The sequence below is a fragment of the Thiohalobacter sp. genome (assembly GCF_027000115.1).
GTDB lineage: Bacteria > Pseudomonadota > Gammaproteobacteria > Thiohalobacterales > Thiohalobacteraceae > JALTON01.
The window spans coordinates 54,860-110,296 of record NZ_JALTON010000053.1 but is presented as its reverse complement, the minus strand read 5'-3'; the positions used below and the strand labels follow the sequence as shown (position 1 = coordinate 110,296).

The 55,437-nt window shown below is 68.3% G+C and carries 54 protein-coding genes and 1 pseudogene (2 of these 55 only partly in view); 29 read left to right on the top strand and 26 right to left on the bottom strand.

The genetic code is table 11. The features are described 5' to 3' along the window. The 5 genes from MVF76_RS10485 to def form a co-directional block, all read right to left on the bottom strand. Positions 1-1,762: the 5' portion of a sensor histidine kinase NtrY-like gene (locus MVF76_RS10485; RefSeq protein ID WP_297528863.1), read on the bottom strand. The gene continues 401 nt to the left of window position 1, outside the view; the window shows 1,762 of its 2,163 coding nt (coding positions 1-1,762); the start codon lies at positions 1,760-1,762; its stop codon lies off the left edge, out of view. Next, entirely contained in the window at positions 1,744-2,343 is a 600-nt protein-coding gene (locus tag MVF76_RS10480) for a DUF4390 domain-containing protein (protein WP_297528861.1), read from the bottom strand. The genes MVF76_RS10485 and MVF76_RS10480 overlap by 19 nt, the downstream gene beginning before the upstream one ends. Then, positions 2,340-3,659: a 16S rRNA (cytosine(967)-C(5))-methyltransferase RsmB gene (gene rsmB, locus MVF76_RS10475; RefSeq protein WP_297528886.1), complete on the bottom strand. Its 1,320-nt coding sequence runs from the start codon at positions 3,657-3,659 to the stop codon at positions 2,340-2,342. The genes MVF76_RS10480 and rsmB overlap by 4 nt, the downstream gene beginning before the upstream one ends. Next, positions 3,653-4,597, bottom strand: a complete 945-nt coding sequence (gene fmt, locus MVF76_RS10470) for a methionyl-tRNA formyltransferase (RefSeq protein WP_297528859.1) — start codon at positions 4,595-4,597, stop codon at positions 3,653-3,655. Before fmt ends, rsmB begins: the two co-directional genes overlap by 7 nt. A gap of 72 nt (positions 4,598-4,669) precedes the next feature. Then, a complete protein-coding gene (gene def, locus MVF76_RS10465) occupies positions 4,670-5,200 on the bottom strand; it encodes a peptide deformylase (protein ID WP_297528857.1) in 531 nt (176 codons plus the stop codon). A 174-nt stretch (positions 5,201-5,374) separates the two neighbouring features. Here def and MVF76_RS10460 point away from each other — a divergent pair, with 174 nt between their 5' ends. The 9 genes from MVF76_RS10460 to MVF76_RS10420 all read left to right on the top strand — a co-directional run bounded on the left by MVF76_RS10460 (position 5,375) and on the right by MVF76_RS10420 (position 15,275). After that, positions 5,375-6,397, top strand: coding sequence for a LysM peptidoglycan-binding domain-containing protein (locus tag MVF76_RS10460; protein ID WP_297528855.1), 1,023 nt, complete (start codon positions 5,375-5,377; stop codon positions 6,395-6,397). A gap of 43 nt (positions 6,398-6,440) precedes the next feature. After that, a complete protein-coding gene (dprA, locus tag MVF76_RS10455; protein WP_297528853.1) occupies positions 6,441-7,556 on the top strand; it encodes a DNA-processing protein DprA in 1,116 nt (371 codons plus the stop codon). A 1-nt stretch (position 7,557) separates the two neighbouring features. After that, a complete protein-coding gene (locus MVF76_RS10450; RefSeq protein WP_297528851.1) occupies positions 7,558-8,037 on the top strand; it encodes a DUF494 family protein in 480 nt (159 codons plus the stop codon). Positions 8,038-8,150: 113 nt separating this feature from the next. Beyond that, a complete protein-coding gene (gene topA / locus MVF76_RS10445) occupies positions 8,151-10,454 on the top strand; it encodes a type I DNA topoisomerase (protein ID WP_297528849.1) in 2,304 nt (767 codons plus the stop codon). After that, positions 10,438-11,019, top strand: coding sequence for an L-threonylcarbamoyladenylate synthase (locus tag MVF76_RS10440; protein ID WP_297528846.1), 582 nt, complete (start codon positions 10,438-10,440; stop codon positions 11,017-11,019). The genes topA and MVF76_RS10440 overlap by 17 nt, the downstream gene beginning before the upstream one ends. Positions 11,020-11,249: 230 nt before the next feature. Continuing rightward, positions 11,250-12,287, top strand: a complete 1,038-nt coding sequence (locus tag MVF76_RS10435) for a GGDEF domain-containing protein (RefSeq protein ID WP_297528844.1) — start codon at positions 11,250-11,252, stop codon at positions 12,285-12,287. An 81-nt stretch (positions 12,288-12,368) separates the two neighbouring features. After that, on the top strand, positions 12,369-13,280 hold the full coding sequence (hemF, locus tag MVF76_RS10430) for an oxygen-dependent coproporphyrinogen oxidase (RefSeq protein ID WP_297528842.1): 912 nt from the start codon (positions 12,369-12,371) through the stop codon (positions 13,278-13,280). A gap of 16 nt (positions 13,281-13,296) precedes the next feature. Further along, positions 13,297-14,217: a hydrogen peroxide-inducible genes activator gene (locus MVF76_RS10425; protein WP_297528840.1), complete on the top strand. Its 921-nt coding sequence runs from the start codon at positions 13,297-13,299 to the stop codon at positions 14,215-14,217. Continuing rightward, positions 14,217-15,275 (top strand): NnrS family protein, encoded by a 1,059-nt coding sequence (locus tag MVF76_RS10420; RefSeq protein WP_297528838.1) that lies wholly within the window; start codon positions 14,217-14,219, stop codon positions 15,273-15,275. Before MVF76_RS10425 ends, MVF76_RS10420 begins: the two co-directional genes overlap by 1 nt. A 9-nt stretch (positions 15,276-15,284) precedes the next feature. Here the strand turns inward: MVF76_RS10420 and MVF76_RS10415 are convergent, their stop codons facing one another. Further along, the gene (locus MVF76_RS10415; RefSeq protein WP_297528836.1) at positions 15,285-15,608 is read right to left on the bottom strand and encodes a glycine zipper 2TM domain-containing protein; all 324 of its coding nucleotides are present in this window, start codon (positions 15,606-15,608) and stop codon (positions 15,285-15,287) included. A 212-nt stretch (positions 15,609-15,820) separates the two neighbouring features. Here MVF76_RS10415 and MVF76_RS10410 point away from each other — a divergent pair, with 212 nt between their 5' ends. The 3 genes from MVF76_RS10410 to MVF76_RS10400 are packed head-to-tail and all read left to right on the top strand — an operon-like array spanning position 15,821 to position 17,679. Continuing rightward, positions 15,821-16,303: a rubrerythrin family protein gene (locus MVF76_RS10410; RefSeq protein WP_297528834.1), complete on the top strand. Its 483-nt coding sequence runs from the start codon at positions 15,821-15,823 to the stop codon at positions 16,301-16,303. A 52-nt stretch (positions 16,304-16,355) separates the two neighbouring features. Then, positions 16,356-16,523: a rubredoxin gene (gene rd / locus MVF76_RS10405; protein ID WP_297528832.1), complete on the top strand. Its 168-nt coding sequence runs from the start codon at positions 16,356-16,358 to the stop codon at positions 16,521-16,523. Positions 16,524-16,533: 10 nt separating this feature from the next. Further along, entirely contained in the window at positions 16,534-17,679 is a 1,146-nt protein-coding gene (locus MVF76_RS10400; protein ID WP_297528830.1) for an NAD(P)/FAD-dependent oxidoreductase, read from the top strand. Between the two features lie 463 nt (positions 17,680-18,142). On the opposite strand, the gene MVF76_RS10395 is transcribed toward MVF76_RS10400, so the two are convergent. The 5 genes and pseudogenes from MVF76_RS10395 to MVF76_RS10375 all read right to left on the bottom strand — a co-directional run bounded on the left by MVF76_RS10395 (position 18,143) and on the right by MVF76_RS10375 (position 21,859). Next, positions 18,143-18,439: a HigA family addiction module antitoxin gene (locus MVF76_RS10395; protein WP_297528828.1), complete on the bottom strand. Its 297-nt coding sequence runs from the start codon at positions 18,437-18,439 to the stop codon at positions 18,143-18,145. Positions 18,440-18,452: 13 nt separating this feature from the next. Then, positions 18,453-18,572: pseudogene (locus MVF76_RS10390) on the bottom strand (type II toxin-antitoxin system RelE/ParE family toxin); the annotation flags it as partial. 847 nt (positions 18,573-19,419) lie between these two features. Then, positions 19,420-20,358, bottom strand: a complete 939-nt coding sequence (locus tag MVF76_RS10385; protein ID WP_297528826.1) for a bile acid:sodium symporter family protein — start codon at positions 20,356-20,358, stop codon at positions 19,420-19,422. 49 nt (positions 20,359-20,407) lie between these two features. Then, complete coding sequence (locus MVF76_RS10380) at positions 20,408-21,055, bottom strand: MlaC/ttg2D family ABC transporter substrate-binding protein (RefSeq protein WP_297528824.1); 648 nt, start codon at positions 21,053-21,055, stop codon at positions 20,408-20,410. 249 nt (positions 21,056-21,304) lie between these two features. Next, entirely contained in the window at positions 21,305-21,859 is a 555-nt protein-coding gene (locus tag MVF76_RS10375; protein ID WP_297528822.1) for a hypothetical protein, read from the bottom strand. Between the two features lie 108 nt (positions 21,860-21,967). Here MVF76_RS10375 and hemB point away from each other — a divergent pair, with 108 nt between their 5' ends. Together hemB and aroE are read left to right on the top strand one after the other, a co-directional pair. After that, positions 21,968-22,939, top strand: coding sequence for a porphobilinogen synthase (gene hemB, locus MVF76_RS10370; protein ID WP_297528884.1), 972 nt, complete (start codon positions 21,968-21,970; stop codon positions 22,937-22,939). Positions 22,940-22,949: 10 nt separating this feature from the next. Then, positions 22,950-23,801 (top strand): shikimate dehydrogenase, encoded by an 852-nt coding sequence (aroE, locus tag MVF76_RS10365; RefSeq protein WP_297528820.1) that lies wholly within the window; start codon positions 22,950-22,952, stop codon positions 23,799-23,801. Here the strand turns inward: aroE and MVF76_RS10360 are convergent. From MVF76_RS10360 to gorA, 3 genes are all read right to left on the bottom strand, one after another. Then, a complete protein-coding gene (locus MVF76_RS10360; RefSeq protein WP_297528818.1) occupies positions 23,755-24,117 on the bottom strand; it encodes a hypothetical protein in 363 nt (120 codons plus the stop codon). The genes aroE and MVF76_RS10360 overlap by 47 nt on opposite strands. A 142-nt stretch (positions 24,118-24,259) precedes the next feature. Next, positions 24,260-24,790 (bottom strand): gamma carbonic anhydrase family protein, encoded by a 531-nt coding sequence (locus MVF76_RS10355; RefSeq protein WP_297528816.1) that lies wholly within the window; start codon positions 24,788-24,790, stop codon positions 24,260-24,262. Then, a complete protein-coding gene (gorA, locus tag MVF76_RS10350; protein ID WP_297528814.1) occupies positions 24,787-26,139 on the bottom strand; it encodes a glutathione-disulfide reductase in 1,353 nt (450 codons plus the stop codon). The genes MVF76_RS10355 and gorA overlap by 4 nt, the downstream gene beginning before the upstream one ends. A 156-nt stretch (positions 26,140-26,295) precedes the next feature. On the opposite strand from gorA, the gene prlC reads away from it, so the two are divergent. The 4 genes from prlC to MVF76_RS10330 are packed head-to-tail and all read left to right on the top strand — an operon-like array spanning position 26,296 to position 30,606. Then, positions 26,296-28,335, top strand: coding sequence for an oligopeptidase A (gene prlC / locus MVF76_RS10345; protein WP_297528812.1), 2,040 nt, complete (start codon positions 26,296-26,298; stop codon positions 28,333-28,335). A gap of 5 nt (positions 28,336-28,340) precedes the next feature. Beyond that, positions 28,341-28,742: an antitoxin Xre/MbcA/ParS toxin-binding domain-containing protein gene (locus tag MVF76_RS10340; RefSeq protein WP_297528810.1), complete on the top strand. Its 402-nt coding sequence runs from the start codon at positions 28,341-28,343 to the stop codon at positions 28,740-28,742. A gap of 13 nt (positions 28,743-28,755) precedes the next feature. Beyond that, on the top strand, positions 28,756-30,234 hold the full coding sequence (gene ubiD, locus MVF76_RS10335) for a 4-hydroxy-3-polyprenylbenzoate decarboxylase (protein ID WP_297528809.1): 1,479 nt from the start codon (positions 28,756-28,758) through the stop codon (positions 30,232-30,234). A gap of 27 nt (positions 30,235-30,261) precedes the next feature. After that, positions 30,262-30,606, top strand: coding sequence for a PilZ domain-containing protein (locus MVF76_RS10330; RefSeq protein ID WP_297528808.1), 345 nt, complete (start codon positions 30,262-30,264; stop codon positions 30,604-30,606). On the opposite strand, the gene MVF76_RS10325 is transcribed toward MVF76_RS10330, so the two are convergent. Next, positions 30,584-31,483, bottom strand: coding sequence for an SDR family oxidoreductase (locus tag MVF76_RS10325; RefSeq protein WP_297528806.1), 900 nt, complete (start codon positions 31,481-31,483; stop codon positions 30,584-30,586). The two genes, MVF76_RS10330 and MVF76_RS10325, sit on opposite strands and share 23 nt — an antisense overlap. A gap of 70 nt (positions 31,484-31,553) precedes the next feature. Here MVF76_RS10325 and MVF76_RS10320 point away from each other — a divergent pair, with 70 nt between their 5' ends. After that, the gene (locus MVF76_RS10320) at positions 31,554-32,585 is read left to right on the top strand and encodes a CDP-6-deoxy-delta-3,4-glucoseen reductase (protein WP_297528804.1); all 1,032 of its coding nucleotides are present in this window, start codon (positions 31,554-31,556) and stop codon (positions 32,583-32,585) included. Positions 32,586-32,613: 28 nt separating this feature from the next. Here MVF76_RS10320 and MVF76_RS10315 read toward each other — a convergent pair whose 3' ends face one another. From MVF76_RS10315 to hemC, 4 genes are read right to left on the bottom strand one after another with little or no spacing between them, the layout of a single operon-like run. Then, entirely contained in the window at positions 32,614-33,882 is a 1,269-nt protein-coding gene (locus tag MVF76_RS10315; protein ID WP_297528802.1) for a heme biosynthesis HemY N-terminal domain-containing protein, read from the bottom strand. Beyond that, complete coding sequence (locus MVF76_RS10310) at positions 33,879-35,102, bottom strand: uroporphyrinogen-III C-methyltransferase (protein ID WP_297528800.1); 1,224 nt, start codon at positions 35,100-35,102, stop codon at positions 33,879-33,881. Before MVF76_RS10310 ends, MVF76_RS10315 begins: the two co-directional genes overlap by 4 nt. Beyond that, positions 35,095-35,898 carry a uroporphyrinogen-III synthase gene (locus MVF76_RS10305; protein WP_297528798.1) on the bottom strand — a complete coding sequence of 268 codons (804 nt, stop codon included), beginning with the start codon at positions 35,896-35,898 and terminating at the stop codon, positions 35,095-35,097. The genes MVF76_RS10310 and MVF76_RS10305 overlap by 8 nt, the downstream gene beginning before the upstream one ends. After that, the gene (gene hemC / locus MVF76_RS10300; protein WP_297528796.1) at positions 35,895-36,827 is read right to left on the bottom strand and encodes a hydroxymethylbilane synthase; all 933 of its coding nucleotides are present in this window, start codon (positions 36,825-36,827) and stop codon (positions 35,895-35,897) included. The genes MVF76_RS10305 and hemC overlap by 4 nt, the downstream gene beginning before the upstream one ends. A gap of 65 nt (positions 36,828-36,892) precedes the next feature. On the opposite strand from hemC, the gene MVF76_RS10295 reads away from it, so the two are divergent. Further along, entirely contained in the window at positions 36,893-37,417 is a 525-nt protein-coding gene (locus MVF76_RS10295) for a thioredoxin family protein (RefSeq protein WP_297528795.1), read from the top strand. A gap of 64 nt (positions 37,418-37,481) precedes the next feature. Here MVF76_RS10295 and MVF76_RS10290 read toward each other — a convergent pair whose 3' ends face one another. The 3 genes from MVF76_RS10290 to MVF76_RS10280 form a co-directional block, all read right to left on the bottom strand. Beyond that, entirely contained in the window at positions 37,482-38,729 is a 1,248-nt protein-coding gene (locus MVF76_RS10290) for a multifunctional CCA addition/repair protein (RefSeq protein ID WP_297528793.1), read from the bottom strand. Between the two features lie 9 nt (positions 38,730-38,738). After that, on the bottom strand, positions 38,739-39,740 hold the full coding sequence (locus MVF76_RS10285; RefSeq protein ID WP_297528792.1) for a complex I NDUFA9 subunit family protein: 1,002 nt from the start codon (positions 39,738-39,740) through the stop codon (positions 38,739-38,741). Positions 39,741-39,804: 64 nt separating this feature from the next. Continuing rightward, the gene (locus MVF76_RS10280) at positions 39,805-41,751 is read right to left on the bottom strand and encodes a transglycosylase SLT domain-containing protein (RefSeq protein ID WP_297528791.1); all 1,947 of its coding nucleotides are present in this window, start codon (positions 41,749-41,751) and stop codon (positions 39,805-39,807) included. 163 nt (positions 41,752-41,914) lie between these two features. Between MVF76_RS10280 and MVF76_RS10275 the strand changes: the two genes are divergently transcribed. From MVF76_RS10275 to MVF76_RS10235, 9 genes are all read left to right on the top strand, one after another. Then, positions 41,915-43,279 carry an NAD-dependent succinate-semialdehyde dehydrogenase gene (locus MVF76_RS10275; protein ID WP_297528790.1) on the top strand — a complete coding sequence of 455 codons (1,365 nt, stop codon included), beginning with the start codon at positions 41,915-41,917 and terminating at the stop codon, positions 43,277-43,279. A gap of 12 nt (positions 43,280-43,291) precedes the next feature. After that, on the top strand, positions 43,292-44,092 hold the full coding sequence (locus MVF76_RS10270; protein ID WP_297528788.1) for a sulfite exporter TauE/SafE family protein: 801 nt from the start codon (positions 43,292-43,294) through the stop codon (positions 44,090-44,092). 91 nt (positions 44,093-44,183) lie between these two features. Then, entirely contained in the window at positions 44,184-44,687 is a 504-nt protein-coding gene (napF, locus tag MVF76_RS10265; protein WP_297528785.1) for a ferredoxin-type protein NapF, read from the top strand. Continuing rightward, complete coding sequence (locus MVF76_RS10260) at positions 44,684-44,959, top strand: chaperone NapD (protein WP_297528783.1); 276 nt, start codon at positions 44,684-44,686, stop codon at positions 44,957-44,959. Before napF ends, MVF76_RS10260 begins: the two co-directional genes overlap by 4 nt. Then, positions 44,940-47,486 (top strand): nitrate reductase catalytic subunit NapA, encoded by a 2,547-nt coding sequence (napA, locus tag MVF76_RS10255; protein ID WP_297528781.1) that lies wholly within the window; start codon positions 44,940-44,942, stop codon positions 47,484-47,486. Before MVF76_RS10260 ends, napA begins: the two co-directional genes overlap by 20 nt. 16 nt (positions 47,487-47,502) lie before the next feature. Then, the gene (napG, locus tag MVF76_RS10250) at positions 47,503-48,357 is read left to right on the top strand and encodes a ferredoxin-type protein NapG (protein WP_297528779.1); all 855 of its coding nucleotides are present in this window, start codon (positions 47,503-47,505) and stop codon (positions 48,355-48,357) included. After that, positions 48,354-49,265, top strand: a complete 912-nt coding sequence (gene napH / locus MVF76_RS10245; protein WP_297528777.1) for a quinol dehydrogenase ferredoxin subunit NapH — start codon at positions 48,354-48,356, stop codon at positions 49,263-49,265. Before napG ends, napH begins: the two co-directional genes overlap by 4 nt. Continuing rightward, positions 49,262-49,711 carry a nitrate reductase cytochrome c-type subunit gene (locus tag MVF76_RS10240; protein ID WP_297528775.1) on the top strand — a complete coding sequence of 150 codons (450 nt, stop codon included), beginning with the start codon at positions 49,262-49,264 and terminating at the stop codon, positions 49,709-49,711. Before napH ends, MVF76_RS10240 begins: the two co-directional genes overlap by 4 nt. A 33-nt stretch (positions 49,712-49,744) precedes the next feature. Next, positions 49,745-50,365, top strand: a complete 621-nt coding sequence (locus MVF76_RS10235; RefSeq protein WP_297528773.1) for a NapC/NirT family cytochrome c — start codon at positions 49,745-49,747, stop codon at positions 50,363-50,365. Between the two features lie 66 nt (positions 50,366-50,431). Here MVF76_RS10235 and moaA read toward each other — a convergent pair whose 3' ends face one another. The 4 genes from moaA to MVF76_RS10215 all read right to left on the bottom strand — a co-directional run. Then, a complete protein-coding gene (gene moaA / locus MVF76_RS10230; protein WP_297528771.1) occupies positions 50,432-51,415 on the bottom strand; it encodes a GTP 3',8-cyclase MoaA in 984 nt (327 codons plus the stop codon). Positions 51,416-51,523: 108 nt separating this feature from the next. After that, positions 51,524-52,507: a dimethyl sulfoxide reductase anchor subunit family protein gene (locus MVF76_RS10225; protein WP_297528769.1), complete on the bottom strand. Its 984-nt coding sequence runs from the start codon at positions 52,505-52,507 to the stop codon at positions 51,524-51,526. A gap of 162 nt (positions 52,508-52,669) precedes the next feature. Next, positions 52,670-53,401, bottom strand: coding sequence for a sulfite dehydrogenase subunit SoeB (gene soeB, locus MVF76_RS10220; protein ID WP_297528767.1), 732 nt, complete (start codon positions 53,399-53,401; stop codon positions 52,670-52,672). A 51-nt stretch (positions 53,402-53,452) separates the two neighbouring features. Beyond that, positions 53,453-55,437: the 3' portion of a molybdopterin oxidoreductase family protein gene (locus MVF76_RS10215; protein WP_297528765.1), read on the bottom strand. 934 nt of this gene lie beyond the right edge of the window; the window shows 1,985 of its 2,919 coding nt (coding positions 935-2,919); its start codon lies off the right edge, out of view — the gene reads right to left on this strand; the stop codon is at positions 53,453-53,455.

The following is a 55,437-nucleotide window of genomic DNA, read 5'->3' as shown; positions in this document are numbered from 1 at the left end:
GTTCGACCACCTCCCGTACCAGCGCATTCAGATCCACCTGGCCGCTGACCATCTGCGGCGGCCGGGCGTATTCGGAGAAGGCGTTGACCATCTCCTTCATGGCCTCGACCTGGGCAACGATGGTATGGGTGGCGCGGTCCAGCACCTCGCCCTCGGAGGGTTCCATGCGTGGCAGATACTTGCGACGCAGGCGCTCGGCCGAGAGCTGTATGGGGGTGAGCGGATTCTTGATCTCGTGCGCCAGCCGCCGCGCCACCTCGCCCCAGGCGGCATCGCGCTGCGCCTGCAGCAACGCGGTGATGTCGTCGAACACCATCACCAGCCCGCCAGGCCGGTCGCCACCCCCGGGCAGGCGGGCGCCGCGCGCAATCAGCACCTGGCGACCGCGGGGGCCGAACAGGATGATCTCCTCGTCCCACTGGCCGGACGGCTCGCCCAGATGATCGACCACGGCATCCACCAGCGGGCGCAGGAAGGGATGGCGCGCCAGCACCTGGTTGAGATCCTGGCCCACCGCCTCGCCCAGCGGCACGCCGAGAATGCTGCTGGCCGCGCCGTTGACGGTCCGCAGGTGCAGGTCGGGCGACAGGCTGATGACGCCGGAGGACAACGAACCCAGCAGGGTCTCGAGATAGGCGCGCTGGCCCTCGACCTGGCGCTGGCTGCGCCGCGCCTCGTCCCGCGCCAGGGCCAGGCGCCGGGTCATGACGTTGAAGGACTGCACCAGGAAGCCGAGCTCGTCGTTGCTGGCGGCAGCCAGTTGCTTGCTGTAGTCGCCGTCGGCCACCGCGCGCGTGCCCTCGGCCAGTTCGCGGATCGGCGCCACCAGCTTGCGTGCGGCATGGAAGGCGCCCCAGACCGCGGACAGCAGGCTGAGCGCCAGCACCACGGACAGGGTGAGGGTGTAACTCTGCTTCAGCGGCTTGCGCAGGTAGGCGAGTTCCTTGTAGCGCGCATAGGCCTCCTGCACGCTGTCGGCCTTCTCGCCGAGCCGTTCCGGGATCTCGTACAAGGCCTGCAGGATGCGTGGCTCGTCCGTGGGCCGCCTGGCCGGCACCGGCACCACGGCACGCGCGCGCAGGCCCGCTTCCCCCGCGGGATCGAGGCCCACGTAGGGCTGCCCCTGGCGCAGTTGCAGCAATACCGCCTCACCCGGCCGGTCCGGCACGATGCGGGTGGGATCCACCGAGCTGGAGGCGATGATGCGGCCGTTGGTGCCAATCAGGGTGAGTTCCAGGGCCGCCGAACGTACCCGCAGGTCGTAGAGGCTGAGGGGGGCCAGCGGCGAGGGTACCTCGGTGAGTTCATCGGCAAGCGCCTGAGTCTTGTGCAGCAGGTCGCGCAGCCGCACATCGAAGGCCGCGCGGCTGAGGTCCAGCGCGTCCTCCAGCGATTTCTCGATGCGCACGTCGAACCAGCTGTCGATGCCGCGATGCAGGAACTGCAGCGAGAAGTAGTAGACGACCGACACCGGGAGCACGGCGATGATGACGAACATGGCTACCAGCCGGGCCGTGAGCCGGGCGCCCGGGGCACGGCCGCGGTACTGGCGTACCAGCCAGAACAGGTTGCTGCCGATCAGCACCGTGAGCACGATCAGGCCTGCCGCATTGGTGAGCAGCAGCAGGGCGTACAGCCGCCCGAAACGCTCCGAATTGTGCGTGGCATCGCTCATGAATGTCAGCGACACCAGCAGCAGGGCGAACAGCACCAACATCGGCCACAGGCCGCGGCCGAATCGGGTCAGGGTGCGAGCGGCCATGTGTACCAGTCGCTGTCCAGCCACCAGTTGCGGCTGACATAGGCCACCACCTGCATGGGCGAGGGCAGGGATTCGATGTCCAGCCGGGCGCGGATGCCGGCCTCGTAGGGCACGCCCGGCTCCAGCAGGGCCTGGTCGATCAGCGGCAGGCCGCGCACCGAGCCGATGTGATAGAGGGCATCGCCCGGACTGGCGAAACTGTGCTGGCCGGCGGTGTTGAGATGACGCACGACGTAGCGGTTGCTCAGGGCGTGGTAGCGCAGCTGGTAGCGCTGCACCAGCGTGGCCACCGTTTCGTCCCACAGCCATTCCCGGGGACGCCGAATGCGCAGGTCGATCTCGAATACCAGCGGCACGCCGTTGACCAGCGCCTCGCGCACCGGATCATTGAGTTCGAACGCAATGTTGGCATCCACCCGGTACACGCCCTCGACCAGGTGCGCCTCGGCATTGATGACCCGGAACTCGCCCCCGGACCAGGCGCCGGGGCTGGCGAGCAGGGTCATGGCCATCAGCAGCACAAGCAGCCCGGCCAGGGCAGGGGGCCGTCCGCCGGTCGATGCGCTGATGCTAGCCGTCATGATTCCCTTTCGAGGCGTGCGTAGTAGAAGCCGTCGTGACCCGGCGGCAGGCCCTGCCCCGGCAGCAGCTGCCAGCCCTGCGCCACCTCGACCTCGGCAGCCTGCCCGATCGGCCGGACCCGCGCCCCGGGCGTGCGCTCGAGGAACGCGGTCAGCTGGCAGTCGTTCTCGGCTCGCAGGGTGGAACAGGTTGCGTACAGAAGCATACCGCCTGGTGCCAGCAACGGCCACAGGGCATCGAGCATGGCGGCCTGCGTCGTGGCAAGGGCTTCGATGTCCGAGGCGCGACGCAGCCATTTGATATCCGGGTGGCGCCGAATCACACCGGTGGCGGAGCAGGGCGCATCGAGCAGGATGCGGTCGAAGGGCTGCCCGTCCCACCAGTCGCCGGGCTGCGCCGCATCCCCTTGCATGCAGTCGGCGGCCAGCCCCAGCCGTTGCAGGTTGTCGCGCACACGCCCCAGCCGCCCGGCGTCGACATCCAGCGCCACCAGTGCCGCCAGCCCCGGTTCGCGCTCGGCGATGTGCGCCGTCTTGCCGCCCGGCGCGGCGCAGGCATCGAGCACCCGCTGTCCCGGCCCCGGCTCCAGCAGCTCGGCGGCCCACTGGGCGGCGGCGTCCTGCACCGATACCTCGCCCTCGGCAAAGCCCGGCAGTTCGGCCACCGGCAACGGCCGGGCCAGCTGCACCGCGTCCGGCCCGGGGAGCGCGCGCGCCTCGATGCCGGCCGCGACCAGCCGCGCGAGGTATTCGTCCCGCGCCATGCGCCGGCGGTTGACCCTCAGCACCATGGGCGGACGGGCGTTGTTGGCCGCTGCGATCCCTTCGGCGAGCGCCGCGCCCCAGTCGCGGCGCCAGGCCTCGAGCAGCCAGTCCGGGTGCGACAGGCGCACGCCGGGATCGTCGTCCAGCGTCTCGAGCCGCGTACCCGCCGCGCGCTGGGCGGTGCGCAACACCCCGTTGACCAGGCCGCGGGCCCAGCGCTTTGACGCCGGCACGGCCGCCACCGTCTCGTTGACAGCGGCATGGGCCGGGGTGTCGAGATACAGCAATTGATACAGCCCGACCAGCAGCAGCGCGCGCAGATCGCTGTCCTTGCGCTTGAGCGGCTTGTCCAGAAAGGTGTCGAGCAGGGCGTCGAGACGGCGGTACCAGCGCAGCGTGCCATAGGCGAGTTCCTGCGCCAGGCCGCGATCGCGCACGGGCAGGGCGTCCAGCAGGGGCGGGAGGCAGTCGCTGAGCGAGCGCCCCTGTTCGAACACCGCGCGCACGGCACGGGCGGCCGCGGCACGCGGCTTGCGCGCGGCGGCTACGATGCCGCGCCCTCCACGCCGAGGCGCTCGCCGACGGGCCGCTGGGCATTGGCAAGGTCGCCCCCGCTGATGCGCCGGCCGCCCGGGAGCTGCACCTGGGTCAGCCGCAGCACGCCCTCGCCGGTGGCGACGTCGACGCCCTCGCGGCCGGCGGCGATTACAGTGCCGGGCGCAGCGTCCGCGCGCTCGGCCAGCCGCTGTGCCCGCCACACCCGCAGCGGCTGGCCGCGAAACAGGGTCTGGGCAACCGGCCAGGGATTGAAGGCATTCACCTGGCGCAGCAATGCAGCGGCATCGCGGCGCCAGTCCAGGGGCGCCTCGGACTTGTCGAGCTTCTCGGCGTAGGTGACCCCGTCCTCGGGCTGGGGCACGGGGACCAGCCGGCCGGCCGCGAGGTCATCCAGATGCGATGCCAGCAGCTCCGCGCCCAGCCGTGCCAGCCGGTCGTGCAGCTCGCCGGCGGTGTCCTGCTCGCCGATCGGACAGCGTACGCTGGCCAGCATGGGGCCGGTGTCGAGCCCCGCCTCCATCTGCATCAGGGTGACGCCCGTTTCCGGGTCGCCGGCAAGGATGGCCCGCTGGATGGGCGCGGCACCGCGCCAGCGCGGCAGCAGCGAGGCATGCAGGTTCACGCACCCGCGGGGCGGCAGGTCCAGCACCGCCTGCGGCAGGATCAGCCCGTAGGCCACCACCACCATCAGGTCGGGCCGGTATTCGGCGAGCCTCGCCTGGGCGTCGGGATCGCGCAGGCTTGCCGGCTGTGCCACCGGCAGCCCCAGCTCGGTGGCCAGCGCCTTGACCGGGCTCGGGCGCAACTTGCGGCCCCGGCCGGCGGGGCGGTCCGGCTGGGTATAGACCGCCACCGTTTCGTGGGGGCTGGCGGCGAGGGCGGCCAGGGTGGGCACGGCGAAGTCCGGCGTGCCGGCGAAGACGATGCGCATGGAACCCCTTTCCCGAGTGGCTCTGGATGGGCTGGCAAGGATACCCGGATCGAGGCGCCTGCGGTACGCGGATCAGATGACGGGTTCGGGCTGGCGGGCGGCCGGGGCCAGCCTGCGGCCCTTTTCCAGCTTCTTGCGGATGCGCTGGCGCTTGAGGCTGGAGAGATAGTCGACGAACAGCTTGCCGTCCAGATGGTCGATCTCGTGCTGGATGCAGACCGCCAGCAGGCCGTCGGCCTCCAGCTCGAAAGGCTGCCCGTCGCGGCCCAGTGCCCGCACCCGGATCCACTCGGCGCGCTGCACCCGGTCGTAGATGCCGGGCACCGAGAGACAGCCTTCCTCCATCTCCTCCTCGCCGCGGCGCTCGAGGATCTCGGGGTTGATGAAGACCCGCGGCTCGCTGCGATCCTCGCTGACGTCGCAGACCAGCAGCCGCTTGTGGACATTGACCTGGGTCGCGGCCAGCCCGATGCCGGGGGCCTCGTACATGGTCTCGAACATGTCGTCGATCAGCGCGCGCAGGCTGTCGTCGACCTCGGCCACCGGCTCGGCCACGGTGCGCAGCCGCGGATCGGGGAAATGGAGGATTTCGAGCTTGGCCATGTGCGGTCCGTCACAAACGTCTTTAAAGGGTCTACATATATTGCTAAAGTAACTCGCTAACGTAGCGATAATACGGGAATTGAAGCGCCAATTTCCACTATACGCCGGCTGGGGGAATTGGAGGGCGCCGCACCGGAGGCCCTGATCCGGGGCCGCACGAGAAAAGGGACGACCATGGCCAAGAAACTGCTCGGAATGCTCGCTGCCATCTGCCTGATGGGGATCGCCTGGGCGCAGGACATCGCCCTCAACCCCAAGCACCCGGACCGCTATGTGGTGGTCCCCGGCGACACCCTGTGGGACATCTCGGCGCGCTTCCTGCGCGACCCCTGGCTGTGGCCCGAGGTCTGGTACGTCAACCCGCAGATCGAGAACCCCCACCTCATCTATCCCGGCGATGTCATTACCCTGGTCTATGTCGATGGCAAGCCGCAGCTGCGGTTGCAGCGCGGCGGCATCGTGAAGCTCTCGCCACGGGTGCGCTCGACGCCGCTGGGCGAGGCCATCCCCACCATCCCGGTGGATGCCATCCGCCAGTTCCTCAGCCAGCCGCTGGTGGTCGAGGATGACGAACTGGAGAAGGCGCCCTACGTGCTGCAGAGCGCCGACGAGCACCTGGTCACGGGTGCCGGCGACCGCGTCTACGTGCGCGGCATTGCCGACGACACCTACGCCCGCTATCAGCTGTTCCGGGCCGGCCGCGACTATGTCGACCCCGATACCGGCGAATTCCTCGGCAAGGAAGCGATCTATCTCGGCGACGGCACGGTACAGCGCTACGGGGATCCGGCCACGGTGGCGCTCACCCGCACCACCCGCGAGATCAACAGCGGCGACCGCCTGATGCCGGTGGTCAGTGAGGAGATCCACACCACCTTCATGCCCCATGCGCCGGCCGCCGAGGTCAAGGGCCGCATCATTGCGGTCCACGACGGCGTCACCCAGATCGGCCAGTACCAGGTGGTGGTGATCAACCGCGGCCAGCGAGACGGCATGGAAGTCGGCCACGTGCTGCGTATCTGGCAGACCGGCGAAACCGTCCCCGACCGGATCGGCGGGGGTGGCGAAGAGGTCAAGCTGCCGGACGAGGACGCCGGCCTGCTGATGGTGTTCCGTACCTTCGACAAGGTGAGCTACGCGCTGGTGATGGAAGCCACGCGGCCCATCCACGTGCTGGACACCGTCACCAACCCCTGAACCACGGACCCCCGACGGGCCGCAGGGAGGCGGCCCCGGAGCCATGACTGCCCAGGATCCCCAGGACCCGGATCGACTCCGCCTCTGGCTGAGCCTGCTGCGTGCCCCAGGGCTCGGCCCGGCGCGCATCAACGCCGCGCTGGCCGAGGGCAGGGATCCGGACCGACTGGTCGCCGAACCGCCGTCCGAATGGCCGGACAGCGCCCGCGACTTCCTGCGCCACCCCGACGCCGCCGCCCTGGATGCGGACCTGGAGTGGGCCGCGGGCCCGGACCGCCACATCCTCACCCTCGAGCACCCCGCCTACCCGCGCCTGATGGCGGAGATCCCCGACCCGCCGCCGCTGTTGTTCGTGCAGGGCGATCCGGCCGTGCTCGGCCGGCTGCAGCTGGCCATGGTCGGCAGCCGCAATCCCACCGAGGGCGGGGCGCGCACGGCGCGCGACTTCGCCGCCTTTCTGGCCCGGGCCGGCCTGGTGATCACCAGTGGCCTAGCACTGGGCATCGACGCCGCCGCCCACGAGGGCGCGCTGGCCGCCGGCCGGCCCACGGTGGCGGTCACCGGTACCGGCCTCGACCGTGTCTATCCCGCCCGCCACCACCCGCTGGCCCATGCCATCGCGGCACAGGGCGCACTGGTGTCCGAATTTCCCACCGGAACCCCGCCACGACCGGAGAACTTCCCCCGCCGCAACCGCATCATCAGCGGCCTGTCGCTGGGAGTGCTGGTGGTCGAGGCCGCGGTCCGCTCCGGCTCGCTGATCACCGCCCGGCTGGCCGCCGAGCAGGGCCGCGAGGTATTCGCCATCCCCGGCTCCATCCACAACCCGCTGGCGCGCGGCTGCCATGCCCTGATCCGGCAGGGCGCCAAGCTGGTGGAAACCGCCGCCGACGTGCTCGAGGAACTGGGGCCGCTGGCCGGTGTCGCAGCCGAAACCGGGGCTGCCGAGCCCACCGAGGCCGCGCCGCCGGCGCTCGACGCCGACCACCTGGGGCTGCTGGAAAGCCTTGGCTGGGACGCGGTTTCGGTCGACGAACTGGTCCGGCGCAGCGGATTGACGGCGGAAGCCGTTTCCTCCATGCTCCTGATCCTGGAGCTGGAAGGGTACGTGGTGCCGGCCCCCGGCGGACGCTATGCGCGCACCGACAAGCGAGGTTGAAATGAAGGAAAGCATGCTCGACGTGCTGATGTATCTGTTTGAAAACTATTACATGGATGAAGAGTACGAGCTGAACCCGGACCGCGAATCGCTGCACGTGGAGCTGCTGGAAGCGGGCTTCGCCCCGGCCGAGATCAACAAGGCCTTCGACTGGCTGGAGGGCCTGATCCGGATGCGCGACAGCGGCACGGCCACGGTTCAGACGGCGCACGCCATCCGCCTGTATACCGATCGCGAGGCGGTGCGTCTCGATCTCGAGATGCAGGGTTTCCTCATCTTCCTCGAACAGATGGGCATCCTCACGCCGGCCAGCCGCGAGCTGGTGATCGACCGGGTGATGGCACTGGAGACCGACGACTTCGACATCGAGCAGCTGAAGTGGATCGTGCTCATGGTGCTGTTCAACCAGCCCGGCCAGGAGGCTGCCTATGCCTGGATGGAGGACTACGTCTTCGACGATCTTCCCGGCAGGCTCCACTGAACACACCCGACGGCGGCACACGCCGTCGCATTCCAGATTGAACCGCCCGAGAGGGCCGTGACCGGCCGCCGCGCCGGCATGCCGAACCCGGAAACGCCCCCCGGAACACCCCCATGAGCAAGCACCTGGTCATCGTGGAATCGCCGGCCAAGGCCAAGACCATCAAGAAGTACCTGGGCAAGGACTTCGAGGTCATGGCCTCCTATGGACACGTCCGCGACCTGGTGCCCAAGGGCGGCGCCGTCGATCCCGAGCACGGCTTCGCCATGAAGTACCAGGTGATCGAGAAGAACGCCCGCCATGTGGATGCCATCGCCAAGGCGATGAAGAAGGCCGATGCCCTATATCTGGCCACCGACCCGGACCGCGAGGGCGAGGCCATCTCCTGGCACCTGTACGAGATCCTCAAGGAACGCGGCGTGCTCAAGGACAAGCCCGTGTACCGGGTGGTGTTCCATGAAATCACCAAGCGCGCCATCCAGGAGGCCATCGAACATCCGCGCGAACTGTCCATGGACCTGGTGAACGCGCAGCAGGCGCGGCGCGCGCTGGACTATCTGGTCGGCTTCAACCTGTCACCGCTGCTGTGGAAGAAGATCCGCCGCGGCCTGTCGGCGGGCCGGGTACAGAGCCCGGCGCTGCGCATGATCGTCGAGCGCGAGGAGGAGATCGAACGCTTCAAGCCGCGCGAATACTGGACCATCGATGCCGATGTGGAAAAGGGCGCGCAACCCTTCAGCGCCCGGCTGACGCAGTATGAAGGCAAGAAGATCACCCAGTTCTCGGTCACCAGGGGCGAGCAGGCGCACGAGATCGAAAAGGCCCTGCTGGCCGCAGCCGACGGCGAGCTGGTGGTCGAAAAGGTCGAGAAGAAGAGCCGCAAGCGCAACCCCTCGGCGCCCTTCACCACCTCCACCCTGCAGCAGGAGGCCTCGCGCAAGCTGGGTTTCTCCGCCAGCCGCACCATGCGCGTCGCCCAGCAGCTCTATGAAGGTATCGACATCGGCGAGGGCTCGGTCGGCCTGATCACCTACATGCGTACCGACTCGGTGAATCTCGCCCAGGAGGCGGTGGAGGAGCTGCGCGAACTCATCGTCCGGCGCTTCGGCAAGGAGGATCTGCCGGACAAGCCGCGCCAGTTCAAGACCAAGGCCAAGAACGCCCAGGAGGCACACGAGGCCGTACGCCCCACCTCGGCGCTGCGCGCGCCCGAGGAGATCAGGAGCCACCTCAGCAGCGACCAGTTCAGGCTCTACGACCTGATCTGGAAGCGCACCGTCGCCAGCCAGATGATCCATGCCACCGTTCATACCGTGGGCGTGGACTTCGCCGCCGGCGAGGGCAACCGCTTGCGCGCCACCGGCTCGACCATCGCCAACCCCGGCTTCATGAAGGTCTACCAGGAGAGCGTGGACGACGGCAAGGGCGAGGGCGACGAGCGCCTGCTGCCGCCGATGGCGGCCGGCGACCGGGTGAAACTGCTGGCCATCCGCCCCGAACAGCACTTCACCGAGCCGCCGCCACGCTACACCGAGGCCAGCCTGGTCAAGTCGCTGGAGGAACACGGCATCGGCCGGCCCTCGACCTATGCGACCATCATCTCCACACTGCTGGCGCGCGAATACGTCACCCTGGAGAAGCGGCGCTTCCAGCCGACCGATGTCGGCCGCATCGTCAGCCATTTCCTCACCGACCACTTCACCCGCTACGTCGACTACGACTTCACCGCACGGCTGGAGGACGACCTCGACGAGATCGCCCGCGGCGAGCGCGAGTGGATCCCGCTGCTGGAGTCCTTCTGGAAGCCGTTCAGCAAGCTGGTCAAGGAAAAGGAGGAGAGCGTCTCGCGCCAGGACGTGACCACCGAGGCCATGGACGAGGCCTGCCCCAAGTGCGGCAAGCCGTTGCAGATCAAGCTGGGACGGCGCGGGCGCTTCGTCGGCTGCTCCGGCTATCCCGAGTGCGACTACACTCGCAACCTGGGCGAGACGGCGGAATCCGCGGAACCCGAGGTCGTGGAGGGCCGCAAGTGTCCCGAGTGCGGTTCCGACCTCATCATCCGCAGCGGCCGCTATGGCAAGTTCATCGGCTGCTCCAGCTACCCCGACTGCAAGCACATCGAGCCGCTGGAGAAGCCCGAGGATACCGGGGTCAAGTGCCCCGAGTGCGGCAAGGGCACCATGCTCAAGCGCAAGTCGCGCAACGGCAAGATCTTCTATTCCTGTTCCACCTATCCTGAATGCAAGTACGCGGTCTGGAACCAGCCGCTGGACGAGCCCTGCCCGAGCTGCGGCTGGCCCATGCTGACCCTCAAGACCACCAAGCGTCGCGGCACCGAGAAGGTCTGTCCGCAGAAGGACTGCAAGTTCAGCGAGCCGGTGGAGACCGACGCGGATGCCGATGCCGCCAGCGGCTGAGTCCTCCGCCGTGCGCCCCTGGCCGCTGCGCCAGGCACGGCGCCTGCTGCTCGCGGGCGGCGTGATCGCCTATCCCACCGAGGCCGTCTGGGGCCTGGGCTGCGATCCCTTCGATCCGGTCGCCGTTGCCCGCCTGCTCGCCCTCAAGGGACGTACTGCCGACAAGGGCCTGATCCTGATCAGCGACCGCCTCGAGCGCGTCGAACCTCTGCTCGCACCCTTGCCTGCGGCGCGCCGCAAGGCGGTGCTCGCCACCTGGCCCGGTCCCCACACCTGGCTGTGGCCGGCGCAGGACTGGGTGCCGGACTGGCTCACCGGCGGCCGACCGACGCTGGCCGTGCGGGTCACCGCCCATCCCCTGGCCGCCGCCCTCTGTGCCGTGGCCGGCCGCCCTCTGGTCTCCACCAGCGCCAACCCCTCCGGCCACCGGCCTGCGCGCAGCGCCCTGAAATGCATGAAATATTTTGAGGGGCAACTGGATGGCGTCCTGCACGGCCGGTTGGGCGGACTCGACCGTCCGACAACCATCCGCGACGCCCTCTCCGGTGCCCTGCTGCGCCGCTGACCGCCGCGATGGCGATGGCACGATCCCTGCTTTCCATCCCGGACTGACAAAAAGTGACGGCAAGCCGGCGCGGAGGCATAGACCGGCAGGCCGTTCCGTGCACCCCGCCCCCGCGCGCGGCTTCCGCATGACAGCGGACAGTCCGGCGCCTCGGGCGGCCGCAACCGGGGCCGGCGGTGCCAGCCCGCCTACCGCACCAAGGCGGAAGCGGGCCAAAGGGAGCCATGAGGATGCAATACCACGAGAGCAGCGAGCAGGCGGCGGAGTTCGTGCGCCTGGCCCTGCCGCTGATGTCGCGCAACCGGATTCCGGCCACGCCGCCGCACTTCACGGTCTGGTACGAATACGTCAGCGGCCGCAACGGCGAACTGCGGCAACAGATCGATCACGCGCTGGAAACCCGGCGGCCGCTGGACGCCGAATTTTCCCGGCGCCTGTTCGAGGAATTCATCGAGGGCCCGGAGCGCCGCGCCATCGAGCAGATGCGCATCGAGGTTCGTGATCTGGTCGCCTCGGTGCTCGAGCAACTGAGCAGTTCGGGCGATCAGGCCCACCGCTACGAGAACGTGCTGCGCGACTACACCCGGCGCCTCGCCGAACAGATGGGACCGGAGGAATTCCGTACGCTGGTCGGCGAGTTCCTCAACGAGACCCGCGCCATGCAGGCCGCCAACCGCATGCTGCAGGAACGCCTCGACCAGACCAATGCCGAACTCGCCACCCTGCGCCACGAACTCGAGGCGGCCCGCCACGAGGCAGCGCTGGATGCACTCACCGGCATCGCCAATCGCAAGGCGTTCGATGCCGCCCTGCAACGCGAGATGCAGCGTGCGGGCGAAGACGCGGGCCCCCTGTGCCTGATCATCGCCGACATCGACCATTTCAAACGCGTCAACGACCGCTTCGGCCACCTGACCGGAGACACCATCCTGCGACTGGTCGCCGAGATTCTGCGCGACGGCATCAAGGGCCAGGACCTGGTCGCCCGCTTCGGGGGCGAGGAGTTCGCCCTGCTGCTGCCGCGTACGCCCATCGCCGGTGCGCTGGCCGTGGCCGAGCAGCTTCGTGCCCGGGTGCAGCAGCAGCGGCTGCGCAAGAAGGATTCCGGCGAGCCGCTGGGGCCGGTCACCCTGTCGCTGGGCGTCGCCGAGTGGCGGCCGGAGGACGATGCGGAATCCTTCATCGCCCGCGCCGATGCCGCGCTCTATCACGCCAAGCGCATGGGCCGCAATCGGGTGACCCTGGAACATCAGGTGCCGGCTGCCTAGCCCGGTCGCTCCCGCTCCGGCGTCGGCATGCCGCCGCGCGGCTGGTATAGTGCCAACGGATTCGCCGCCGGACGGAGTGCCATGCCGAACGACATGCTCGAACAGGTACAGACCTATCTGCTGGAGCTGCAGGACCGTATCACCGATGCCCTCGCCGCCGTGGACGGTGGCGAGGGATTCCGCGAGGATCGCTGGACGCGCCCCGAAGGTGGCGGCGGCCGCTCGCGGGTGCTGGAAGAAGGGCCGGTGTTCGAGAAGGCCGGCATCAACTTCTCGCATGTGCATGGCGAGAACTTGCCGCCCTCGGCCACCGCCCACCGCCCGGAACTGGCGGGACGCAGCTTCCACGCCACCGGCGTGTCGCTGGTCATTCATCCGCGCAATCCCTATGTGCCCACCTCGCACGCCAACGTGCGCTTCTTCATCGCCGAAAAGCCGGGCGCGGAACCGGTGTGGTGGTTCGGCGGCGGCTTCGACCTGACGCCTTATTACGGTTTCGAGACCGACGCCGAACACTGGCACCGCATCGCCAGCGAGGCCTGCAAGCCGTTCGGCAACGAGGTCTACCCGCGCTTCAAGCGCTGGTGCGACGAGTATTTCTTCCTGAAGCACCGTAACGAGCCGCGCGGTATCGGCGGCCTGTTCTTCGACGACCTCAACCAGTGGGGCTTCGAGCGCTGCTTCGCCTTCATGAGATCGGTCGGTGACCACTACCTGCCGGCCTACCAGCCCATCGTCGAGCGCCGGCGCGACACCCCTTACGGCGAGCGCGAACGCGAATTCCAGCTCTATCGTCGTGGCCGCTACGTCGAGTTCAACCTGGTCTATGACCGCGGCACCCTGTTCGGCCTGCAGTCCGGCGGCCGCACCGAGTCCATCCTGATGTCGCTCCCGCCGCTGGTGAGCTGGAAGTACGACTGGCATCCGGAACCCGGCAGCGAGGAGGCGCGCCTGTACGAGGTATTCCTCAAGCCGCGCGACTGGCTGGGCTGAACCCTGCGGGGGCGGCATGACCCTCACCGAACTCCGCTATATCGTCGCCCTGGCCCGCACCCGCCATTTCGGGCGCGCGGCGGAGGCCTGCTTCGTCAGCCAGCCGACCCTCTCGGTCGCGGTGCGCAAGCTGGAATCGGAACTGGGCGTGGCACTGTTCGAACGCCGGCGCCAGGAGGCCGTGCCCACCCCGGCCGGGGCGCGCATCGTGGAGCAGGCCCAGCGGGTGCTGGAGGAGGCCGAGCGCATTCGCCTGTTCGCGGATGAAAGCCGCGATCCACTGGTCGGTCCGCTGCGGCTGGGCGCCATCTATACCATCGGCCCCTATGTGCTGCCCCAGCTCATCCCCGCGTTGCACGAACGTGCCCCGCAGATGCCGCTGGTGATCGAGGAAGGCTACACCGCCCAGCTCTCGGAGCGGCTGCGCCTCGGCGAACTGGACGCCATCCTGATCGCGCTGCCATTCGAGGCACCGGGGCTGGTCACGCTGCCGCTCTACCACGAACCCTTCATGGTGGTCGTGCCTGCCGACCACCCCTGGCGGGCGCGCGAGGCCATCGATCCGGCCGAGCTCGCCAGCGAACCCCTGCTGATGCTGGGGCAGGGCCACTGCTTCCGCGATCAGGTGCTGGACGCCTGCCCGGCCTGCGCCGCGCGACTGGAGCAGGGGCCGCTGGGACAGACGGTCGCCGGCACTTCGCTGGAAACGCTGCGCCACATGGTCGCCAGCGGGCTGGGTATCACGGTGCTGCCCTGCAGCGCGGTGGGGGCGGAACGCTACGCCCAGCGCCTGCTGGTCACGCGCCGGTTCCGCGAGCCCGCGCCCGGCCGGCGGGTGGCGCTGGCCTGGCGCAAGTCCTTCCCCCGGCCGGGGGCCATCGACGCCCTGCGCGAGGCACTGATGTCCGGCCTGTCCAGTTGCCTGAAACCGGTCTGATGAGCATGGCACCCTGGCGGCTGCTGTTTCCGCTCGCCGCGCTGGGTGGCGGACTGGCGCCGGTGATCTGGCTGGCGGGTCCGCTTCCCGTCCATCTGGACGCGCGCTGGCACGGACATGAGATGCTGTTCGGCTTCGCCGGCGCCGTGATCGGGGGCTTTCTGGTCAATGGCTGCACGCCCGGGCTCGCGCCCGCGCTGGCCCTGAGCTGGCTGCTGGCGCGCGCGGCCGCCCTGTGTGCCCCGTCCGTGCCCGTGGCACTGGCCGGGCTGGCTTATCCGTTGCTGCTGGCCGGCCTCGCCGGCCTGCCCCTGTGGCGCTCGGCGCGCCGCCTGCGCAACCGGTTTCCGCCGCTGGTACTGGCGGGCCTCGTAGTGCTGGATGCGCTCTGGTGGGAGGGACGCCTGGAAGGCGATGTGGCGATGCAGGACCGCAGCCTGTTCGCAACGCTGTCGGTGCTGGCACTGCTGTTGCTGGTCATGGGCGGACGGGCCCTGCACACGGCTGTTGCCGGGGCGCTGGACCGCGCCGGACTGTCTCGTTCCGGCTTGCGTGCTGCGTCGCTGGAACCGCTGCTGGGACCACTGCTGCTGGCGGCGACGGCATGTCTGGCGGTCGGTCGGTCCGATTGGGCGAGCGGGCCACTGCTGCTCGCCGGGGGACTGGCCCTGTGGCGCCTGCCCTGGGCACACGCACCCCGGCTGGCGGCTGATTCGCGGCTGGCGACGCTGGCGGCGGGCCAGTGCTGGGTCGGCGTCGGACTGCTGCTGGCCGCGGGCAGCGCATGGCTCGAAACCGGGATGGCCATCGCCGCCTGGCACGGACTCGCGCTGGGTGCGCTGGGCACCCTGACGCTGGTGATGATGGCGCGTACTGCGGCGCTGCGGGTGCGGCGTCCGCTGACGCGCTTCACGGACATGGCCCTGGCCACCGCCCTGGTGGCGGTGGCCACCATCGCCCGGCTCGCAGCGCCGGTCGCCGGCGAAGCGGCACCGTGGCTTGCCGCGAGCGGCTGGGCGCTGGCCTGCCTGCTGCTCCTGCGCCGCCTGCTCGGCTGAAGCGGCGGCTCACTTCCACTTGTGCGGCTTGCCGTTCTTCACATGCCCCGGCGGGGTACGCCAGGCATGCGCGGGCGGGCCGCCCTTGCCGCCGACACCGACCTCGACCCGGCTGCCGGCCGAACCCCCGGACGCCTCGTCCGAGGTCGCAACCGCGGTGCCGACCGCCGCGCCCACGGCCGCCCCGGCAATGGCACCGTCGCGCCCGCCCAGCTCCGAGCCCACCACGGCACCGCCCACCGCGCCACCGATGGCGGCATCGGTGTCGACTGCGCACACAGGCCCGGCGGCGACCAGCGCCAGCCCCAGAACTGCAGGAATCGCGTACTTCATGAACAACCTCCCCGGGTTTGGATCTCGGGAGGTCAGCGTCCGCTGCCCGCCCTGGCTTGGGGCACGTTGCGGAAACGGGTGACGGCCATCACGCAGCCCGGGCCCCATGATAGCTACAAGCTATTGGGAAAATCATTAATATTCATTGGATCCATCAACAGGCCGCCCCTATTCTGGACTCCGACAGCACAGACAACCCAAGGAGATCCAGCATGAACGACAACAGCCCGAGATCGGTCACCATCGAGAACATCGAGGCCGCCCTGGCCGGCGAGTCGATGGCCCACATCAAGTACCGCTACTTCGCGCGCATCTGCCGCGCCCATGGCGACGAGGAAACGGCGCGCGTGTTCGAGGAAACCGCCGCCCAGGAGGTCCAGCACGCCTTCGGCCACATGGACCTGCTGTACCCGGCCGACCAGCTCGATCCTGCCCGCTGCCTGGCGCTGGCCATCGCCGGCGAGACCTACGAGTACACCGAGATGTATCCCAGGTTCCGCCACCTGGCCGAGCAGGAACGCAACGAGGCCGCGGTACGCGAGTTCGACGAGCAGATCGCCGAGTCGCGCGAGCACGCCGAGCAGTTCCGCCGCACCCTGGAACTGGCCGCGAAGCGCTTCGCCGCCCTGGCACGGGTCGAGGAACGGCACGCCAACCACTACCGTGCCACACTCGAGGGCCTGAAACAGTCATAATGTCGCGCCAGCGAACATTGAAACAGCGACACGAATCAAGAGGAAAGGACACATGCGCAAATGGCAATGCATCGTCTGCGGCTTCATCTACGACGAGGCCCAGGGCCTGCCCGAGGAAGGCATCGCCCCCGGCACCCGCTGGGAGGACATCCCCGAGGACTGGGTGTGCCCGGACTGTGGCGTCGGCAAGGCCGACTTCGAAATGATCGAAATCGACTGAGGCCGCGTCCATGAGACCCCTGGTCATCGTCGGCACCGGGCTCGCCGGCTACAGCCTCGCCCGCGAATGGCGCAAGCGCGATACGGAACGCCCGCTGATCATGGTCACCCGTGACGACGGCGCCTTCTATTCCAAGCCGATGCTGTCCAATGCCCTGGCCCAGGGCAAGACGCCGGACGCGCTGATCAACGCCACTGCCGGGGAGATGGCCGCGCAGCTCAAGGCGGACATCTGCACCGGCTGCGCGGTCACCGGGCTGGACCCGGACGCGCACCGGCTGGACACCGACCAGGGCCCGATCGGGTACGGCCGGCTGGTGCTGGCGCTCGGGGCCGACCCCATCCGGCTGCCGATCGGGGGCAGCGGGGCGGACGCCATCCTCTCGGTCAACGACCGGCTGGACTATGCGCGCTTCCGCGCCGCGCTCAAACCGGGCGCTCGCGTGGCCATCATCGGTGCCGGCCTCATCGGCTGCGAGTTCGCCAACGACCTGCGCCGCGCCGGCCATCCAGTCAGCGTCATCGACCTCGCGCCGCAGCCCCTCGGGCGACTTGTGCCGCCCGCGGTCGCCAAGGCGATGCGTGAAAGGTTCGCCGAGCTTGGCGTGGACTGGCACCTCGGCACCTCGGTCGGGCGGGTCGATCGCAACGGCGGCGGCCTGCGGCTCACCCTGGCCGACGGCACGGTGCTGGACGCCGATCTGGTGCTGTCCGCGGTGGGACTCCGGCCCCGCATCGCACTGGCGCAGCAGGCCGGGCTCGACACCCACCGCGGCATTCGGATCGACCGCTTCCTGCGCACCTCCCGACCCGACATCCACGCCATCGGCGACTGTGCCGAGGTCGAGGGCCTGGTGCTGCCCTTCGTCATGCCGCTGATGGCGCAGGCCCGCGCCCTCGCCGCCACCCTGGCCGGCGAACCCACACCCGTGCGCTATCCGGCCATGCCCGTGGTGGTCAAGACGCCCGACTTCCCCCTGGTCGTCGCCCCGCCGCCGCGCGACGCCGAGGGCGAATGGACCATCGAAACCGCCGACTGCGGCCTGCGCGCCCTGTTCCGGGACCCTCAGGGGAGAATGCTCGGCTTCGTGCTCACGGACGAATGCGCACATCAGCGCGCGGCGCTGGCGCGTGAGTTGCCGACAGTGCTGGAGTGAGGATGCATGCTCTGGTTTTTGAGGTGTCGGAGCGGGAGTTCCACGTCCCCGAAGAGGCAATCCCTGGCTATTACCGGGATCAACGACCAACACCGGAACAGACGCCATTAGGCCCGGCGTGACTTAACCCGACAGCCAGATAAATCCGAGCCTGCTGTATTGGGAAAAGGCTTGAACAAAGAGCTGAAAACAGTGTTGCAGGGACATGTAGGATGGGCAAAGGCGCGTAGCGACGTGCCCATCATGATTCAGCGGCATTTTGATGGGCCCGGCCCTTCAGGCCTTTGCCCATCCTACGGATTTTTGCAACGATTGGGTTAAGAAATATCCGAAACCCGATCACGATGGTCAAAACGATCACGCTGAACTTCGCGACCAGACCGGCTGGCGTCCATCAGGAGGCGCTGTCAAGGAGAAAAAGGCTGACCAAGGTGTTTCCTCTCTTTGTGCAAGCGAGCTGCCGTCACGCGGCAAAGGGATGAATCCGCTTGTCGATCTCGTCCCCCACGGTCTGCTTCGCGACTCTCAGATCATACTCGGACTGCAGACCCAGCCACAGTTCCGGAGAGACACCGAAATAGCGGCTCAGTCGCAGCGCGGTATCCGCACTGATGCCCCGCTTTCCGTTGACGATCTCGCTCACCCGACCGGGAGAAACGGCAATATCGCGCGCAAGCCGGTTGATGCTGATACCCAGTGGCTCGAGGAAATCCTTGCGCAGGATTTCACCCGGATGGATTGGCTCGAGTTTCTTGCTCATTTCACGAAGCCCTCTAGTGATAGTCCACGATCTCGACATCGAGCGCATCGCCGTCCTTCCAACGGCAACAGATGCGCCACTGGTCATTGATCCGGATGCTGTACCAGCCCTTGCGATCGTCGAACAGGGCTTCCTGTGTCCTGACACCGAAATGACCGTATCATGCGTCATGGCTATTACGCGAAGCGTAATATGTCAAGCGGAACAGCCGGATATCGGATTGGGCACCATGTCTGACTAGCCCGCATATTGCACCAGGGGCTGCGGATGATGGCGGATTTGCAGCCGGGCTCGGGGAGGGCTGGAGCGAAAGCCGTAGCCGTCGCTACGGCTTGAGTGAAGCGCCCCCGAGACCGAGCGAAAATCCACCAGGGCCGCAGCAGGAAGCGGGCGGGCGCAAGTTGTACTCCGGGCCATGGTCAAGAAACTCGGTTCATTGCCTGCCAACACAACAGGTTGCCTGCCGCCCGCTTCCGCCCTGGTGCGATATGCGGGCTAGGTCTCTATCCCGACCACACCCAGTTCCGGACCAAAAAAAACCCCGCGAGGGTATCGCGGGGCAAATCGCTTTTCAGCGTCGGAGGAGTCGATGATGGGCCGGTGATGCATGGCCACTTTGGCATGAGCCCGCAGGGTGAACCGTGGTGTTACCTGTCGGGACCGTGCGGCGCTTCAGGAGTTCCGTACTCGCGGATCTGCACACCACGCCGGCGACTGTCCCATGCGGTTCGAGTTTCTGGGTTCGCCCCGACCGGACTCATGCCAAAATGATCATGCCCGGTCCTTGCCTTCCTTAGCGGCCGGCGTCCTCGATCCTTGAGTGACAAGCTGCCGGCGCCTGATTCAGTCAGATGCAGGCTCCGTGCCATCTCTGCCAACAGGCGATTCATCTGATTGAATTTTCGGGAAACCAGGCTGACGGCGAAGGGCGCGGGTGGCCCCCGCATCCTGCCAGGTGACGGTGCGCTGGCGGGAACCCGTCAGATCGGGGCAGGCACGGCGCGCCGGCGCAGCCAGCCGCTGGCGCCGGCGGCGGTGAGGATGCACCAGACGGCGAACAGGGCGCCGGGCAGGGCGGTCTCGGGGGCAAAGTGCCGGAGCGCGAGCACCACGCCGAGGCCGGCATTCTGCATGCCGATCTCGATGGCCAGCGCGAGACGATGGCGCCGGTCGAAGCCGTACAGGCGCGCCAGCCACCAGCCGGCGGCATAGCCCAGGCCGTTGAGCAGGACCACCGCGATCATGACCGGCGTCCCCATGGCGGCGATGCGCGGCTGGTTCGCGGCCACGGCATAGCTGCAGATGACAATGATGGCCACCGCGGCCACCGCGGGCGCCAGCTCGCGGGCGAAGGCCAGGCCCCTGCCCAGCATGCGCCGCAGCAGCATGCCGCCGCCCAGCGGCACCACCACGGTGAGCAGGATGGTGCGCATCAGCGGCCAGACCGCCACCGGCAGGAACACGCCCCCCAACAACTTCACCAGCAGCGGGGTGAGGAAGGGCGAAAGAAAGGTGGATACGGTGGTCAGCGCAATGGAGTAGGCCACGGCACCGCCGGCGAGATAGACGATGACGTTGCTGGCCATGGCGCCGGGCGCTGCGGCGACGATGATGAAGCCGAGGGCGACCGCCTCCGGCAGCGGCAGCAGCATGGCCACGGCGAAACCGAACAGGGGCATGACGCTGTACTGGGTGAGCACGCCCAGGCCGATGCGCCCCGGCTCGCGCACGGTGGCCGCCAGCTCGCGCGGTTCCAGCACCACGCCGAGGGCGAACATGGTGGCGGCAAAGAACCACTGGAAGCTGGCCTTGAAGCCGAGGAACAGCGGCGGGTGCAGATAGGCGGCGACGGCGCCGATCAGGGTCAGGGGTGCCAGCCCGTTGGCCAGCGCCCGCAGCAGGGTGACCAGGATTTTCATCGCCGGCAAGCATATCAGAGGAATGGTTGCCGGCGACCCTGGCGCCGGGTCAGCCGCCGTTCATGACCTGCCGGTTCTGCGCGGCGAGGGATTCGATCAGGCCTGCGACACCATGGCGGCGGATCTCGGCGGTGAAGCTGGCGCGATAGTTGGCGACCAGGCTGATGCCGTCGATGCTGACATCGTAGGCCTTCCAGTCGCCGTCGCGCCGATGCAGGCTGTAGTTGACCGGGATCGCGGGGCCGGCGGGCTGTGCGATCTCGGTGCGCACCACCACCGTGTCGCCGCTGTCATTGCCGGCGACAGGCAGGATGCGCACCCGCTGGCCGGAGTAGCCGGCGAGCGCACTGGCATAGGTCCGCACCAGCAGGGCGCGGAACTCGCGGGTGAAGCGGGCGCGCTCGTCCTCGCTGGCACGGCGCCAGTGCTTGCCGAGCACCCACTGCGACATGCGCCCGAAGTCCATGTGGGTGAGCAGGACCCGGTCGACCAGCTCGTACAGCCGCGCGGGCTCGGCCTCGAACGCCGCCTTGTCGGCGCGCAGCCGGTCCAGTACCGCCTCCGAGGCCTGGCGAACGACCTCCTGCGGCGCCACCGCGGCGCGCAGTGCGCCGGCCATGCCGGCCAGCAGCAGGAACAGGCAGCCGGCGAGCAACCAGCGGGGGAAGGGTTCGATGCGAGCGGTGCGGGTCTTCATGCGGCCACCTCCTGCAATTCACCGGATGTTTCCAGCGCTAGCGGCCGGCGCTGTGCGGCGCTTTAGCTGGGGCGCAGCACAAGCTTGGGCATCGGCGGATCTTGCTCGGGGCTGTCACATGAACGCAGAGACACGGAGGCGCGGAGATCACAGAGTCTTGGCAATGTTCTGCTCTGCGCCCTCGGCGGACGCCGTGTTCCAAACGCGGGCATCAACGCCACCCGGATTCCGGCCCTGCGGGCCGACCACTCAGCCCAGGGTGTCGCCGGGATCGCCACCCGGCCGCGGTCGGCCGCGCAGGCGGGCGATCACGCTGGCCTCGGCGAGCAGCGAGGGCAGGTCGCGGGCCGGTCCGGGTGCACTCACCGCCAGCAGGATGGCGAGCTGCTCATGACGATGCAGGACCCGGAAGTAATCGGCCGGCGCAAGCAGGGGCGCGGCGCGGTGAAAACCGGCCTCGAGGCGGGGCAGGGCAGCAGGGTCGCCGCGGGCGGCCAGCAGTTGCCCCGGCACCAGCAGGCTCAGGGCCTGTGCCGCGGGATCTTCGGCGCTGGCCGCCAGACTGGCCTCGTGCATGGCCGGATCGGCGCCCAGCCAGTAGCCGGCGATGGCCTCGACCAGCCGGGTACCGAAGTCCGCCTGCCCGCCGCGCAGTCGGGCGCGGGCGCGATCGAGCAGTTCGCGGGTGGCGTCGAAGCCGAGGGGATCGGCGTACCAGGCCGCCAGCGGCAGACGGCTCGCGCCGCACAGGGCGGCGAGGGCGTCGGGCGTCAGGCGGTCTTCGGGCGTGGGCGTGCGGGTCACCCGCGTAGCCTAGCACGCCGATGAGCGGGTAAACTCGGGGTTCAGACTTCAGGGAGCAAGGCTGTGTCCGGATTCGATACCTCACGCGGCGGCTTTCCGCGGGTGCGCATGCGGCGCATGCGCCGCGACGACTTCTCTCGCAGGCTGATGCGCGAGCATCGGCTGACGGCCGACGATCTCATCTATCCCGTGTTCGTGCTCGAGGGCGAAGGCCAGCGCGAGGGGGTTGCCTCGATGCCCGGCGTGGAACGGTTGTCCATCGACCTGCTGGTGGAACTGGCCGGGGAACTGGTCGAACTGGGCATTCCCGCGGTGGCCCTGTTCCCGGTCACGCCCGCCGAGTGCAAGAGCGACGATGCCCGTGAGGCCTGGAACCCCGAGGGGCTGGCGCAGCGGGCGGTGCGCGCGCTCAAGGCGGCGCAGCCCGAGCTGGGCGTGATCACCGATGTTGCACTGGACCCCTTCACCACCCACGGCCAGGACGGGCTGGTCAATGCCGAGGGCTATGTGCTCAACGACGAGACGGTCGAGGTGCTGGTGCGCCAGGCCCTGTCCCACGCCCAGGCCGGGGCCGACGTGGTCGCCCCCTCGGACATGATGGACGGCCGCATCGGCGCCATCCGCGACGCGCTGGAACAGGCCGGCCATCTCAACACCCGCATCCTCGCCTACTCGGCCAAGTACGCGTCCAGTTTCTACGGGCCCTTCCGCGACGCGGTCGGCTCCGCGGCCAATCTGGGCGCCGGCAACAAGTACAGTTACCAGATGGACCCAGCCAACAGCGACGAGGCGCTGTGGGAGGTCGCGCTGGACCTGGACGAGGGCGCGGACATGGTCATGGTCAAACCGGGCATGCCCTATCTGGACCTGGTGCGCCGGGTGAAGGATGCCTTTGGCGCACCCACCTTCGTCTATCAGGTGAGCGGCGAGTACGCCATGCTCAAGGCCGCTGCGCAGAACGGCTGGCTGGACGAGCGCGCCGTGGTGATGGAATCCCTGCTCGGCTTCAAGCGCGCCGGCGCCGACGGCATCCTCACCTATTTCGCGCGACAGGCCGCGCGCTGGCTGCGCGAGGGCTGAGACACCCGCCATGAATGCCGCCATCGACCGCTATGCGGTGATGGGCAACCCCATCGCCCACAGCCTCTCGCCCGAGATCCATCGCCTGTTCGCCGAGCAGACCGGGCAGCGGCTGGTCTACGAGGCCATCCTGGTCGAGCCCGGGCATTTCCCCGAGGCGGTCGCCGCCTTCCGTGCGGCCGGGGGCAAGGGACTCAATGTCACCGTGCCCTTCAAGCAGGAGGCCTTCGCGCTGGCCGCGGAAAGAACGCCGCGGGCCGAACGCGCGCAGGCGGCGAACACCCTGTACTGGAACAAGGCGAACGCGTTGTGCGCCGACAACACCGACGGCGTCGGTCTGCTGCGTGACCTGAAGAAGAATCTGGCCCTCGATCTCGGCGGCCGGCGGCTGTTGCTGCTCGGCGCGGGTGGGGCCGCCCGCGGGGTGCTGGCGCCGCTGCTGGCGGAAGGGCCGGCGGAACTGGTGATCGCCAACCGCACCCCGGAAAGGGCCACGGGGCTGGCGGCCGATTTCGCCGATCTGGGCGAGGTCACCGGCTGCGGCTTTGATGCCGTGCCCGCAGGTCACTGGGACCTGGTGATCAACGCCACGGCGGCGGGCCTGGCCGGGGAGGTGCCGCCGGTTGACCCCGCCGGCATCGATCGCGACACCCTGTGCTACGACATGATGTACGGGCGGGAACCGACCGCCTTCGTGCGCTGGGCCGCAGCGCAGGGCGCGGGGCGTGCGGTGGACGGACTCGGAATGCTGGTGGAGCAGGCGGCCGAGGCCTTCGCCATCTGGCGGGGCGTGCGGCCGGACACGGCCCCGGTGATCAGGCGGCTGCGGACGCCGGACGCTCCGGCTGGCGACGATCGCTGACACGCCGCTCGGCGTGCGGCCAGGGCCGCTCGCGCCAGTCGGGCGCGCGCCGGTCGTTGTTGGCGACACGGCGACTGAATTCGCGGATGAAGATCGGGTGGCCGTCCAGCGCCACCCGACCGCTGCGCGCCATCAGCTTGCGGGCCTCGGATTCGGAGGCGGTCTGGTAGAGGGCATAGCGGATCATGGCGCCGTCGACCGCGCGCTTCTTGATGATGCGCAGCCGGCTGCGGCCGGCGGACTCGGGCAGGTGCAGCAACCGGATCAGGGCCGGGACGCTGGCACTCATGGGAAGATTGCCGAAGAAGAGGGTCATGGCGGTTTCCTCGCTCGGGGGCACCTGTTCCCTTCGACCCCTTTGCGATGCGGGAGTTTCGCGGCAGTCTCTCTCCGCGAGCCTTGCCCAATAGTCTATGTCAAACGGCACCCATGCGCCATGAAACCGGCGTCACGGGGCGTCAGTTTCCCGCGTGCCGTCGTGCCAGCCTCACATAGTGTGCGGCCGAATATTCCAGGTAGGCCTTTTCCTGCTCGGTGAGCGGCCGCGCCCGTCGGGCCGGCTGTCCCAGCCAGAGGTAACCGCCTTCCAGCTCCTTGCCGGGTGACACCAGGCTGCCCGCCCCGACCATGGCCCCGCTGCGCACGATGGCGCCGTCGAGGATGATGGAGCCCATGCCAATCAGGCATTTGTCTTCGATGGTGCAGGCGTGCAGGGTGACCTGGTGGCCGACGGTCACGTCGTCGCCGACCACCAGCGGATGGCCGCCGGGGGCGTATTCGCTGTCATGGGTGACATGAAGAATGGAGCCGTCCTGAATATTGGTGCGCGCCCCAATTCTAATGTAATGGATGTCGCCGCGCGCGACCACACCCGGCCACAGCGAGCTGTCGGCCCCGATCTCGACATCGCCGATCACCAGCGCCATGGGGTCGATCCAGGCGCTCGCGGCGATGCGCGGGCTGTGGCCCTCGAAGTCGCGGATGCTCATCGCATGGTCACCAGTTCCTCGGCGCTGGTCGGGTGCAGCGCCACCGTGTCGTCCAGATCGCGCTTGGTCGCGCCCATGCGCAGGGCCACGGCGAAGCCCTGCAGCATTTCATCGGCGCCGAGACCGATGATGTGGCAGCCGACCACCCGCTCCTGCGCGCCCACCGTGACCAGCTTCATGGCGGTCTGCCGCTTGTGCTCGGTGAGGGCATGGTACATGGCCGTGAACTGCGTAGTGTAGACCTTGACCGCCTCGCCGTGGCGCTCGCGGGCCTCCGCCTCGGTCAGTCCCACGGTACCGATCGGGGGATGGCTGAACACCACCGAGGGCACCATGTCGTAGGACAGGCGACGTTCGCTCATGCCGCCGAACAGGCGGTCGGCCAGCCGCCGCGCCGCGGCAATGGCCACCGGGGTGAGCGCGATCTTGCCGTTGACGTCGCCCACGGCGTAGATGCCCGGAACGTTGGTGTTCTCCCACTCGTCGGTGGGAATGAAGCCGGCGGCGTCGGTCTCTACGCCGGCGGCCGCCAGGTTCAGGTCGGCGGTGAGCGGCTCGCGGCCGATGGCCCAGATGAGCTGGTCGAAGCCCTCGAGCTTCTGGCCGTTGTCGCACTCGATGCACAGGGCGCCGTCGTCCATGCGGGTGACGGCCTCGACCTGGGTGCCGGAGAGAATGCCGATGCCGTCGTTGAGCATTTCCTCCATCAGGCACTCCCGCAGCATGGCGTCGAAGCTGCGCAGCAGGTGTTCCCGCCGCAACAGCATGGTCACATCCGCACCCAGGGCATTGAGCACCCCCGCCAGCTCCACGGCAATGTAGCCGGAGCCAACCACCGCCACCCGGCGCGGCAGCGCCTCGAGCTCGAAGAAGCCGTCGGAGGTGATGCCCAGCTCCGCACCCGGCACATCGGGTACGGAGGGCTGGCCGCCCACCGCGATGCAGATGTGCTCCGCGCTGTAGTGCTGCCCGTTCACTTCCAGGGTACGGGCATCGACGAAGCGCGCCGCGCCGGGGATTTCGTCGATGTTCGAGTCCGCCAGATAGGTGTGATACCAGTCGTTGATGCCCTTCACGTAACCGTCGCGAGCGGCCTTCAGCCGCGCCCAGTCGAAGCGGCGCAGCTCGATATCGAAGCCATAGCCGGCTGCATCGCTGCAGGCGTGGGCCAGGTTCGCCGCGAACCACATCACCTTCTTGGGCACGCAGCCGACGTTGACGCAGGTGCCCCCCAGCGGTCCACGCTCGATGACGGCGGTGCGCGCCCCGTAGCGGGCGGCGCGCTCGGCCACCGAGAGGCCGCCGCTGCCACCGCCGATGGCGATCAGATCGTAGTGTCGGGTTTCCATGCGCCGGGAGCATACCGGAGGGACGGGGGAGAATACAGGGACAGGGCCAGGAGCCGGAAGTCAAACCCGTAAGCGCAACCCGGAAGCGTCACCCCTCACCCCTCACCCCCCAAACCCTTATAATCCCTCCATCGCCAACACAGGTTCACACCCGCGATGAGCAACCCCCTGCTGGAACTCAAGGGCCTGCCGCCCTTTTCGAAGATCCGCCCCGAACACGTCGAGCCGGCCATCGACACCCTGCTCGCCGAGTGCCGGCGCACGGTGGCGAGTCTGCTGGAATCCGACGGCCCCTGGCGCTGGGACAACCTGGTGCAACCGATCGAGGACGTCGAGGATCGGCTCAGCCGCGCCTGGTCGCCGGTCAGCCACATGAACTCGGTGGTCAACAGCGAGCCGCTGCGCGAGGCCTACAACGCCTGCCTGCCCAAACTGTCCGAGTACGGCACCGAGATGGGCCAGAACGAGGCCCTGTACCAGGCCTTCCGCGCCCTGCGCGAGTCGCCCGACTTCGAGGCGCTGGATCAGGCGCAGCGGCGCATCATCGACAACGAGCTGCGCGACTTCCGGCTGTCGGGCGTGGCACTGCCGCCCGAGCAGCGCGAGCGCTACAAGCAGATCATGCTGGAGCTCTCCTCGCTGACGTCGAAGTTCGAGGAGAACCTGCTCGACGCCACCAATGCCTGGCAGCGGCTGGTCACGGACGAGTCCGAGCTGGCCGGGCTGCCGGAAAGCGCGGTTCAGTTGGCACGGCAGACCGCGGAGCGCGAGGGGCTCGAGGGCTGGCTGTTCAACCTGGAGTTCCCCTCCTACTACCCGGTGCTCACTTATGCCGACAACCGTGCCCTGCGCGAGGAACTCTATACCGCCTATGTGACCCGCGCCTCCGACGAGGGGCCGAATGCAGGCAAGTGGGACAATGGCCCCGTCATGGAACGCATCCTCGCCCTGCGCCACGAGGCCGCGCAACTGCTGGGCTTCCGCAACTACGCCGAACGCTCGCTGGCGACCAAGATGGCGCAGTCGTCGGAGCAGGTGCTGCAGTTCCTGAATGATCTCGCCGAGCGTTCGCTGCCGCGGGCACGCGCCGAGCTGGACGAGGTGCGCGCCTTCGCCGCCGAGCACTACGGCGTGACCGAACTCGAGGCCTGGGACATTCCCTACTACTCGGAGAAGCTGCGCCAGCACACCTATGCCATCTCCCAGGATGCACTCAAGCCCTGGTTCCCGGAGACGCGCGTGGTGCCCGGCATGTTCGCGGTGGTCGAGCGCCTCTACGGCCTGCAGATCAGCCCGGTGGATGGTGTGGATGTCTGGCACCCCGACGTGCGCTTCTACGAGATCCGTGACGCCGACGGCAAGCTGCGCGGCCAGTTCTATCTGGATCTCTATGCGCGGCCGCACAAGCGCGGCGGCGCCTGGATGGACGAATGCATCTCGCGACGCGTCACCCGCGAGGGACTGCAGACGCCGGTCGCCTATCTCACCTGCAACTTCTCGCCGCCCATCGGTGACCGGCCCGCGCTGTTCACCCACGAAGAGGTCATCACCCTGTTCCACGAGTTCGGCCACGGCCTGCACCACATGCTCACCCGGGTCGACTATGCCGGCGTCTCCGGCATCAGTGGCGTGGCCTGGGATGCGGTGGAACTGCCCAGCCAGTTCATGGAGAACTGGTGCTGGGAGCGCGAGGCCCTGGACCTCATCTCCGGCCACGTGGATACCGGCGAACCGCTGCCGCAGGAACTGTTCGAGCGCATGATCGCTGCGCGCAACTTCCAGTCCGCCATGCAGATGGTGCGCCAGCTCGAGTTTGCGCTGTTCGACTTCCGTCTGCATCTGGAATACGACCCCGACAGGGGGGCGCGCATCTACGAGATCCTCGACGAGGTGCGCCGGCAGGTGGCGGTGGTGCGGCCGCCCTCGTTCAACCGCTTTCCGCACAGCTTTTCTCACATCTTCGCCGGCGGCTACGCGGCAGGCTACTACAGCTACAAGTGGGCCGAGGTGCTGTCGGCGGATGCCTTCGCCGCGTTCGAGGAGGCGGGCATCTTCGACCGCGAGACCGGCATGCGCTTCCTCACCCGCATCCTGGAGCAGGGCGGTTCGCGCGACCCCATGGAGCTGTTCATCGACTTCCGCGGGCGCGAGCCCACCATCGACGCCCTGCTGCGCCACACCGGCCTGGCCGCCTGAGGGAAATGGCCGAGATTCGCGACATCGCCGATGCCCAGTCGCATCGCGAGCTGTGCCGCACCCTGCTGGAAATACTTTCCGGCTGGGGGCTGACAGCGGAGGAGCAACGACGCCTGCTGGGCCTGCCGCCGATGTCGGCACGCGAATGGCGCAAGCTGGCCGCGGGTCATGCCAGCCTGCCCGATGATCCGGACACGCTGCTGCGTATTCATCATCTGCTGTCGATCTACCGCGCCCTGCGCTCGCTGTTCCCGCACAGCAGCCAGTCGGCGGATCTCTATGTCACCACGCCATTGCCGGCGCTGGGTGGCCGCAGCCCGCTGGACATCATGCTCGACGATGACGAGCGCGGCATGAAGAACCTGCTGCAGCACCTGGAAGGCCGGTCGCCGCTGGATTTCGACTGAACCGGGAGAGCCGATGCAATACCGCGACCTGCGTGACTTCCTTCGCCAGCTCGAGCAGCGCGGCCAGCTGCTGCGGGTGCGGCATCCGGTCGACCCCTACCTCGAGGTCACGGAGATCTGCGATCGCACCCTGCGCACCGGCGGCCCCGCGCTGCTGTTCGAGAACCCGAAGGGCTCGGCGGTGCCGCTGCTCGGCAACCTGTTCGGCACGCCGGAAAGGGTGGCGCTGGGCATGGGCGCGGACAGCACCGACGCCCTGCGCGACATCGGCCGGCTGCTGGCCACGCTCAAGGAACCGGAGCCGCCCAAGGGCATGAAGGATGCCTGGCAGAAGCTGCCCCTGTTCAGGAAGGTGCTGGACATGGCACCGAAGACGGTGCGCAGTGCGCCCTGCCAGGAAGTCGTGCTGGAAGGCGCCGACGTCGACCTCGGCCGCTTTCCCATCCAGACCTGCTGGCCGGGGGATGCCGGACCGCTCATCACCTGGGCGCTGGTAGTGACGCGGGGGCCCGACAAGCCACGGCAGAACCTGGGCATCTACCGCCAGCAGGTGATTGCCCCCAACCGGACCATCATGCGCTGGCTGGCGCATCGCGGCGGCGCGCTCGACTACCGGGACTGGCAGGCGAAACACCCGGGCGAACCCTTCCCGGTGGCGGTCGCGCTGGGCGCCGATCCGGCCACCATCCTCGGCGCGGTGACGCCGGTGCCCGACACCCTGTCCGAATATGCCTTCGCCGGCCTGCTGCGCGGCGCGCGCACCGAGCTGGTGAAATGCGGCATCCACGACCTGCAGGTGCCGGCCAGCGCCGAGATCGTGCTGGAGGGTTTCCTGCATCCGGGCGACGAGGCCGACGAGGGGCCGTTCGGCGACCACACCGGCTACTACAACGAGGTGGAACGCTTCCCGGTATTTACCATCGAGCGCATCACCCATCGCCGCGAGCCTATCTATCACAGCACCTACACCGGGCGCCCGCCCGACGAACCGGCCATTCTCGGCGTGGCGCTGAACGAGGTCTTCGTGCCCATCCTGCAGAAGCAGTTTCCGGAGATCACCGACTTCTACCTGCCGCCGGAGGGCTGTTCCTATCGCATGGCCATCGTCAGCATGAAGAAGCAGTATCCCGGACATGCCAAGCGGGTGATGTTCGGCGTCTGGTCCTTCCTGCGCCAGTTCATGTATACCAAGTTCGTCATCGTCACCGACGACGACATCGACATCCGCGACTGGAAGGACGTCATCTGGGCCATGACCACGCGCATGGATCCGGTGCGCGACACCACGCTGGTGGACAACACCCCCATCGACTACCTGGACTTTGCCTCGCCGGTCTCCGGCCTGGGCGGCAAGATCGGTTTCGATGCCACCCACAAGATGAAGGGCGAAACCGATCGCGAATGGGGGCGACCCATCCGCATGTCCGAGGACGTCAGGCGGCGGATCGATGCCCTGTGGCCCGAGCTGTTCGGGTCCGGCGACAGCGATTGATCACTGACCACGGAGGACAGGGGGGCCATGAACCAAGGACACGAAGAAGAACGCCGCGGCGGTTCGCGGCTCACGATCAACAAGGCCATGCAGGTGGTGCTGCCCTCGGGCGAGCGCCTGAGCGGAGAGTCCCTGGATGTGGGCCCCGGCGGGGTGCTGGTGCGCTTCCGCGCGTTGCCCGGGGATGTCCGCGAAAACCAGTCGGTCAAGCTGCACCTGGTGTTGCATGACGGGGACATCTCGCCGGGCTACGACTGCACCGTCATCCGGTGTACCGACAACAGCCTGGCACTGCAACTGGATCTGAAGCAGGCCGCCGACTTCGGCCGGCAATTGGGGCAGGGGATCTTTACCCGCAAGCAGGCGGATTGATCCGGCTCCTTTCCGCGCGACACTGCGCCAGCCCCGCATCCAGGTCGGGATAACGCAGTACCACGCCCAGTTCCTCGCGCAGCCTGCGGTTATCGAGGCGCTTGGACTCATCCATGAAGGCGCGCATGCCGGCGCTGAGCTTCTCCGCGGCCTCGGTACGGCTGACGGTCGGCGGGCGAGGCAGCCCGAATGCATCGGCGATGTGATTGAAGTAGTCGGTCATGTTCGAGGGATGGCCATCCGAGACGTTATAGGCCGCGCCCGGCTCGCCGCGCGCCATGGCGGCGCGCAGCGCCTGTACCAGGTCATCGACATGGATGCGGTTGGTGAAGGGCGATTCGGCCGCGTCCAGCAGCGGCAGACCCTTGCGCAGCCGCTCCAGCGGCAGCTTGTCCGGCCCGTAGATGCCGGGTACACGCAGGATGACCACCGGCACCCCGCTGCGCGCCGACCACTCGCGCAGGCTGCGTTCGGCCGCCGCCCGGCGCCGGCCACGCGGCGTGCCGGGGCGGATCGGGGCAGACTCGTCGATCCAGCGCCCCTCGCAGTCGCCGTAGACGCCACTGGTGCTGATGTAGACGATCCGACGCGGCAGTCGCCCCTCGAGCGCGGCCAGCAGGGCCTCGGTGCGCGGGTCGGTATCGCCCTCGGCCGGCGGCGGCGCCAGGTGATACAGTTCCGCGCCCGCGCTCGGCAGGCCGGTCAGGGTTTCGGGCCGGTCGAGATCGGCCCGCAGCGCCTCGGCGCCGGTGGCACGCACCCGCGCGGCCCCGGCCTCGCTGCGCACCATCCCCGTCACCGGCACGCCCTCGGCGACCCGTTCGCGGGCCAGCCGACAACCGACATGGCCGCAGCCCACGATTAGCACAGATTCCATCGGTTTATCTCCCCGCAACGATGGGCGACAATTCTACGCCCCACACGGCATCCCCGCAGGCACAGCCTCCATGAGCTTTCGCGTCCGGCTGCATGGCAGCGACATCGGCTTCCCCATTGCGCCGGATCAGACCGTCCTGGATGCCGCGCTGGCCGCGGGCGTGCCGCTGGCCCACAACTGCCGCGGCGGCAACTGCGGCGCCTGTCTGGCACGTATTCATGCCGGCGAGGTCAGTTACCCCGATGGCAGCCCCAATGCCCTGCTCGGCGAGCCAGCCGATCGCGCCGTGCTCTGCCAGGCGCACGCCTGCAGCGATCTGGTGATCGAGGCGCGATTGCCGGCAACGGGATCCGACATTCAGGTAAAGAATCTCCCGGCTCGCGTTGTTGGCCTCGAACGGCTGTGTCATGACGTGATCCGGCTGCAGCTCCGGCTGCCGGCCAGCGAGCGGCTGGACTACCGCGCCGGCCAGTACATCGAGATCCTGCTGCGCGACGGCCGCCGGCGCGCCTTCTCCATCGCCAACGCCCCGCGCGACGATGCGCTGCTCGAACTGCATATCCGGCTGATACCCGGCGGCAGTTTCACCGAGCATGTGTTCAACGAGATGCAGCCCAAGGCCATGGTCCGGCTCGAGGGGCCGTTCGGGCATTTCCACCTGCGCGAGGCGGGCGACCGTCCGATCATCCTCATGGGCGGCGGCACCGGCTTCGCCCCGCTCAAGGGCATGATCGAGCATGCCATCGCCACGGGACTGACCCGGCCGATGCATCTGTTCTGGGGGGCGCGCGCGAGGCGCGATCTCTACCAGCACGAACTGGTGCGCGAGTGGGCTGCGCGCCATGACTGGCTGCACTACACGCCGGTGCTCTCCGACCCCCGCGAGCAGGACGCATGGGAAGGCGAGACCGGTCTGGTCACCGGCGCTGTGCTGGTGCGCTACCCGGACCTCGCCGCCTTCGATCTCTACATGAGCGGGCCGCCGGCCATGATCGCCGCGGCCCGGCCTGCATTTCTCGCCCACGGCCTGCCGGAAGAGCGGATGTTCTCGGATGCCTTCGAGTTCGCGGCCGACAGCCGGCCGGCGGCCGGCGGGGATTGAGCGGACGGGTTCCGGAAGGCGCTGCCGCTCAGGCCTTGCCGGCTTCCGGCTGCGCCTCGGGGCCGGGCAGCGGGGCGGCGGGCGAGGCCGGCGGCGGCAGGGCATCGGGGCCATCGTCGCCGCTGGCCAGCGCCACGCCGCGACGCAACAGGGCCACGGCCTCCTTCCCTTCACCCAGGCGTTCGAGCAGCGCCGCGAGCAGGGCGTAGCTCTCGACCGTGGGCATCAGCTCCAGGGCGTTCTGCAGGTAACTGCGCGCCTTGCCCCAGAGTTCGTTGCGCAAGGCGATGCGACCCAGTGCCTGCAGCAGCACCGGATTGTCGGGATGCTGGCGCAGCCATTCCTCGGCTACTTCAAGCTGCAGGCCGGGCTGCGGGGCCCGGAGCCGGCCATAGAGATCCACCAGCCGGTCGTCCCACTGCTGGCGCAGGGCCTGGCGCAACAGCGGCTCGGCGTCGGCATCACGATCGAGCTGGTGCAGGTGGCGGGCATGGGCCAGCACCAGCTCGGGATCGCGCGTCAGCCGCCTGGGCACCCGCGCCCAGGCCTGCTGCAGGGCCTCGACGTCGCCACCCCGTGCCGCCTGGGCCAGCAGCTCGGTGTGGATCTGGCGTTCCAGCGCGTCGGCCGCCTCGCCGTCGATGACCTGCCGCTTGCGCAGTTCCGGCAACAGGTCGCGCAGGTGCTCCCAGTCGCCCAGTCGCTGGTACAGCTTCATCAGCATCTTGAGCACATGGGGATGGCGCGGCGCGAGCGTGCGCAGATGGGTCAGGGTGGCCAGCGCCTGCTCCATCTGGCGATGGGCGATCTGCAGTTCTGCCTGTGTGAGGCCGACGGCGATGTCGGCCTCGGGCATGGCCTGATGGGCAAGACGCAGATAGTGGTCCCGCCGCTCGTGGGCACCCTGGGCCTGGGCGGCACGGGCCGCGGCCAGATAGTTCATCAGCGGATTGTCGCTGTCCCCGGCATAGCGGATCAGGCGCTTCTCCGCGGCCTCCCAGTTGCCTTCGGAAAGATCCACCAGACCCCGGTTGAGCGCCTTGCGCGCACGCGCCGCACGGCGGCGCCGGCGCCACTCGCTCAGCGCGCGCGGAGAACGGCGCAGGCCGGCGATGAATCGCAGCAGCAGGTAGAGGGACGCAAAGGCCAGCAGCAGCACGAACAGCGCCATGGCCAGCGTGGTCTCGATGGTCCATTCCCCGTAGCCGATCAGCAGGTAGCCCGGTTCGTCGAACAGGGCCAGGCCCAGGCCGGTGGCGGCGATCAGCACCAGCAGCGCGAACAGCAGTGCCTTCATGGCTGTGCGCTCCCGGTCTCTGCCCCGCCGGCGGGCGCCTCGGCGGCCAGCTCGCGCAGGCGCATGACTTCGCGCAACCGTCGCAGCGAGCCCGAGACATCGGGGATCGCCGGGCGTACCTCCACTTGCATCAGGTCGTCGACGGCATCGAGTGTGGCCTTGACCGCGGGTGCCTCGACATCGAAATGCCGCTGCAGCCAGTCGCGCGCGGTCTGCAGAGCACCCTGCCAGGCCGCCGGCTCGCCACGCAGCAGCGCCAGTCGCGCGGCTGCCAGTTGCAGGCGCAGGTTCTCGTGCAGGAAATACTGCTGTTCGGGCGCCAGCATCGGACCCACCGGCTGGTCGTTGCGGCGCACCACCACCAGCTTGCGCAGTTCGTCCCAGACTGCCCCCGGCACCTGTTTCCAGTCCGAGGGCAGGCCGCCCTCACCGGGCCCCTGCGGGGCGGGCGGCTGGTAGTGGGCGCCGGCCAGCTTGAGGCCGTCGACCGCCGCCTCCAGCCCCTCCAGGCGCGAGGTCAGGCCGTCGATGTCCGGCAGCTGCACCGCCTGCAGGGCGGTGATGTCGCGCGCGATCTGATCGCGCACCGGCTTGAGCCCGGGGTCGGCCAGGGCCTGCAGGCGCTGGTCGGCGGTCTGCAGGGCGAGAATCGCGGTCGCGGGATCGCGCGCCAGCGCCGCACGCTGATGGGCGACGTTGAGCAGGTACCCGGCCTCGGCCAGCACCCAGTCGTCGCGGCCGCGTCCGAGCTGGGCGCGCAGCAGGGTGATGGCCTGTTCCAGGCCCTTGCGCGCGCTCTCGGCGGCGGCCAGCCGCTGCTGCAACGCGTCCTGGGCGCGGCGGGTCGCGGCGAGATCGGCCTGCAGGCGGTCGTCGAAGGACTTCAGGCGCGCATCGAGGGCGGCGTTCCGACTGTCGATCTGGGCCAGCACCTCCTGCTGCCAGGCCGCCTGGCGATTGACCTCGTGCCAGATGAAATAGCCGCCGACGGCAACCCCGATGGCCAGCACCAGCGCCACCAGTGCCAGCCACAGCGAGGCACCGGCGCCGGTGGTGCTGCGGGCCGCGCCGGTCTCGGCGGCGGGCGCAGCGGCCGGCTCGCGGCGTTGCGTGGTGCTGCGGTTCCGGCGCCGGCTGCCGCCGGAACGGCTGCCCTTGGCCGCGGGCTTCTCGGCGCCCCCGGCGTTGCCGGCGGGCTTGTCCTGACTGCCTTCACTCATGTTGCCCTTCCTTCCCCTGTGTACCGGCCGCCCAGTCCACCAGGGCCTGACACATGGCCTCGTCGGTGGCATTGGCGGCAATGATGCGGCGGCGGATGCCCAGCGACCCGGCGAGCGCATCGGCCCGCCGGCCCGGCACCACCAACCAGGTTTCCCTGAGCAGAGTTTGCCCCTTTTGTCCGATGAGTTCGAACAGATTGTGCAAACTTTCGTTGCTGGCAACGGTCACTGCCTGGATCCCGCCCGCCGACCAGGCATCGAGCACGGGCGACGGGTCAACGGCGGGTAGGCGACGGCAATAGCTGGCCACCTGCACCACCTCGGCACCCCGTGTTGTCAGCGTGTCGCGCAGCAGCTCGCGCCCCCCTTCGCCGGACACCAGCAGCACGCGGCGGCCGGCGACCTCGGCCAGCGCCGGCAGGGCCAGCAGGTGCTCGCTGTCGAAACCGGTCTCGGGCACCAGGGTCACGGCAATGCCCGCGGCCTCCAGGGCCGCCGCCGTCTTCGCCCCCACCGCCCCCGTCATCAGCCGCGCCGGCCAGTCGATCCCGCCGCCGGCCTCGGCCAGCAGCCCGCGCACGGCATTGGCGCTGGCAAACAGCGCCAGGTCGAAATCCGCCAGCCCGGCCAGCGCCGCCCGCAGCGGCCCGGGGTCCGTGGGCGGCGCGATTTCCAGCGCCGGCAGGTGCAGGGCGCGGCCCCCGGCTGCCGTGATGCAGTCCATCAGGGCCTGCGCCTGGGGCTGCGGCCGGGTCACCAGCACACCGCATCCCGTCAGCGGCGTCGCGGCGCTCACGAGTTCGCGTAGACCTCGGCGAGGATGTCGGCGGCCCCGCGCCCGAGCAGGTCGGTCGCCAGCACCTCGCCCAGTTCCCCGGCATCCTCGGCGCGGCCGCTGATCACGCCGTGGACGATCTCGCTGCCGTCGGGACGGCCGACCAGCCCGCGCAGCACCACCACGCCATGGTCGAACTCCGCATAACCGCCGATGGGTACTTGGCAACCACCCTCGAGGCGGGCATTGAAGGCGCGCTCGGCACGCACCCGGGTGGCGGTGCGGGCGTCGCCCAGGGGTTCGATGAGGGCGCGCACCGCGGCATCGTCGCTGCGGCACTCGATGCCGATGGCTCCCTGACCGATGGCCGGCAGGATCACCTCCGGCCCCAGGGTCTCGGCGATGCGCGATTCGAGGCCCAGCCGCCGGAGGCCGGCGCAGGCCAGAATGATGGCGTCGAACTCGCCGGCGTCGAGCTTGTCCAGGCGCGTGTTGACGTTGCCGCGCAGGTCGCGGATTTCGAGATCGGGGCGCAGCGCGCGAATCTGGCACTGCCGCCTGAGGCTGGAGGTGCCGACCACGGCCCCCTGTGGCAGCGCCTCGAAGGTATCGAAACGATTGGACACGAAGGCATCGCGCGGATCCTCGCGCTCCAGCACCACCGCCAGTTCCAGACCCTCCGGCAGTGCCACCGGGACATCTTTCATGGAATGCACGGCGATGTCCGCCCGTCCCTCGAGCATGGCCTGCTCCAGTTCCTTGACGAACAGGCCCTTGCCCCCCACCTTGGCCAGGGGGCTGTCGAGGATCCTGTCGCCGCGGGTACTCATGGTGACCAGTTCCACCTGGACGCCCGGATGATGGGCCTCGAGGCCGGCCTTGACGTGTTCGGCCTGCCACAGGGCAAGTGCGCTCTTGCGGGTGGCAATGCGAATGATCTGCTCGGACATGGGGAATATCGGGCCTTGTGGACGGGCGGCGCCCGCTCGGGCGCTCGGGACAGCGAGGATAACGAGTGAACAAAGCGAGACGCAAGCCGAACCGGCGGCCCGGGCTGCTGCTGGCCCTGCTGCTGGCGGTGACGACGCTGGCCGTGGCCGGCCGGGCGTCGGTGCCGGTGGCCCGCGATCTCGCCGCCGACGGCCGGCTGGCAGCCGAGCGCCGCCTGCCCATCCTGCTGGTGGTCGCCGCCAGTGACTGCGCTTACTGCATCCAGCTCGAGGAAGATTTCCTCATTCCCATGCTGATCAGCGGCGACTACGACGACCGGGTGATCATCCGCAAGATCGAGATCGACCAGGCGAACCTGCTGCGCGACTTCGACGGCCGTCTGGTCACGGCTTCGGAGCTGGCCGACCGCTATCGGGCCTCGCTCACACCGACCCTCCTGTTCCTGGATCCGCAGGGGCGCGAACTGGTCGAGCGCATGGTCGGCCTGACCACGCCGGATTTCTTCGGCGGCTATCTCGACCAGGCCATCGACGCCGCCCGCGAGAACCTGCGGGCGCGGCCCTCGCCGCCGTCCGCTGCAACCCCGTGATCCGCCGCTTCCACGCCCTGGCGGCAACAACCCGCCATTCCCGCCTGGGGCTCAACACCGTTGCTCACTCCTCGCCCCGCACGTTCCCTTCAAAAGCCTTTCGCGCCGCACGCACGGCATCGATGCGCCGCTCGCGCACGGCCTCGGCGATGGCCGCACCCCTGAGGCCCCGGGCGGCGAGTGCGGCGGCGTCGATGGTGGCGCAGGCCTCGCGCGCGGCGCGCAACCAGTCGCCCTGGGGATAGGGCGCCTGTTCGTGGCCCTTGCGGCCGCGCACGTCGGCGTGGCAGGCGAGCAGGAACTGTTCGAAGCGGTCGGGCCGACGGAAGGCATCGAGCCGGCCGAGCAGATCGACCAGCGTGGCCGGGCGCAGCTCCAGTGCGCGATGGGCGGTGCCATGGTGTTCGGCGACCAGGCAGCCGAGATCGCGGAAGGCATTGGGGATACGCAGGCGCACGGCCATCTGTTTCACCAGATCGACGCTGCGCGCCTCATGCCCCCTGTGATGCGGCCATTGGTCGGGTGGCGTGGTGCCCTTGCCGAGATCGTGGACCAGCGCCGCGAACCGCACCTCCGGATCGGATGACAGTGCGGCCGCGGCCCTGAGTACCAGCAGGCAGTGGATGCCGGTGTCCACCTCGGGGTGATGATGGGCGGGCTGGGGCACGCCGAACAGCCGATCCAGCTCGGGGAACACCCGGGCCAGCGCGCCACACGCATGCAGCACCTCGAAGTAGCGCTCGGGCGTGTCCTCCGCCAGGGCCTTGACCGTCTCCGCCCACACCCGTTCCGGCACCAGATGGTCGACCTCGCCGTTCTCCACCATGCGCTTCATCAGTGCATGGGTGCCGTGCGCGACCCGGAAGCCCCACTTGCCGAAACGGGCGGCGAAGCGCGCCACGCGCAGGATGCGTACCGGATCCTCGACGAAGGCCGGAGACACGTGGCGCAGGATGCCGTTGCGCAGGTCCTCCTGGCCGTTGAAGGGGTCGATCAGGGTCCCGTCGGCGGCCTCGGCCATGGCGTTGATGGTGAGATCGCGCCGTGCCAGGTCCTGCTCCAGGGTGACCTCGGGATCGGCATGGAACTCGAAGCCGGTGTAGCCGGGACCGGTCTTGCGCTCGGTGCGGGCCAGGGCGTATTCCTCGCCCGTCTCGGGGTGCAGGAACACGGGAAAGTCCTTGCCCACCGGCCGGAAGCCGCGTTCGCGCATGTCCTCGGGCGTCGCGCCCACCACCACCCAGTCGCGTTCGCGTACCGGCAGGCCGAGCAGCCTGTCGCGCACCGCGCCGCCGACCAGGTAGACCTCCATGGCCGGGCCTCAGCCCCGGCCGCCGACCAGCACGCCGACCAGTTCGGGGTCGCGGTGGGCCAGCGCGCGCAGTTGCTGGTAGCGGCTGCGCAGCGAGCCGTTGCCGAGGTACAGGGGCACCACGGCGGCGATGGCGGTGGGCTCGATGCCCAGCCTGCGCAGGCAGTTCTCCGGGCACACGCCTTCCTTCTGCAACGACCAGAAGTTGTCCCGCGAGAAGGGCTTGCCGGGGACGAACTCGAGCAGCCGCGCCTGCAGCCAGGAGCCGGTGTTGCCCAGGCGCAGGATGCGGCGCCGTACCCCGATGACCCTTGCGGTGTATTCGACCAGTTCCTGCAGGGTGCAGACCTCGGGCCCGCACAGGTCGCAGTGCCTGCCGATGGTATCGTCGTCGTCCAGGGCACGCAGGAAGGCGGCAACCACGTCGCCGACACAGACCGGCGACATCTTCGCGTCCGGACAGGCCAGCGGGAAGATCCAGGGCGTCAGGCGCAGCAGGCCGGCGAAGCGGTTGAAGAAGCTGTCCCCGGGGCCGAAGATCACCGACGGGCGGAAGCTGGTCACCTCGAGACCCTGGGCCGCCGCCGCGTGCACCAGGTCCTCGCCCTCGCCCTTGGTGCGCAGGTACAGGCTGTGCTCCTCGCGCGGGTAGGCATTCAGCGCACTCATGTGCAGCAGCCGGGTCACCCCCTCGGCCAGGCAGGCGTTGACGATCTTCTGTGGCAGCTCGACATGGACGCGACGAAAGCCGCTGCCGTCGTTGCCGGATTCATTGAGGATGCCGACCAGGTTGACGACCGCATCCGCACCCTGGAGCAGCTCGCGCAGGGTGCGGGTGTCATGCACGTTGCATTCCACCAGCCGGATGCGCGGATTGACCAGCAGGTCCTTGTGCCGTTCCCGGCGGCGGGTGGGAATGATGACCTCGGTGCCGCGGCCGGTGAGATGGTGGGCGAGGTGACGGCCGACGAAGCCGCTGCCGCCCAGGATGCAGACCTTTTCTCTTTTCATTCTGTGTGTTGGCGATCGCGTTGGGATGGGGACCGCGTCATAGTGGCGGGCCGTCCGGGGCAGGTCAAGCGGGATCGGGCGCCGGCGGCACGGGTGGCAGCCGTTGTGCGAGGCGGACCATGGGCAGCCCCAGCCGGCTGCGATAGACGGTGGCGTAGGCCAGCACGCCGCGCACGTAGCGGCGGGTCTCGGTGAAGGGAATGCTGTCGATCCAGCGGTCCGGGGCCATGGCCTGTCCCCGCGGCAGCCAGCGGTCCACCCGCTGGGGCCCGGCGTTGTAGGCCGCGGCCGCCAGCGCCGGCTGGTCATGGAAGCGGTCGAGCATGCGCCGGTAGTAGGCGCTGCCGAGGCGGATGTTGACCTCGGGTCGCAGCAGGCTGGCGGCGGTGGGACGCGGCATGCGCAGCAGCCGCGCCGTGGCCCGGCCGGTTGCCGGCATCAGTTGCATCAGGCCCAGCGCGCCCACCGAGGACCGCGCATCCTGCATGAAGGCGCTTTCCTGGCGCATGATCCCGTAGATCAGCGCCGGGTCGAGCCGGAACCGGCGGGCAACCTGCATGACCTGCTCGCGATGCAGCAGCGGGAAGCGCAGTTCAAGATCGTCGTAGCGGCGTGCCGCGGCGGCCGCGACTATGGCGCGATCGTGCCAGCCCCAGCGCGAGGCGAGCACCGCCGCCGCCGCCAGTTCCTCCGGCGACAGCGGCTGGCGGGCCCGGTACCACTCCCGCCGCGCCTGGAGCGTGAAGCTGACGAAGTAGAGTTCGCGTGCCCGCAGCAGGCCCGGATGGTCGTCGAGCAGGCGATCCAGCAGGGCGGGGGCGACCGCGAGGGGCGTACTGTCGAGGGCGTAGGGTGCCGCCACCCGGTCGGCGGCGAGGAAGCCGTGGAAGCTGCGGTCCCGGGCCAGCTCGGCGAAGCCGGCGCGGGCCTCGGCCCTGCGGCCCTCTGTCGCCAGCGCGCGGGCCCGCCAGTACTGCCATTCGGGGGTGTTCGCCAGCGCCGCCGGCATGGCGGCGATGGTCTGTGCCAGGTCGCGCCATCGGCCGTCCCAGAGCGCGCTGCGGCCCAGCCACTGCCAGTGGTCGTCGTCGCGGGCCTCGGGCGGGATGTTGGCCAGCCAATCGTGGGCCTCCGGGGCGCGCCGGTAGGCGGCATTGAGGCCGATGGCCGCCCAGGCCGCGAGGCGCTGTGCGGGCGAGAAGGCATGGCGGTCGGCGATCTTCAGCCAGTGGCGATGCGCGGCGGCCGGATCGCTGCGCGCCAGCCGGCGGATGGCATGGATGAGAATCTGGCGATGTCTCGGCGTGTCGGTCCGCAGCACCGGATCGCGCAGGGTCCAGGCCGGCCGGCGGTGGGCCTCGCGCCAGCGCTCGGCAGTGGCGCGCTCGGCGGGCGGCAGACGGGCGGCGAGGAACCGCGCCAGACTGAGCTTGCCATTGGCCATGGCCAGCTCGAAGCGTGCCCATACCTGCGCGGCGCCGATGCGCCCGCTGGCGTACAGGGCCTTGAATACCGGATCGCAGGCATCGGGCTGCGAATGCCCCACCCGCCACAGGTCTTCGGCCGTCGCCAGCCAGTCGGCATCGGGTTCGCCCGACAGCGCCAGACGGGCGCGCAGCCACTGGCAGCGGAGTGCCACCGGCTGCGGCTCGGCATAGAAGGCAAGGAAGCGTCGCCAGGCCCGGCGCTCGGCCAGCCGGTACAGCCAGCGCCGGCGCAGGCGTTCCGCCAGCGGCGTGTCGGCGTGGCGCTCGAGAAAGGCCCGGATTTCGCCGTCAGTGGCGTGCGACAGCCGGCGCCGCAACTCGAGATCCTCGAGATAGCCGAGCAGGGGATAGTCGCCGAGCCGCTCGCGGTGCCGGCGGTAGGCCCCCTCGTCGCCCCGCTTGAGTGCCTCCCAGGCCTCGATGAAGGTGTCGCGCTGGCGTTCCAGCGCATCGCGCGGGCGCGCAGCCAGTACCTGGGCCAGGCAGAGCAGGCAGATCAGCAACAGCGAGCGGCCAGCATTCATCGGCTATAGTAGGGGTGCATCCCTGCCGGCGCGGCCGGTGGGCTGGGGCGTCCGTGACATGCGGCCAATCTAACCCTTTTGCTTGGCCAAGCAAACCACGCGCGATGCCCGGCCAGCGCGCACCGCCGGCCGTCGACCGCCATCACAACAAAAGGAACAGGGCATGGCATTCAAATCCGTCAATCCGCTCACCGGCGATCTGATCCGTCGCTACGACACCTGGAACGAGGCGCAGATCGAGACCGCGCTGTCCCAGGCCGCGGCCGCCGCGCCGGCATGGCGGGCGCTCGACATGGAAACGCGCGCTGCTCACCTGCGCAGGGTCGCCGAGGTGCTGCGCGCGCGGCGCGACGAATATGCCGCGCTGATGACCGGGGAAATGGGCAAGCTGATTCGCGAGGCGCGCGCCGAGATCGACAAGTGTGCCTGGGTGTGCGACTACTACGCCGAGCAGGCTGCGGACTTTCTCGCCGATGAACTCATCGAGACCGATGCCAGCCGCAGCCTGGTGGTCTATCAGCCGCTGGGCACGGTGCTGGCGGTGATGCCCTGGAACTTCCCCTTCTGGCAGGTGTTCCGCTTTGCCGCGCCGGCGCTGATGGCCGGCAACACCGGCCTGCTCAAGCACGCCTCCAACGTGCCCGGCTGCGCGCTGGCGCTGGAGGGGGTGTTCCGCGAGGCCGGTATCCCGGAGGGGGTGTTCCGCACGCTGATGATCGGCGCCGACCAGGTGGGCGCCGTGATCGAGGACCCGCGGGTGCATGCCGTGACCCTCACCGGCAGCGAGCCCGCCGGGCGTTCCGTGGCCGCGGCCGCCGGGGCGCAGATCAAGAAGACGGTGCTGGAACTGGGTGGCTCCGATCCCTTCATCATTCTGGAGGATGCCGATCTCGACCTGGCGGTCGAGGTGGCGGTGACCTCGCGCTTTCTCAACGGCGGCCAGAGCTGCATTGCCGCCAAGCGCTTCATTCCCGTGGAGGCGATCGCGGAAGAGTTTCTCTCCCGTTTCCGAGCCGAGGTCGAGAACATGACCTGCGGCGATCCCATGGACGAGGCCACCCGCCTGCCGCCGCTGGCACGTCACGATCTGCGCGACCAGTTGCACAAGCAGGTGGTGGAAAGCATTCGCCAGGGCGCGGTGGCAGTGACCGGCTGCATGCCGCAGCCCGGCCCGGGCGCCTTCTACCAGGCCTCCATCCTTGACCAGGTCCGCCCGGGCATGCCGGCCTACGAGGAGGAGCTGTTCGGTCCGGTGGCGATCGTCATTCGCGCCCGCGACGAGACCGACGCCGTGCGCATCGCCAACGATTCGGTATTTGGATTGGGTGGCAGCGTCTGGACCCGCGACAGCGCCCGGGGCGAGCGCATCGCCCGCCAGCTCGAGTGCGGCTGTGCCTTCGTCAACGGCCTGGTCAAGAGCGATCCGCGCCTGCCCTTCGGCGGCATCAAGCACTCGGGCTACGGCCGCGAGCTGGCGCGCCACGGCATCCGCGAATTCGTCAACGCCAAGACCCTCTGGATTCGCTGAGCGCACACCGCCTTGCCCCTTGTCCTGATCGACCTCCCTGCCTGGCTGGCGACGGGCGCCCTTGCCGGGCTGCTGGCGGGGCTGTTCGGGCTCGGCGGCGGCATCGTCATCGTGCCGGCATTGACGGCGCTGTTCGGCATGCAGCAACTGGCGCCGGCCTACAGCACCCATCTGGCGGTGGCCACCTCGCTGGCGACCATCCTGGTCACCGGCGTGGCCTCGGTACGGGCGCACCATCGCCGCGGCGCAGTGGACTGGGCGCTGGTCCGGCGGCTGCTGGCCGGCATCCTGCTCGGCGGGCTGGCCGGGGCCTTCCTCGCTGCGGCCCTGCCCACGCTGACGCTGCGCCGGCTGTTCGGGGCCTTCGAGATCCTGGTGGCCCTGCAGCTGCTGGCCTTCCGCCCGGGGCGTGCCCTGTGGCGGCTCCCCGGCCGGGCGGGCATGACCCTCGCCGGCGGCGTGATCGGTGCCGTGTCCTCGGTGCTGGGCATCGGCGGCGGCACGCTGACCGTGCCCTTCCTGGTCTGGTCCGGCCTGCCCATGGTGCGGGCCGTCGCCGCTGCGGCGGCCTGCGGTCTGCCCATCGCCCTGGGCGGCAGCGTCGGCTTCCTGCTGGCCAGCCGGGATGTCGGGAACCTGCCACCGGGCACGCTGGGGTTCGTGTACCTGCCGGCCTGGGCGGGCATCTGCCTGGCCAGCGTGCTCACCGCGCCGATCGGTGCGCGCTGGGCCCATCGCTGGCCCACCGGGCGGCTCAAGTCCCTGTTCGCCCTCGTCCTGTGCCTCATCGGTCTGCGCATGATGCTGGGCTGATGCTGACGCCTTATGCCGGATCTGCTTGATATGCATCAAGGTCAGCGATGCGGGTTTTCGTCATCCTGTCCTCGAACTCGGGGGGCATGACATGCAATCCACCATCAGTCGAGCCGATCTGTTGCGTGGCGACCTTTCCGGACGCGGCCGGCCGGTTCGGCCGCCCTGGTCTTCGGTCGACCTCGAGCAGCGTTGCGATGGCTGTGGTGCCTGCGTCGATGCCTGCTCCGATCATCTCATCCGCCTCGGCCGCGGCCGGCTCCCCGAACTCGATTTTTCCGTTGCCGGCTGCAGCCTGTGTGCCGCCTGCCGCGAGGCCTGTCCCGAGCACCTGCTGTCTGCCGTCGGACCCTGGCAGCCGCGGGTCGAGGTCGATGCCGCCTGCCTGGCTCTCAATGGCGTGATCTGCCGTAGCTGCGGCGATGCCTGCGAGCCCCGCGCGCTGCGTTACCGGCTGACGCCCGGCGGCCGCAGCCGGCCCGAGATCGACCCGGGCGCCTGCACCGGCTGCGGGGCCTGCGTCGCGCCCTGCCCGGTGGCGGCGATCCGGATGCGCAACCGGCCGTATTCCAACCACGAGGCGTCACTGTCATGAACATTTCCGGTGTCATCGTTCGGACCCGCCCCGAACGGCTGGCCGAGGTGAGCGCCCGCCTGCGGGCGCTCGATGGCGTGGAGATCCACGCCACCGCCGACGACGGTCGCATGGTCGTGACCATCGAGGAGCCGACCGATCGCGATCTCGCCGACACCCTGTTGCGAATGCAGGATCTGCCCGGCGTGCTGGCAGCATCCATGGTCTATCACCAGTTCGAAGACGATGCATGCATCGACGAGGAGGTTTGCAATGAAACTGACCCGGCGTGACTTCATCAAGACCCATGCCGCCGCCGCCACCGCTGCTGCCGCAGGGTTGACCCTGCCGGGCGCGAAGGATGCGCTGGCCCGGGGCAAGGACATGATCCGGTGGGACAAGGCGCCCTGCCGCTTCTGCGGTACCGGCTGCAGCGTGCTGGTGGGCACGAAGGATGGTCGCGTGGTGGCCACCCAGGGCGACCCGGATGCGCCGGTCAACCGCGGCCTCAACTGCATCAAGGGCTATTTCCTGTCCAAGATCATGTACGGCAAGGACCGCCTGACCACGCCGCTGCTGCGCAAGCGCAACGGCCGCTTCGACAAGAACGGCGAGTTCGAGCCCGTGTCCTGGGACGAGGCCTTCGACATCATGGCCGACAAGTGGAAGGCCGCCATTCGCCGCAGCATGGAGGAGAACAGGGGCAAGTCGGTCGACCAGATCAGCTCGCGGGTCGGCATGTTCGGCTCCGGGCAGTGGACGGTGTGGGAGGGCTATGCCGCTTCCAAGCTGTACAAGGCCGGTTTCCGTTCCAACAACATCGACCCCAATGCCCGGCACTGCATGGCCTCGGCCGTGGGCGCCTTTATCCGCGGTTTCGGCGCCGACGAACCCATGGGTTGTTACGACGACCTGGAGAATGCCGACGTGTTCGTGCTCTGGGGTTCGAACATGGCGGAGATGCACCCCATCCTGTGGTCTCGCCTCACCGATACCCGGCTCACCCGGGAGGGCTGCGAGGTGCACGTGCTGTCGACCTTCGAGAATCGCTGCTTCGAACTGGCCGACAACGGCATGATCTTCAAGCCACAGACCGATCTGGCAATCCTCAACTACATCGCCAACTACATCATCCAGAACAAGGCCTACAACCAGGAATTCATCGACAGCCACGTGAACTTCAATCAGGCCACCACGGATATAGGTTACGGCCTGCGCCCCGAACACCCGCTGGAGCAAAAGGCGAAGAACCCGGGTGTGGGCAAGTTCCACAAGATCAGTTTCGAGGCGTACGCGAAGTCGGTCGAGCCCTATACGCTCGATTACGTCTCCGAACTGTCCGGCGTGCCGAAGGACAAGCTGGAACGGCTGGCGAAGGTCTACGCGGACCCGAAGCGCAAGGTGACTTCCTTCTGGACCATGGGCTTCAACCAGCATACCCGGGGCGTGTGGGTCAACGGTCTGGTCTACAACGTGCACCTGCTGATGGGCAAGATCTCCGAGCCCGGAAACAGCCCCTTCTCGCTGACCGGCCAGCCCTCGGCCTGCGGCACGGCACGCGAGGTCGGCACCTTCGCCCATCGCCTCCCCGCCGACTATGTGGTCAAGAAGAAGGCGCATCGAGATCTGGCCGAGAAGATCTGGAAACTGCCGGAAGGCACCATCCCGGGCAAGGTCGGCTACCACGCCGTATTGCAGAACCGCATGCTGAAGGACGGCAGGCTCAATGCCTACTGGGTCATGTGCAACAACAACATGCAGGCGGCGGCCAACCTCAACGAGGAGACCTGGCCGGGTTACCGCAACCCCGACAACTTCATTGTGGTATCGGATCCCTATCCGACCGTCACCGCCATGGCCGCCGACCTGATCCTGCCCACGGCCATGTGGACGGAGAAGGAGGGCGCCTACGGCAACGCCGAGCGCCGCACCCAGTTCTGGCGCCAGCAGGTGAAGGCGCCGGGTGAGGCGAAGTCCGATCTGTGGCAGATCATGGAGTTCTCCAAGCGCTTCAAGGTCGAGGAGGTCTGGCCCGAGGAGCTGCTGGCGAAGAAGCCTGAATATCGAGGCAAGACCCTGTACGAGATCCTGTTCCGCAATGGCCAGGTGGACAGTTTCGCCTATGAGCACGGCACGGTGCGGGACGCAGAGGGCAACGTCTACGACAACGACGAGTCCGAGCACTTCGGCTACTACGTGCAGAAGGGTCTGTTCGAGGAATATCGTCGCTTCCAGCTCGAGGGGCCCAAGAAGGGCCACGAGCAGGCGCCCTTCGATATGTATCACCAGGCGCGCGGCCTGCGTTGGCCGGTGGTGAACGGCAAGGAGACCCTGTGGCGCTATCGCGAGGGCTACGATCCGCATGTCGCCAAGGGGGCCGGCATCCAGTTCTATGGTCGGAAGGATGGTCGGGCCAACATCATCTCCGCACCCTACGAGCCACCCGCGGAGAGCCCGGACGACGAGTTCGATCTGTGGCTTTCCACCGGCCGGGTACTGGAACACTGGCACTCGGGTTCCATGACCCGGCGGGTGCCGGAACTCTATCGTGCCTTCCCCGACGCCGTGGTCTTCATGCATCCCGATGATGCCCGCGAGCGTGGCCTCCGTCGCGGGCTGCCGGCGAAGGTGGTCAGCCGGCGCGGCGAGATCATCGCCCGGGTTGAAACCCGGGGCCGTAACCGTCCGCCCCGGGGCCTGATCTTTGTGCCCTGGTTCGACGCCGGTCGCCTGATCAACAAGGTGACCCTCGATGCCACCGATCCGCTGTCCAAGGAGACGGACTACAAGAAGTGCGCGGTGAAGGTGGTGAAGGCCTGAGGGTCGAAGAGCGGCCATGACTGCGCAACGACAGGCCACCAACGCGGGGCGTCGCCGTTTCCTGGTGGACACGGCGCGCACCGCGGCGGCGGTGGCGGCGCTCGGGCTGGGGCTGGCTCTGCATGCCCGCTCCGCCCGCAGCCTGCCCGCCGAGGCCATCCGTCCGCCGGGGGCGCTGGCCGAGCCGGAATTTCTCGGTGCCTGTATCCGCTGTGGCCTGTGTGTGCGCGACTGCCCCTACGACACCCTGCGCCTGGCGGCGCCTGGCGAGGCGGTGGCGACAGGGAGCCCCTATTTCGTCGCGCGCGATGTACCCTGCGAGATGTGCGAGGACATTCCCTGCGTGAAGGCGTGCCCGACCGGTGCGCTCGATCACGGCCTCACCGACATCCGCGAGGCACGCATGGGCCTGGCGGTGGTGGTGGACCAGGAGGCCTGCATCGCCTTCCAGGGCCTGCGCTGCGAGGTCTGCTACAACATCTGCCCGCTGCGCGACCAGGCCATCACCCTGGACCTGCGCCACAATCCGCGTTCGGGTACCCATGCCCTGTTCATCCCGGTGGTCCATTCCGATGCCTGCACCGGTTGCGGCAAGTGCGAACGCGCCTGCATCCTGGAGGAGGCTGCCATCAAGGTACTGCCGCGGCGGCTGGCCAAGGGCGAGCGGCAGGCCCACTATCGGCTCGGCTGGCAGGAGAAGGCGGCCGCCGGTGAAAGCCTGGTGGCGCCGGATGCGGAGCGGGCCTTCAACCTGCCGCAGGGCGTGGAATACGACTACCAGAGCGGTCGCGTCCGCGAGTCGGCAGAGGCAGGACCGCCATTCGGCGACAGCGCGCTGGAAACGCTGCGGCGCGGGCAGGGCAAGCCATGAGCCGGCGAACGCCCATGCCCGGCAGCGAGGCACGGCGCGAGAAGGGCTGGTGGCCTGCGCATCGCTGGCTGCTATTGCGCCGCCTGAGCCAGTTCACGGTGCTGGCGCTGTTCCTGGCCGGGCCCTGGTTCGGGGTCTGGGTAGTAAAGGGCAATCTCAATGCCAGCCTGACCCTGGACCTGTTGCCGCTGACCGACCCCTACGTTCTGCTGCAGACGCTGGCGGCCGGCCACCTGCCCGAGCTGACGGCGCTGACCGGTGCCCTGATCGTGCTCCTGTTCTATCTGCTGGTCGGCGGCCGTGTCTATTGCAGCTGGGTCTGCCCGCTCAATCCGGTGACCGACCTGGCCCACTGGCTGCGGCTGCGGCTGGACATCCGCAGCGCGGCCCGGCTGTCGCGCAAAACGCGCTACTGGGTGCTGGGCATGACCCTGTTGCTGGCAGCGCTGACCGGTACCCTGGTCTGGGAACTGGTCAATCCCGTCTCCTATCTGCACCGCGGCATCCTCTTCGGCATGGGCCTGGGCTGGACCCTGATTCTGGCCGTGTTCCTGGCGGAGCTCCTGGTCAGCCGCCATGCCTGGTGTGGCCACCTGTGCCCGGTGGGTGCCTTTTATGGATTGCTTGGTCGCGTCTCGCTGATGCGCGTTTCGGCCTCGCGGCGGGATGCGTGCAACGACTGCATGGACTGCTTTGCGGTCTGCCCCGAGCCGCAGGTCATCCGCCCGGCGCTCAAGGGCGCGGCGCAGAGGCTCGGCCCCGTGATCCGGTCCGGTGAATGCACCAACTGCGGGCGCTGCATCGATGTTTGTTCGAAGGATGTCTTCGAGTTCACCACGCGTTTCAATCGGCAGTCCAGGTCCGGCAACCTGGGCTCGAATTCCGGAAAGATGGAGGTCATGTCATGAACAAGTCTCTCGTCATGGCGGTCGGTCTGATGTGCGGGCTGGCGGCTGCCGCAAGCGGCGCGATCGCAGAGGAGATCACCTCCCTGCGCGGTATGCGGCCCATAGATCAGGCGCCGGATGTGCCCGAGATCAAGCACTACAGAAAGGATGGCGAGGTACTGCCACGTGATTATGTGCAGCAGCCGCCGCTCATTCCGCACAAGATCGAGGGTTACCAGATCAACCTCAAGTTCAACAAGTGCATGAGCTGCCACAGCTGGGCCAACTACAAGGAGGCGGGTGCGACCAAGATCAGCCAGACCCACTTCGAGGACCGGGAAAAGCACGTGCTGGCAAACATCTCCGCACGACGCTACTTCTGCACCCAGTGCCACGTGCCGCAGGCCGATGCCAAGCCGCTGGTCGAGAATACGTTCCAGCCGATTCCGGCCATCTCCGGTCAGTGACGCAGGCCAACTGCTCGAAAGGGGAACCGCACCATGTCAGACAATACAGGCAAGCAGGGGCTGCTGTCCCGTATATGGTCCGCCCTGCGGCGTCCATCGGCCACCTATTCTCTCGGTGGTGTGCTGGTGGTGGGCTTCGTGGCCGGCATCATTTTCTGGGGTGGTTTCAATACGGCCATGGAAGCGACCAATACCGAGGTCTTCTGCGTGTCCTGCCATGAAATGCGTGACAACGTTTACGAGGAATACAAGAAGACCATCCATTACAACAACCGCACTGGCGTGCGCGCCACTTGCCCGGACTGCCACGTGCCCAAGGAATGGACGCACAAGGTCATTCGCAAGATCCAGGCCTCCAACGAGCTGTTCCATAAGGTGATGGGGAGCATCGACACCCGGGAGAAATTCGAGGCCAAGCGGCTGGAGCTTGCGCGTCATGTCTGGGACTCCATGAAGAAAACCGATTCCCGGGAATGCCGCAATTGCCATGACTATGAATCCATGGACTTCACCTACCAGGGACGGCGTGCGGTAGCGCGGCATTCGAAGGGCCTGGAGGAGGGCAAGACCTGCATCGATTGCCACAAGGGTATTGCCCACGAGCTGCCGGACATGCGCGAGGAATTGCCGACCGCAACCGTGGGCGACATGTAATGGCGCCCGCAAGGCGCGGGTCCCGCCGTGAAGACATGCGGGCCAAAGGCGCTTCGGCAGCGGGACTCAGCCCCCGGTCATCGACATGAAGCGGAGGATTTTTTCCGGCTTTTCGGTGAATTCGTGGCGTTCCGGCTTGAGATTGATGGCGTCGCGGATCGCCTGTTCCAGCTCTGTGTCGGTGCAGCCGCTCCGCAGCAGGGGGCGCAGTTCGAAGCGGTGCTCCTGGCCGAGGCACATGTAAAGCGTGCCATCCACGGACAGCCGCACCCGGTTGCAGGTGTCGCAGAAGTGCTGGGAGATGGGGGTGATGAAACCGATGCGCAGCTCGGTGCCGGCCACCTGCACATAGCGCGCAGGCCCGCCTCCCGGCATGACGCCCGGCAACAGTTCGAAGCGCCGGGCCAGTCGCGCGCGTACCTCGCGCAGATCCAGGTAGCGGTCACTGGCATTGCGCCCGGTATCGCCCATGGGCATGGTTTCGATGAAGCGCAGCGTGAAGCCATGCTCCAGACAGAACTCGACCATGTCCTCGACTTCATGGTCGTTGATACCCTTCATCACCACCATGTTGATCTTGATGGGCCGGAAACCGGCCGCTCGGGCGGCCATCAGGCCGTCGAGTACCTTGTCCAGCCGGCCCCGGGTGATCTGGCGGAAGGTTTCGGGTACCAGCGAGTCCAGGCTGACATTGATGCGCTGGATGCCGGCCGCGCGCAGGGCCTCGGCATGGCGGGCCAGCCGGGTGGCATTGGTGCTCAGCGACAGATCCTCCAGTCCCGGCAGGGCCGCCAGACGCCGGGCCAGATCGGGGAGTCCGTGTCGCACCAGCGGTTCGCCGCCGGTCAGGCGCACGCGCCGTGTGCCCAGGCGGGCAAAGGCGCCGATAACGCGCTCGATCTCGTCAAAGGAGAGCCAGTGTTCCGGAATCTCGAAGTCACGGAAGCCGCGCGGCATGCAGTAGAAACAGCGCAGGTCGCAACGATCCGTCACCGACAGGCGGACGTACTCGATGTTGCGGCCGAAGCGGTCTGTCAGCAGGCTGCTCATGGCTTCACTATAGTCGCGGTTCCACGGCGCAACAATAGGACGGCGCGCAGGGGAATGAATTGACCGGAGTCAAAAGCGAAGGGGGCGTCGAGCACCCCCTTCGCCGCCTCAGACTGTCTGGTAGTAGAGGTTCTGCGGGTGATTGGCCTGGGCGAAGAACACCCAGCGTTCCGCAATCAGCCCCAGGTACTGGGCCACGAACGCCAGCGCCAGGGCAGCCGCCGCCGGTACCTTGAGGCCGATGGCCAGCAACACCACGGGCACGGCGAACACCAACACCAGGAACAGCCATTTCATCCCGTTCACGAACCCGGGCGTCTTGTGATGGAAGAACTCCCGGGTATTGAAGGAACCGCCCATGCTGCCCTGAGCCTTCTGGACGACGCGCGTGTGACGCACGCCGATGGCGGTCTGCACGGTGGACTTGTACTTGATGCGGCCATTGCGGATCAGGCTGGCGGTACGGGTGATGAATGCCAGCAACGTGAGAAAGATGGCCCAGCCGCCATAGAACCTGAGCATGCCCGGTTCCAGGTAGGCCGCGTAGGCCGCGGCCAGGGTGAAGCCGGAAGCCGAGCCCAGCAGGATGAAGTTGATCACGGTCAGGGGTGTGGCCCATTCCTGCAGGAACTTGATGGCGGCGTAGATCATGCCGGTGCAGATGAAGAGTGCGAAGCACAGCAGCGTGCCCAGCGCGCCCAGCAGCAGAGACAGGTCGACGGCAATGTCGCCCTGCGCGCCGATCTCGACGAACACCGGGTTCCAGCCCGTGTAGTGCACCAGGCCATAGGCGGCCACCGTGCCCATGAAAGCAGGCAGCGCGATCACCTCGCGGGACAGCCAGGAGGTGCGCCAGCGGGCGATGGCGCGCCAGCCGCGTTCCGGATGGCCGAGATGGAAGAAGGAGGCGAACAGGCCCAGGCCCAGGAAGGCCAGTGACAGCAGGCTGCCGAAACCGTAGAAGTTCGGGTTGGCCTGAGTCGGCAGAACCTTGACCACGGAATAGAGTTCGCCGGTGTACAGCGCCAGGAACAGACCCTGGCCGACCCCGATGAGAGTGGTCAGAAAGATGACTGAGAATGCAGGATGCATGATGACTCCAGTGTTCCAGGTTTCACTCGCCCGGGGCTGCCGTGCCCGTGGGTCGTGCGTGCGTCCAGTTGGGTGCCGTCGGTCACCGGCTGTGGAACCGGGTTGCGCGATTCAGGAGGGCTCCACTGGCGGTGAACCACCGGTGGCCGACGGCATGATCGTTCAGAAGGTGCTCACGTCGTCCAGGGTCGGCTCGTCGATGATCCGATCCGGATGCACCTTCTCCTTCTTCAGCGGGTTGTCCACGCGCTCGAGTTCATCCTCGTGAATCTCGATGCGGGTCTTGCGCCGTGGCAGATAGTGATTGGCCGGCTTGGTGCCCCATTCCGGCATCAGCTGATAGCCGCCCCGTTCGCGGATGGCCACCGAGACCTCGGAATCCGGGTCATGCACGTCGCCGAACAGGCGGGCGTTGGTCGGGCAGGCCATGACGCAGGCGGGACGGCGCTCGTTCTCGGGCAGCGTCTGGTCATAGATGCGGTCCACGCACAGGGTGCACTTCTTCATCACCTTCTGCTGCTCGTCCAGCTCGCGGGCGCCATAGGGGCAGGCCCAGCTGCAGTACTTGCAACCGATGCACTTGTCGTAGTCCACCAGCACGATGCCGTCTTCCTCGCGCTTGTAGCTGGCGCCGGTGGGGCACACCGGCACGCAGGGCGCGTCCTCGCAGTGGAGGCAGCTCTTGGGGAAGTGGACCGTTTCCGTGTTCGGGAAACAGCCGACCTCGAAGGTCTGTACGCGATTGAAGAAGGTGCCGGTGGGATCGGCGCCATAGGGGTTGAAGTCGGACATGGGTCCGGCAGTCCCGGAAGTGTTCCATTCCTTGCAGCTTGTGACGCAGGCATGGCAGCCCACGCAGACGTTGAGATCGATTACCAAAGCGAGTTGAGTCATCTTGTATAGCTCCGTATCAACGCAGGGGCGCGTCGGCGCCTGGGCATGGCTTCAGGCGCGCTTCTTCATGCGCCCCGCGAAGTAGGCCAGCACACGGCCCTTGAGACTGGTGTCCTGTCCCGGCAGTGGTTTCATGGGCTCGAACTGCGGCGAGCTGACCGGGGGTTCGCCGGCCTCGGCGGGATAGATGCGCACGCGCACATCGTACCAGCCGGCCTGTCCGGTCACCGGGTCGGAGTTGGAGACATGCTCGCCGGCCTCGTGAGCGGGCAGTTCCTCGCTGATCAGGTGGTTGAGCAGGAAGCCCTTGCGTGCCTCGTTGGCGTCCGGGTCCAGCCCCCAGGCGCCGGAGGCCTTGCCGATCGCATTCCAGGTCCACACGGTGCCGGGTTCCACGGCCTCGGAGTAGCGGCACAGGCAGCGGACCTTGCCATGCGGCGACTCGACCCACATCCATCCGCCGTCCTCGATGCCGGCATTGCGCGCGGTCTCGGGATTTACATGCAGGAAGTTGTAGGTATGGATCTGCCGCAGCCAGGCATTCTGGGAATCCCAGGAGTGGTACATGGCCATGGGGCGCTGGGTCACCGCGTTGAGCGGATAGGTGTGCAGATCCGTCAGCTCGGCTTCCAGCGGTGGCGTGTAGAAGGGCAGTGGATCGAAGTGGGTCTCGATGCGCTTGCGCAGATGCGGCGGCGGCGTGCGCCCGCCGGGATTCTTGCCCTGCGCGGCCAGGCGGAACTTCTGCAGGATCTCCGAATAGATGTGGATGTTGATCGGCTCCGCATAGCGGGTCAGGCGATGGTTCTGCGCCCACTCCAGGTAGCCCTGGTTCCAGTTGCGCATGTACTGGTAGGACTTGGGCAGCTCGTAGTGAAAGACGCAGTTGTTCTTCTCGTACATTTCCCACTGCTTGGGGTTGGGCTCGCCCTTCATGAACTTCTCGCCACCCTTGCCGCGCCAGCCGGCCAGGAAGCCGATGCCGGGCGCCGCCTCGAAGTTGACGATGAAGTCAGGATAGTTGCGGTACTTGCGGCTGCCGTCCTTGTGCACGAAGGCGGGCAGCTTGAGCCGTGTGCCCAGCTCGATGAGTACCTCCTGGAAGGGCTTACACTCGCCCTTGGGCGGCACCACCGGCACCCGTACCGAATCCACCGGGCCGTCGAATTCGGAGATCGGGCGGTCGAGCATGGACATCACGTCGTGGCGCTCCAGATAGGTGGTATCCGGAAGCACCAGGTCGGCGTAGGCCACCATCTCGGACTCGAAGGCGTCGGCGACGATCAGAAAGGGGATCTTGTACTCGCCGTTCTCGTCCTTGTCGTTGAGCATCTTCCGGACCTCGGCGGTATTCATGCTCGAGTTCCAGGCCATGTTGGCCATGAAGATCATCAGCGTGTCGATGGGGTAGGGGTCCTGGCGCCAGGCATTGGTGATGACGTTGTGCATCAGGCCGTGCGCCGCCAGCGGATACTCCCAGGAGAAAGCCTTGTCGATGCGCACCGGCTCGCCCTTGTCGTCCACGAACAGGTCATCGGGGTCGGCCGGCCAGCCCAGCGGCATGCCGTCCAGCGGGGTATTCGGCTTCACGCCCTCGGGACCGGTCGGCGTCTTGGGGCAGGGCGGGATGGGTCGCGGGAAGGGGGCCTTGTGGCGAAAGCCGCCGGGGCGGTCGATGGTGCCGAGTATGGACATCAGGATCGACATGGCGCGAATGGTCTGGAAGCCGTTGGAATGGGCGGCCAGACCGCGCATGGCGTGGAAGGACACGGGGTTGCCGGTGACCGATTCGTGCTCGTTGCCCCAGGTGTCGGTCCAGGAGATCGGCAGCTCGATCTTCTCGTCGCGTGCGGTAATGCCCATTTCATGCGCGAGGCGGCGGATGGTGTCGGCCGGGATGCCGGTGATCTCGGCCGCCCATTCCGGGGTGTATTCCTTGACTCGGTCCACCAGCAGTTGGAACGACGGCTTGACCGGGGTGCCGTCGTCGAGGCGGAATTCGCCAAGCAGATAGGGGTCGGCACCCGGCGTGTGGG

Coding starts and splice junctions, on each gene's coding strand:
- MVF76_RS10480 (WP_297528861.1), bottom strand. CDS start 2,343: ATGACGGCTAGCATCAGCGCATCGACCGGCGGACGGCCCCCTGCCCTG.
- fmt (WP_297528859.1), bottom strand. CDS start 4,597: ATGCGCATCGTCTTCGCCGGCACGCCGGACTTCGCCGTGCCCACCCTG.
- def (WP_297528857.1), bottom strand. CDS start 5,200: ATGGCCAAGCTCGAAATCCTCCATTTCCCCGATCCGCGGCTGCGCACC.
- MVF76_RS10460 (WP_297528855.1), top strand. CDS start 5,375: ATGGCCAAGAAACTGCTCGGAATGCTCGCTGCCATCTGCCTGATGGGG.
- dprA (WP_297528853.1), top strand. CDS start 6,441: ATGACTGCCCAGGATCCCCAGGACCCGGATCGACTCCGCCTCTGGCTG.
- MVF76_RS10450 (WP_297528851.1), top strand. CDS start 7,558: ATGAAGGAAAGCATGCTCGACGTGCTGATGTATCTGTTTGAAAACTAT.
- topA (WP_297528849.1), top strand. CDS start 8,151: ATGAGCAAGCACCTGGTCATCGTGGAATCGCCGGCCAAGGCCAAGACC.
- MVF76_RS10440 (WP_297528846.1), top strand. CDS start 10,438: ATGCCGCCAGCGGCTGAGTCCTCCGCCGTGCGCCCCTGGCCGCTGCGC.
- MVF76_RS10435 (WP_297528844.1), top strand. CDS start 11,250: ATGCAATACCACGAGAGCAGCGAGCAGGCGGCGGAGTTCGTGCGCCTG.
- hemF (WP_297528842.1), top strand. CDS start 12,369: ATGCCGAACGACATGCTCGAACAGGTACAGACCTATCTGCTGGAGCTG.
- MVF76_RS10425 (WP_297528840.1), top strand. CDS start 13,297: ATGACCCTCACCGAACTCCGCTATATCGTCGCCCTGGCCCGCACCCGC.
- MVF76_RS10420 (WP_297528838.1), top strand. CDS start 14,217: ATGAGCATGGCACCCTGGCGGCTGCTGTTTCCGCTCGCCGCGCTGGGT.
- MVF76_RS10415 (WP_297528836.1), bottom strand. CDS start 15,608: ATGAAGTACGCGATTCCTGCAGTTCTGGGGCTGGCGCTGGTCGCCGCC.
- MVF76_RS10410 (WP_297528834.1), top strand. CDS start 15,821: ATGAACGACAACAGCCCGAGATCGGTCACCATCGAGAACATCGAGGCC.
- rd (WP_297528832.1), top strand. CDS start 16,356: ATGCGCAAATGGCAATGCATCGTCTGCGGCTTCATCTACGACGAGGCC.
- MVF76_RS10400 (WP_297528830.1), top strand. CDS start 16,534: ATGAGACCCCTGGTCATCGTCGGCACCGGGCTCGCCGGCTACAGCCTC.
- MVF76_RS10395 (WP_297528828.1), bottom strand. CDS start 18,439: ATGAGCAAGAAACTCGAGCCAATCCATCCGGGTGAAATCCTGCGCAAG.
- MVF76_RS10385 (WP_297528826.1), bottom strand. CDS start 20,358: ATGAAAATCCTGGTCACCCTGCTGCGGGCGCTGGCCAACGGGCTGGCA.
- MVF76_RS10380 (WP_297528824.1), bottom strand. CDS start 21,055: ATGAAGACCCGCACCGCTCGCATCGAACCCTTCCCCCGCTGGTTGCTC.
- hemB (WP_297528884.1), top strand. CDS start 21,968: ATGCGGCGCATGCGCCGCGACGACTTCTCTCGCAGGCTGATGCGCGAG.
- aroE (WP_297528820.1), top strand. CDS start 22,950: ATGAATGCCGCCATCGACCGCTATGCGGTGATGGGCAACCCCATCGCC.
- MVF76_RS10360 (WP_297528818.1), bottom strand. CDS start 24,117: ATGACCCTCTTCTTCGGCAATCTTCCCATGAGTGCCAGCGTCCCGGCC.
- MVF76_RS10355 (WP_297528816.1), bottom strand. CDS start 24,790: ATGAGCATCCGCGACTTCGAGGGCCACAGCCCGCGCATCGCCGCGAGC.
- gorA (WP_297528814.1), bottom strand. CDS start 26,139: ATGGAAACCCGACACTACGATCTGATCGCCATCGGCGGTGGCAGCGGC.
- prlC (WP_297528812.1), top strand. CDS start 26,296: ATGAGCAACCCCCTGCTGGAACTCAAGGGCCTGCCGCCCTTTTCGAAG.
- MVF76_RS10340 (WP_297528810.1), top strand. CDS start 28,341: ATGGCCGAGATTCGCGACATCGCCGATGCCCAGTCGCATCGCGAGCTG.
- ubiD (WP_297528809.1), top strand. CDS start 28,756: ATGCAATACCGCGACCTGCGTGACTTCCTTCGCCAGCTCGAGCAGCGC.
- MVF76_RS10330 (WP_297528808.1), top strand. CDS start 30,262: ATGAACCAAGGACACGAAGAAGAACGCCGCGGCGGTTCGCGGCTCACG.
- MVF76_RS10325 (WP_297528806.1), bottom strand. CDS start 31,483: ATGGAATCTGTGCTAATCGTGGGCTGCGGCCATGTCGGTTGTCGGCTG.
- MVF76_RS10320 (WP_297528804.1), top strand. CDS start 31,554: ATGAGCTTTCGCGTCCGGCTGCATGGCAGCGACATCGGCTTCCCCATT.
- MVF76_RS10315 (WP_297528802.1), bottom strand. CDS start 33,882: ATGAAGGCACTGCTGTTCGCGCTGCTGGTGCTGATCGCCGCCACCGGC.
- MVF76_RS10310 (WP_297528800.1), bottom strand. CDS start 35,102: ATGAGTGAAGGCAGTCAGGACAAGCCCGCCGGCAACGCCGGGGGCGCC.
- hemC (WP_297528796.1), bottom strand. CDS start 36,827: ATGTCCGAGCAGATCATTCGCATTGCCACCCGCAAGAGCGCACTTGCC.
- MVF76_RS10290 (WP_297528793.1), bottom strand. CDS start 38,729: ATGGAGGTCTACCTGGTCGGCGGCGCGGTGCGCGACAGGCTGCTCGGC.
- MVF76_RS10285 (WP_297528792.1), bottom strand. CDS start 39,740: ATGAAAAGAGAAAAGGTCTGCATCCTGGGCGGCAGCGGCTTCGTCGGC.
- MVF76_RS10280 (WP_297528791.1), bottom strand. CDS start 41,751: ATGAATGCTGGCCGCTCGCTGTTGCTGATCTGCCTGCTCTGCCTGGCC.
- MVF76_RS10275 (WP_297528790.1), top strand. CDS start 41,915: ATGGCATTCAAATCCGTCAATCCGCTCACCGGCGATCTGATCCGTCGC.
- napF (WP_297528785.1), top strand. CDS start 44,184: ATGCAATCCACCATCAGTCGAGCCGATCTGTTGCGTGGCGACCTTTCC.
- MVF76_RS10260 (WP_297528783.1), top strand. CDS start 44,684: ATGAACATTTCCGGTGTCATCGTTCGGACCCGCCCCGAACGGCTGGCC.
- napA (WP_297528781.1), top strand. CDS start 44,940: ATGAAACTGACCCGGCGTGACTTCATCAAGACCCATGCCGCCGCCGCC.
- napG (WP_297528779.1), top strand. CDS start 47,503: ATGACTGCGCAACGACAGGCCACCAACGCGGGGCGTCGCCGTTTCCTG.
- napH (WP_297528777.1), top strand. CDS start 48,354: ATGAGCCGGCGAACGCCCATGCCCGGCAGCGAGGCACGGCGCGAGAAG.
- MVF76_RS10240 (WP_297528775.1), top strand. CDS start 49,262: ATGAACAAGTCTCTCGTCATGGCGGTCGGTCTGATGTGCGGGCTGGCG.
- MVF76_RS10235 (WP_297528773.1), top strand. CDS start 49,745: ATGTCAGACAATACAGGCAAGCAGGGGCTGCTGTCCCGTATATGGTCC.
- moaA (WP_297528771.1), bottom strand. CDS start 51,415: ATGAGCAGCCTGCTGACAGACCGCTTCGGCCGCAACATCGAGTACGTC.
- MVF76_RS10225 (WP_297528769.1), bottom strand. CDS start 52,507: ATGCATCCTGCATTCTCAGTCATCTTTCTGACCACTCTCATCGGGGTC.
- soeB (WP_297528767.1), bottom strand. CDS start 53,401: ATGACTCAACTCGCTTTGGTAATCGATCTCAACGTCTGCGTGGGCTGC.